The following is a 57,671-nucleotide window of genomic DNA, read 5'->3' on the forward strand; positions in this document are numbered from 1 at the left end:
TCGATGATGCGTAGATCGTGGGGTCCTGCAACATATATCCGACTTGACGGCATAATCCCACTCGGTCATCCCTTTTACTCAGCACCGTGATGGTTTTTTGGGGTGTCCGGTAACGATCTGGGTGCCAGCGATGCAACACATCAGTGTGGTCTTACCGCAGGGTGATGGATCAAGCAGACTGATTAGACTACGGCCCTGGGCTATATCCACCGAGAAATTGTGCGGGGCTGGACATTTGCAGCGAAATCGCCAGCAGGTGCTTGCTGTTTACGACTGCCGTCGCGCCATCTGACATTAATTCATCGTGTGATGAACTCATCATGTGATGAATTCCGTCTCCTAACAAGGGGTTGTCAAGTGCTACAGCGTTGTTGTGGTGGTGACCCGTTGCGCGCAACTCCGCTGCGCTTGCTATCACCACGGCGGTGCACAATCTGTGCCGTGAGTGCTGACCAATTGGTTGTTGACCCGGTCGCTGCCGCGCATCGGCTACTCGGTGCCACTATCACCAGCCGGGGAGTGTGCGCCATCGTCGTTGAGGTGGAGGCGTACGGTGGGGTTCCCGACGGCCCCTGGCCTGACGCCGCTGCCCACTCCTACCGCGGCCGCAACGATCGTAACGCCGTGATGTTTGGGCCGCCCGGCCGACTCTATACCTACTGCAGCTACGGCATCCATGTATGCGCCAATGTCTCGTGCGGACCTGATGGGACGGCTGCCGCAGTCCTTATTCGTGCCGGCGCTCTCGAGAACGGTGCCGACGTCGCCCGGTCTCGGCGTGGCGCGTCAGTCCGTACTGTTGCGTTGGCGCGTGGACCCGGAAATCTGTGCTCTGCCTTAGGAATTACTATGGATGACAACGGTGTTGATGTATTTGATGCTGACAGCCCGGTGACATTGGTCCTCAATGAGGCTCAGGAAGCGATGTCGGGTCCACGCGTTGGAATCAGTCACGCCGCCGACCGACCCTGGCGATTGTGGCTGCCCGGCCGACCTGAGGTCTCGATCTATCGTCGAAGTCCCCGAGCACCGGTTCCCGGTGCTAGCGACTAGCCTCTTTTGGATGTCTTCCAGCATCCTCGACGAGCTGGGCTGGCGTGGGTTGGTCGCACAGTCCACCGACCTCGATGTGCTAGCCGCCGAGTTGCGGCGTGGACCGATGACGGTTTACGCTGGCTTCGACCCTACTGCGCCTAGCCTGCATGCCGGGCATCTGGTACCGCTGCTAGTATTGCGGCGCTTTCAACGCGCCGGCCACCGCCCAATCGTGCTCGCGGGTGGCGCTACGGGCATGATTGGTGATCCGCGCGACATCGGTGAGCGCACACTAAACGAGACGTACACCGTCGCGGAATGGTCCGAGCGAATCCGCAGACAGCTGGAACGTTTCGTCGAATTCGATGATGCTGCCAAGTCTAGGACCGGCGCCATCGTTGTCAACAACCTGGAATGGACGAGCCCGATGTCGGCGATCGAGTTCTTGCGCGATGTCGGCAAGCATTTTTCGATCAACGTGATGCTAGATCGGGACACCATCCGGCGACGGTTGGACGGCCAAGGGATTTCTTACACGGAGTTTAGCTACATGCTTTTGCAAGCCAACGACTACGTAGAGTTGCATCAGCGCCATGGTTGTACGCTGCAGATCGGCGGTTCGGATCAGTGGGGTAACATCATCGCTGGAGTTCGCCTGGTGCGCCAAAAGCTGGGCGCCACAGTGCATGCGCTCACAGTCCCGCTGGTGACCGCTGCCGATGGCGCCAAGTTCGGCAAATCGACCGGAGGCGGCAGTTTATGGTTGGATCCAGAGATGACCAGCCCGTACGCTTGGTACCAATACTTCGTCAACACCGCCGACGCTGATGTCATTCGGTACCTGCGTTGGTTCACTTTTTTGTTGCCCGACGAACTAGTCGAGCTGGAGCAGACGATGGTCTCACGCCCACAGGAACGTGCTGCACAACGTCGACTCGCCACCGAACTCACGGTTTTGGTGCATGGCGCAGCGGCAACCCAGGCTGTTGAACATGCCAGCAGGGCATTGTTCGGTCAGGGCGAACTCACTCGCCTTGATGAAGTGACGTTGGCGGCGGCATTGCGCGAGACAGTGGTTGCTCAGCTGAAACCTGGCAATCCCGATGGGATTGTCGATCTGTTGGTGGCCAGCGGTCTGTCCCCTAGCAGAGGCGCGGCGCGGCGCACGATCGGTGAAGGTGGGGTGTTGGTCAACAACATTCGCATTCAGAGCGAGGAATGGACCCCCCGGACATCGGATTTCCTGCACGGCCGCTGGCTGGTGTTGCGCCGCGGCAAGCGGAACATCGCTGGGGTAGAAAGAGTATAGAGCGGGTTGGGGTGATCACTAGTTACTAGGACCCGGATAGCTGACTTCGATGGGCCCGAACTGCGGTCACGGCTGCCGGAGCGAGCGGGGGCGGTGGGGCCAAATCGTAGAACGAGTTTGTTTGGTCATCAGGGTCACGTTTAGCCATCTCTATGTGGTTCTCTGGGGACCCATCGCGACCTGAACAGGTGCTTGAGGTGAATGGCGTCGGTATGTCACACGTTGAGATGCGGTTTATGGCGAGCTAGGCGGTCGCGCAACGTCGGTGCCTGGGCGGTCATGGCGCGCGATTCGAGCAGCTTCAGGTGCGCGTCGCACAACAGGTCGAGGAAGTGCTGGATGTCGGAAGCGACCGGGTGAACACGAGGGTACGAGTGGTAAGTTAAGTAATGTCGAGATCACAACGGGGTCGTCGGGCAGGCTCTTGTTTTCTCGGCCGTGAGCCACTGCACCCTGACGGTTTCGGGAAAGCTGGTATTCGCCGATAATGCCGGTGGCCAGCACATAGTGGTGAGCAACGATTTGCAGCGCGCGCCGGCAGCGGTTGGCGATTATCTTGGTGACGGCTCGGTAGGTGCGTTGGTGAGCTATGCTGGGCTTGTCGGGGTACTTCAGCGTTCAGTACCAGGCAGTAGCCTGCTCGAACACAGGCGAGCACGCCCACCAGTCAGTAGTACATACGTTCAGCATTGACAAGACAGCTTCGTTGACGACATCGCTGGGGAACTCGCCACCGTCGGTGGTTGCTATCGCAACGAGAGTGGTTGGGGTCCAACGCAGCCGGGGCGGCGCACTTCCTTGTGCCGCACTGAAGGGTACTGAGATAAGAGCTGTTCGACAACAAGCATTGTTGACTGAGCGCAGGCCGTACGGCAATGGTCGTCCGAACGCAATGTGTGTCACCACTTCGTCATAGGTAATAATAGTTCCGATCTCGGTGACACTAACAGTGGGATTCTCTGTGACGATGATCCGTAGCTGGGTGATTATGCTCGACTTTTCGAGCAGGACTTGCATCGGCCATAAGAGCGAGGATAAGTAGGGTCGGTGCCGATGATTTTACATGACTGGAACGCAGCCGTCGGCGAAGTCGCATACAACTGTCAACAGCTTGAGTCGCCATCGACGTTGCTGCAGCCGCCACAAGATCGTTTAAGCTAGCTGGCGGCCGGGGCTTTTCAGGATATTGGCTGAGCGGAGGGCAGCTGGCGTATTGTTCGCTGCGCCGCGGAGTAAGTATGTGCTATGTGCCCAGGCGAGCCGATGGTAAATCGTGAACGGCAGATCTTCGCGGGCTACGCTAATAGCCGTCAGGCGTGATGGGGCGGCTTCGCTGATCGTGTGCGACAACGTCACGTTGGGTTCGTGGTGTGGTCTGCTGCTGGTAAAGGACACATCAATTGTTGGTGAGGTAAGCGTGGCCGCGGATCAGTAGAAGCCATCTCAGGTATCGACCCGGGCGATCTGCAGGTGGCTTCCGGCCCGGTGAGTCATCTCGATCAAGTTGACACTATCCGAGTTGGCGACACCACTGATCGGCACTTCGAACAACGTTGACCCCCGCGCATCGGTGGTCACGGTGTGACGCTTCATGATCTCTTATAGGGTGCGCGGACATCTGCGTGGTAGCATGGTGCCTGAGGTCAATCCTGTGGTGTCTATCGAAAGCATCTGTGGTCATCAACCATTGCTGACTGCGATATTGACCCGGAAGGTGGTTTATGGCACCCAGGTTTTGGCAGCCGATTGGTAACGTGATGGCGCTTATGCGGTCGATCTTGGCGCTCAGGTGGAAAGCGCTTTCCGCCGGGTGAAGTTATGTTGCGATACCCTAAGGTAGGGTGGACTCGATATCCGTTTTGGTCGTGGTTAATAAATCGGGTGTGACGTTCTCGCAATGCCGATTATCTATGGATTCCATGGCAGCGGAGACTTGGGCCGCGCGGTAGATGGTTACTTTTCCTTGACTGACCAACAAGGTTGGTGGAGGTGGGTCGCCCGGTTTGCATGGCGGGAATTCCGAGATCGTCGAGTTAGGTTAAGTTGGCGACTCTGGTGACGCCAGCCGTTTTCAGCAGAGGTTGAACGGCCAGCCCGGTCTGCTTGGGGAGGTTATGCTGTGTCCGATCAGTGGCCAAGTATCGTGGAAGTCGCTATTGCCCAATACACCTGCTGGCCAGTTTGACCAATTTGGCCTCATTGGCTTCGTGGTGTCGAGTCGGTAGAATTTTGACCTAGTAACTTAAACTAAACCGAGTTGGCGTTGGCGCGTTAGAGGATTACGGAGTTGCTCCCGGCGCTTAATCTTTGGTCGTGGAGAGGTGCTTCAGCGGGGGCATCTGGAATTGGGGTAAAAGGCTATGGGACCCCCGCTGGGGTCTATATATCAACTAATGAGGTGTTCGCAGTATCGAACTCGCATTATAGAATGTGGTCGATGCCTCCAATCCCTATCCCGCGACACATAAGCGGGATAAAGATCCTGCCGATTTCTTTCTCAAGGCATAGTTTTCAGGGTTTACTCTGGTTTGCCGGCCCACGAATTGTTGGGGTACGGGAGGAAATGCGAGTTCCTCATCGAGGGGATCACATTATCATCCGATTGATGAAAACCCTGCCCGGGTTCCCGCATACGCCCACGGACGTCCGTCCTGCAATTGGTGACTGTACTGTCTTTTAGTGTGAACCGATAATATTGTCGGCTCCATAATGGTTCAGTGTTAACAAGCGTAGTGCGGTACCAAAGCGCACTAGTGTGCAATAATTTAATCTTGCTGTGTTGTATAGTGGAGCCCATGTCAATCACTGATTTTATGTGCTTTTGCGTTACATAGGTAAACCGCTAATCCTTTATAGGATGCAAATGTAAATGATTCTAACGAAATCAGATTAACCACAGCGGAACTGCCGGTGCTCAGCCGAAAGTCCGGCCCGAGGCGTGTGCACAGTGGTGGCAACATGCGTAATCGTGGAGCCCTTGCACATAATCTCTAGAGCGAAATCTCAGAAGGGTTTTGAGGTGGACTATACGAATGGTCGCCGACAGGCATGGTCGCAGCGGTGCGCGACGACCGTGCTCGGAATCCGGCGACGCGCAGCGGGGCAGGCCGCCGCCGAGTGGGAGGCTTCCTGGTCAGACCCGAATCGTACGTGTTCAGTCCAGCCGCAAGGCACTGCCCCCCGGCGGTGATCAGGAAGGCGCCCTAAGCCACGCCCGCTGCTCGAGCCCGCGCCAGCAGGATCGCCGCTAGTTGCGAGGCCGTCGCAATAGCCTCCTACCAATGTGGCGGTTGGGCCCAGGTATTGGCCTGAGTTGCACACTGCCCGCAGAATGGGCAGCAAGTCTGCTGTTGCTTGCGTTGATCGCTGATGGTGAAACGTGGACTTGGCCGTCCGCAGTAGGCGATCGAGTTAGCTCGGGACCCGACACCGCCCAGTTTAGTGAGGATGGCGCTGACGAGTTGCATATCGTCGTCGCTGGTGCGTGAGCCGGTCTTGGGTAGCTTGAGCAAGCGCCGACGGTGTGGTGCATTTTGCAGCTGGACCCAAGCCGTGTCGTCACCATGGCTGCGCGGTCGTTCTACGCTTACGCCGACACGCTGTTAGAGCTCGGTCGCAGCGACGAAGCGATGTACTGGTTCCTGTTGTCCGCAGTAATGGCTGTGGAAGATGTCACCGAAGTCGAAGATCGGGTAAGCGAGCTGGGTTAAAGCGACCAGCTGGTGGACATGATAAATAATGATGAAGTATTACGCAGGAAAATGGCTCTTTGCTGATAGATGAGGCTTGGACAGCACGATTTTTCTCGGCTGTCAACTCCCCCCGCCGGTGCGGTGTAGTCGTTAGGTGGAGCCTCGAGTCGCACGCTGTTTGTCACTAACAATTCATACCTTAGCCCTGATGATGTTGCGGCGCACTTGCGCGAACTCGACTGCACCACCATCGGTGAAGCCGCAGTGGCCAATGACCAGATTGTGGCCCACCTGCTAGCCTAGGAGTTGCTGTCGGGTTCGCCGGTGCTAATCGTGGGCATCGAGTCGCTGGCCAATGAAATTTGTCGCCGTCGGGCTGCGTGCTCTCCGACCGTGGGAAGGACAAGCCTGTCATCGTTGTCCACGGAACTCGCCCTACCACCGGTTGGCCCGATCTTGCTGAGGCAGCGTTGGCCATCCGGGTCGATGCCCGATGTGTGGCAGGCCTGATACGTGGCAGCAAACATCGGCTACCCTCCTCTGCCCACCTAGCGAAGCTTGCTGCCCGGTAGCGGCTCCATGGTGGCCGTCCTGAGAACGGCCACCGGTGTACAGTCCCGGGTGACAAGCAAGCCGGCACCCAGGCTGCTGACGGATGCGTTGGCACCGAAGCGATTTCCGTGCCCCCTTGGTGGTCGGCGACAAGTTGGATACCGACATCGAGGGCGTTAACGCCGCGGAGCTTCCCGGTCTGATAGTGCTCACCGGAGTGAACCACTCGGCGACGTAATATACGCTAAGTTGGTTCAAAGGCTTCATAGGCCACGACTTACGTTCGCTGTGCGAGTTTTGCGAATTGCCTCGCGGTGAGGCCGTGCTCGGCATGCCGTGTCGACCGATATCGACGATGGGCCGGTAACGGTCAGCAGCAATGGCAACCGTCGGGGATATGGACAGGTACTTCACGGTTCACGTCACCGTCAGCGCGTTACGGGATGCGCAGTTGAAGATGATGGCCGTTGCGCATCGCAGTCGGTAACGACCGGGCCCGCGACGCGCTGCATCGCTGGTCCCCTGTGCAGCACGATTAGCCGGTTACTAGCGTAGGAACGCAATGACTATCGATCCTGATCAGATTCGCGCCGAAATCGATGTCCTGCTTGCCCAGCTGCCTGACTTCGCCGACTTAGAAGCTTCGGTAAGCGGGCTATCTCTTGCCCAGCTCGAAGAGATAGCGCTCCGTTTTTCCGAGGTGCATTCCGTGCTGTTGCAGGCCCTGGAGTCGGTGGAGAAAGGTTGAGTGCGTCGTGGTCCGGCGTGTCCGCGTTGACGTCGAGTTGGTTCGACGTGGTCTCGCGCGGTCCCGTCAGCAGGCCGCGAAATTGATAAGCGCCGGCAAGGTGAGCATCGACGGTTTGCCGGTAGTCAAGCCTAGCACCGTCGTGACCATGACCGCGGTCCTGACCGTCGCGGACGATGGTGAGCGTAGTTGGGTGTCGCGCGGAGCGCACAAACTTATGGGTGCGCTGGACACTTTCGGGATCCCGGTCGCGGGGCGTTGCTGCCTTGACGCTGGCGCGTCTACGGGTGGATTTACTGAAGTTCTGCTGGATCGCGGGGCCGCCGAGGTGGTAGCTGTGGATGTGGGGTACGGTCAGCTGGCCTGGTCGGTGCGCTGCGATCCGCGCGTGATCGTTATCGAACGGACCAACGTGCACGACTTGTCACCCGAACTGATTGGCGGGCCGGTTGATTTGGTGGTGGCCGACCTGTCGTTCATTTCATTAGCCACTGTCTTGCCGACGTTGGCTGGCTGCGCATTACCGAGCGCGGATATCGTGCCTATGGTGAAACCTCAGTTTGAGGTGGGCAAGGGCCAGGTGGGTCCCGGTGGGGTGGTTCGCGACCTGCGGCTTCGTGCCGATTCAGTGTTGGCCGTCGCGCATCGCGCTACAGAGTGCGGATGGCGCACCATGGATGTAACTGCCAGCCAGCTTCCGGGTCTGTCGGGCAACGTTGAATATTTCCTGTGGCTACGCGCTCAGACCGATCGGGGGCTTTCAACTGATAGGCTGGAGGAAGCCGTGCAACGTGCCATCGCAGAAGGCCCGCAGTGACTCGTCACAAAGCGGCGCAACGGACTGTGCTGCTGGTCGTCCACACCGGACGTGACGAAGCAACCGAGACGGCTCGGCGTGTAAAAAAAGTTTTGGGTGACAATGGAATTGCACTTCGGGTGTTATCTGCTGAGGCGGTCGATAGGGGATCGCTGCATCTTGCTTTCGACGATATGCGTGCAATGGGTGTTGATATCGAGGTGGTCGATGCTGACCCGCACGTTGCCCAGGGCTGCGAACTGGTGCTGGTGCTCGGTGGTGATGGCACCTTTTTACGTGCCGCTGAGCTGGCTCGCACCGCCCGCATCCCCGTGCTGGGTGTCAACCTGGGCCGGATCGGCTTTTTGGCGGAGGCCGAAGCGGAGGCTATTGATATTGTGCTGGAGCACGTCATCGCGAGGGGCTACCGCGTGGAGGAGCGCTTGACGCTCGACATCGTGGTACGCCAAGGTGGGAGCATCATCGATCAGGGGTGGGCACTTAACGAAGCCAGTTTGGAAAAGGGTCCGCGGCTGGGCGTGCTCGGGGTGGTCGTCGAAATCGAAGGCCGGCCGGTGTCGACGTTCGGCTGCGACGGGGTGTTGGTATCGACCCCCACGGGATCCACCGCCTATGCTTTCTCGGCAGGTGGTCCGGTGCTGTGGCCAGATCTCGAAGCGATCCTGGTAGTACCCAACAACGCTCATGCGCTGTTCGGCAGGCCGATGGTTACCAGCCCCGATGCTGCCGTGGCAATTGAGCTAGAGGCTAACGGCAATGACGCACTGGTGTTCTGCGACGGTCGCCGCGAAATGCTGATACCGGCCGGTGGACGGCTCGAGGTGACTCGCTGTACCACACCAGTGAAATGGGCGCTCCTGGATAGCGCGCCGTTCACTGACCGCTTGGTCCGCAAATTCCGGTTGCCTGTGACTGGTTGGCGCGGGAAGTGATGGCGTTACCTGGTGCGCACTGAATGCTGACGGAAATACGAATCGAGTCATTGGGCGCTATCAGCGTTGCGACCGCTGAGTTCGATCGGGGCCTTACTGTGCTGACCGGCGAGACCGGTACTGGCAAGACCATGGTGGTGACCGGGTTGCATCTACTTGGCGGGGCTCGCGCCGACGCAAGCCGTGTCCGATCAGGAGCTAACCGTGCGGTTGTTGAAGGCCGGTTCACGACGACTGACCTAGACGATGTTGTGGTCGCGCAGCTTGATGGGATGCTTGACGCGTTGGGAGCAGAGCGCGATGAGGATGGCAGCGTGATCGCGCTGCGCTCGGTCAGCCGAGACGGGCCTTCTCGCGCCTATCTCGGTGGTCGCAACGTGCCGGCCAAGTCACTGAGCGGTTTTACCACTGAGCTGCTTGCCCTGCACGGGCAAAACGATCAACTGCGGTTGATGCGGCCCGAGGAGCAACGCGCCGCGCTAGACCGTTACGCGGCTGCAGGCCCCAGTCGTGAGCGCTACCGTGAGCTGCGTGATGCCTGGTTGTTGGCGCGGCGCGACCTGATCGATCGCCGCAATCGGATTCGGGAACTTGCCCAAGAGGCGGATCGGCTGAAATTCGCGCTGAGCGAGATCGATAGTGTCGATCCGCAGCCAGGCGAGGACAACGCGTTGGTCGCTGACATCGTTCGGCTTTCCGAATTAGATATGCTGCGCGAAGTCGCGGTTAATGCGCGCGCGGCGCTGTTCGGGGCGCTTGACGATGTGGACGTGTCAGGCTCGAATGCTGTTGACCGTCTGGGGCAGGCGAAAGCTGCGCTGGAATCGACCGATGACGCAACGTTGCGGGCGTTCGCCGACCAAATCGGCGAGGCACTGACGGTGGCTGTCGACGTGGGTCGTCAGCTCGGCGACTATCTGGAGGAACTGCCGGTCGATGCTAGTGCACTGGAGTCCAAGCTGGTCCGTCAAGCCCAACTGCGCACACTGACCCGCAAGTATGCCGCGAATATCGACGGGGTGTTGCAGTGGGCAAGCGAGTCACGCGAACGGCTGGAGCAACTTGACGTTTCCTCTGACAAGTTGGCCGGTATCCAATCTCGTGTCGATGAGTTGGAAAGTGAATTATCGCAAGCCGCAGTCGATCTCGGCAAGCTTCGACGTGATGCAGCCTTTAGACTGGCCAAAGAAGTGACCGCGGAGCTGTCTGCCTTGGCTATGGTCGATGCGGAATTCACCATTAGCGTGACTACCGATCTCATACCGTTTGCTGACTATAATAGTTCCGCCACCGTCACGCTGCCCTCGGGCGGAGTGGCTCGGGCCGGCGCCGACGGTGTCGACCAGGTCGAGTTTGGCTTTGCTGCGCATCGCGGTATGACGGTGCTGCCGCTGGCGAAGAGCGCCTCTGGCGGCGAGCTTTCTCGAGTGATGCTCGCTCTAGAGGTAGTGTTAGCTACTTCGGCGGCGGGCACCACGATGGTGTTCGATGAGGTTGATTCCGGCGTTGGCGGCTGGGCCGCGGTGCAGATCGGACGTCGGTTAGCGCGGCTGGCCCGCACCCACCAGGTTATTGTGGTGACACATTTGCCACAGGTCGCCGCCTACGCTGATGTGCATCTGGTGGTGCACAGTGCCGGGCCCGACGGCGCCAGCGACGTACGTCGTCTGGCTAGCGACGATAGGGTGGCCGAGTTGGCGCGGATGCTGGCGGGGCTTGGTGAGTCCGATAGTGGCCGCGCACACGCCCGTGAATTGCTCGATGCCGCGCAGAACGATAAGAACTAACCTGTGCATGCTGCTGCGAGCGATCGTGTCCGCAAGTCGACGCTCCGCAAAACCTGTACATCTGCAGAGGTTCGTGCGATCAAGTCGGTACAATCTGTTACAGATGTGACTGCAGAAACTAATGATATTAGAGTTACGGCGCGTCTCCTAGGTCCAGCCGCATTTGACAGCCAAAATTGCCCTATGAGGATGTCAGCGTTGCTTTCCCGCAATACCTCCCGGCCGGGGCTGGTTGGGACCGCTCGAGTTGACCGGAATATCGACCGATTGCTACGTAGAGTCTGCCCCGGCGACATTGCGGTTCTCGACGTCTTGGATCTGGATCGGATCACAGCTGATGCGTTGGTGGAGGCCGATATCGCGGCCGTCGTTAACGCATCGTCGTCAGTCTCGGGCCGTTACCCGAATCTGGGTCCGGAGGTTTTGGTCAATAACGGGGTCAAGCTTATCGATGAAACTGGACCGGAAGTCTTCAAAAAAATCAGGGACGGTGCCAAGGTTCGCCTTCACGAAGGCGGCGTGTACTCTGGCGACCGCCGGCTGATCTGCGGCACTGAGCGCACCGACCATGACATTGCCGATCTGATGCGGGAGGCCAAAAGCGGGCTAGCCACCCACTTGGAAGCCTTCGCCGGCAACACCATTGAATTTATCAAAAGCGAAAGCCCTTTGTTGATTGACGGCATCGGCATCCCCGACGTCGACGTCGACCTGCACCGTCGGCATGTGGTAATAGTTGCTGACGAGCCTAGTGCCGCCGATGATCTGAAGTCCCTCAAGCCATTCATCAAGGAGTATCGTCCGGTACTGGTTGGCGTCAGCGGCGGTGCGGATGTGTTGCGAAAGGCCGGTTATCGTCCCCAACTCATCGTCGGTGACCCTGAGCGGATCAGCACCGAAGCACTTAGGTGCGGTGCTCACGTGGTGTTACCCGCTGACGCTGACGGTTACGCGCCTGGTCTGGAACGAATTCAGGATCTCGGGGTCGGGGCAATGACGTTTCCAGCCGCTGGCTCGGCCACCGATTTGGCACTACTGCTGGCCGATCATCATGGCGCGGCGCTGCTGGTCACGGCCGGACACACTGCCAATATCGAGACGTTCTTCGACCGAACACGTACGCAGAGTAACCCATCGACCTTCCTTACTAGGCTGCGGGTGGGGGAGAAACTAGTGGACGCCAAAGCAGTCGCCACCCTCTACCGCAACCATATTTCGGTTGGCGCCGTTGCTTTGCTGGCGTTGATCATGTTGATCGCGGTCATTGCCGCGCTGTGGGCATCACGCACTGATGGTGTGGTGCTGCAAGGGGTTATCGACTACTGGAACCGCTTTTCCCTTTGGATACAGCGCCTGGTCACCTAATTTCCCGAGGGATGTACACCCATGATCTCGTTACGCCAACATGCGTTCTCGCTTGCTGCAGTCTTCTTGGCGTTGGCTGTGGGAGTTGTACTGGGTTCCGGCTTTTTGTCAGACACTTTGTTGTCCAGCCTGCGTGACGAGAAACGGAACTTATACACGCAAATCAGCGGGCTCAACGACCAGAAGAACATACTGAACGAGAAAGTGAGTGCAGCAAATAATTTCGATAACCAGCTGCTAGGTAGGATTGTGCACGATGCGCTTGGGGGCACGTCGGTGGTGCTCTTCCGCACGCCAGATGCAAAAGATGACGATGTCGTTGCGGTGTCGAAAATCGTGGTCCAGGCCGGAGGGACGGTCATCGGAACGGTGTCGCTGACTCAGGAATTTGTCGATGCCAACTCTGCGGAAAAACTTCGCACCGTGGTTAATTCGTCAATCCTACCCGCCGGTGCGCAGTTGAGCACCAAGCTCATCGATCAAGGTTCGCAGGCTGGCGACCTGCTGGGGATCGCGTTGCTGATTAACGCTAACCCGGCCATCCCCGATGTCGGAGAAGCTCAGCGCGGTACCGTCCTGGTGGCACTGCGTGACACAGGCTTCATCACCTACCAGACCTACCATCCAAATGATCACCTGGGAGCGGCGAACGCCGCGCTAGTCATTACCGGCGGTTCACTACCCCAAGATGCCGGCAATCAAGGGGTCAGCGTGGCCCGGTTTGCCGCCGCGCTAGCCCCGCATGGTTCTGGCACCTTGCTCGCTGGCCGGGACGGTTCAGCGACGGGAATCGCCGCCGTGGCGGTGGCACGCGCCGATGCTGGCATGGCCGCTGCGATCAGCACCGTCGATAATGTCGATGCCGAGCCTGGGCGGATCACCGCGATCCTGGGCCTGCACGACTTGCTCAGTGGCGGTCATACCGGGCAGTACGGCATCGGCCACGGGGCTACCTCGATCACCGTGCCCCAGTAGGTTCGAACCCCAGTAGCTGCAGTGTAGAGCGTGTTTGCCGCGCCACAACAGGCTGGGTGTTAAGGTGAGGTTCCGTAGGTTGGCAGGCGCAGCTGGCAACGGCCAGAAACATCTGGGCAGAGTCCTGGAAAACATGAGCTGTCCGTCATCACGGAGGTCGTCTTAGTGCGTAAGCACCCGCAATTCGCTACCAAGCACCTCTTTGTCAGCGGTGGCGTCGCTTCTTCGCTCGGCAAAGGACTCACCGCGAGCAGCCTCGGGCAACTGCTGACCGCTCGCGGGTTGCACGTGACAATGCAGAAACTCGACCCGTACCTCAATGTTGACCCGGGCACCATGAACCCGTTCCAGCACGGGGAGGTCTTTGTGACCGAGGATGGCGCCGAGACCGACCTCGACGTCGGTCACTACGAGCGATTCCTGGATCGCGATCTTTCCGGCTCGGCGAATGTCACTACCGGGCAGGTTTATTCGACAGTGATCGCCAAGGAACGGCGTGGCGAATACCTCGGTGATACAGTCCAGGTGATCCCGCACATCACCGACGAAATCAAGCAGCGCATTATGACGATGGCCCAGCTCTACGGCGACGGCAACCGCCCAGATGTCGTCATTACAGAAATCGGTGGCACCGTGGGTGATATAGAGTCGCAACCCTTTTTGGAGGCGGCTCGGCAGGTCCGTCACGACCTTGGACGAGAGAACGTCTTCTTTCTACATGTGTCGTTAGTGCCCCACCTGGCGCCTTCGGGCGAACTCAAAACCAAACCCACCCAGCACTCAGTGGCCGCGTTGCGTAGCATCGGCATTACCCCGGATGCGCTGATCCTGCGCTGCGACCGAGATGTTCCCGAAGCGTTGAAGAGCAAGATTGCGCTGATGTGCGACGTTGATATCGATGGAGTCATCTCCACCCCGGATGCACCATCGATCTATGACATACCCAAAATGTTGCATCGTGAAGCACTCGACGCCTTTGTGGTGCGCCGGCTCAATCTACCGTTTCGCGACGTGGACTGGACCGAGTGGGACGACTTGCTGTGCCGTGTTCACGAGCCGCGCGGGACTGTGCGAATTGCTCTTGTAGGCAAGTACGTTGACCTTTCCGACGCTTATCTGTCGGTCTCCGAAGCGCTACATGCTGGCGGGTTCAAACACTACGCCAAGGTTGAGGTAGTTTGGGTAGCTTCTGACGACTGCGAGACCGCCACGGGCGCTGCGGCGGCGCTGGCCGACGTGCACGGTGTGCTGATCCCTGGTGGTTTTGGTATCCGCGGAATCGAAGGCAAAATCGGCGCTATCCGGTACGCTCGGGCGCGGGGCCTGCCGGTGCTTGGCCTATGCTTAGGCTTGCAGTGTATCGTGATCGAGGCCACTCGCTCAGTCGGTCTCGTACGAGCGAACTCCGCCGAATTCGAACCGGCCACGCCAGATCCGGTGATCTCAACGATGGCTGATCAAGAAGAGATCGTGGCCGGCGAAGCGGATCTCGGCGGCACGATGCGGCTGGGGTCCTATCCCGCAGTTTTGCAGCCGGATTCGATCGTAGCCCAAGCGTATGGCGCAACGCAGGTGTCCGAGCGACACCGACACCGTTACGAAGTCAACAACGCCTACCGCGATCGGATCGCCGAAAGCGGGCTGCGGATTTCCGGAACTTCGCCCGACGGTTATCTGGTGGAGTTCGTCGAATACCCGGCCAACATGCATCCATTCGTGGTCGGCACCCAGGCTCACCCTGAACTGAAGAGCCGACCCACCCGGCCACATCCGCTGTTCGTCGCTTTCGTCGGGGCAGCAATCGACTACAAGTCGGCGGAGTTGCTCCCTGTGGAGATCCCTTCGGTCCCGGAAATTTCTGAGCACTTGCCCAACAGCAACCAGCATCGAGATGGCGTCGAACGGTCGCTCCAGGCGCCTGCCGCCCGTGGCTGAGCGCGTCTTCAAGACGACCTCGTTCGAAACGGCTGATCGCGGCAACAGTTCCGTGTTGCGTCGCGACCAGGTACGGATGCCCGGTGACCGCACCATGGTACGTGAGCTTATTGAGCACTGCGGTGTGGCCGCCATCGTAGCGATGGATGGCAACAACATCCCGATGGTCTATCAGTATCGCAACACGTACAATTCGCGGCTGTGGGAGCTGCTGACACAGGAACGCCAGCCCGACCTCAACACTGTACCGGGCTTCAGCGACGAATCGGTGCGAATCTATCTGGTCACCGGATTAAGTGAAGTGGCTCGACTCGAAGCGCATGATGAAAAGGCCGACATGACCATGCGCTGGCCGCCTATCGATGAGACAGCCCGCTGGGTGTTCAGTGGTGACATTATCAAATCCATTGTTATTGAAGGGATTTTATCAGCCCATGCGGTGACCACCGAGTTCGCGCAATCGTGCCCGTTAGAGAGTCGGTGGATTGACAAGCCAACGGCGTTCGCGGCACGAAAGGTGGCCCAGTGACAACAGCCGCGCTTCAGGCACAGCTGCAAGGCTACCTCGACCATCTGACCATCGAGCGTAGTGTAGCGGCAAACACGCTGAGCTCCTATCGCCGTGACCTGATCCGCTACTCTAAGCACTTGTTAAATAGGGGAATTGAGGATCTGGCCAAGGTCGGTGAGGACGACGTTAGCGAGTTCCTGGTGGCACTGCGCCGTGGGGATCCCGATTCCGGTGTGGCGGCGCTGTCTGCAGTGTCAGCAGCGCGGGCGTTGATTGCAGTGCGCGGTTTGCATCGGTTCGCTGTCGCTGAAGGGCTGGCCGAACTGGATGTTGCGCGAACTGTCCGTCCGCCTACGCCAAGCCGTCGGTTGCCTAAGAGCTTGACAGTTGGCGAGGTGCTGGCTTTGCTGGAGAGTGTGGGCGGCGAAAGTCCTGCCAACGGACCGCTGGTACTGCGCAATCGGGCGTTGCTGGAGTTGTTGTACTCTACTGGATCCCGGATTTCTGAAGCTGTTGGGCTTGATGTCGACGATGTCGACACTCAGGCCAGAACGGTGTTGTTGCAGGGGAAGGGCGGCAAGCAGCGGCTAGTACCGGTGGGGCGTCCAGCTGTGCAAGCGCTGGATGCCTATCTAGTGCGTGGACGCTCCGACCTGGCTCGCCGGGGCCCGGGAATGTTCATGACGCCAGCCATTTTCCTCAATGCGCGCGGCGGTCGATTGTCGCGTCAAAGTGCGTGGCAAGTTTTGCAGGATGCCGCCGAACATGCCGGTATCACTTCGGGTGTGTCGCCGCACATACTGCGGCATTCCTTTGCCACCCACCTACTCGAAGGTGGCGCCGACGTCCGGGTTGTGCAGGAGTTACTGGGTCATGCCTCGGTCACGACAACACAGATCTACACGTTGGTCACTGTCCATGCGTTACGTGAAGTGTGGGCCGAAGCGCACCCTAGGGCCAAATAGCTCTGCGTTTCAACCCAGGTATTTGTTCCAGCACCAGATCGGGCACCAGCGTCTGCTATTTGAGGTGCGCTTTGTACTCGATGGTGTTCCATAGCGCACCTTGCTGTCCGCGCATGTATTTTTGGTCACTTCAGTGTGCCAGGAACCATGACCTTGCCGGGAACCACGATCGAGCCTCGATGTAACCAGTCCCGGTCGACAATAGCTTTGTAGATCGTCGAAGTAGACCGTCTTGTCTTGGTCGAGGAACCCGAGATCGACAGTTTTAGTGGAGAATTCGTGGTTCACTGGGCATCTCCTTACTACTTGCGAAAGGCAATGAGTAAAATGAAATGAGTAGAGTGAGGTTTGATACTACTGTGCGACACGGCACCACAGTGTCTTGCGTAGTCTCTGCTTTGTGCGGCGGCTGCCCGTGGTCGGCAGTGCTGCCGTTATCGTAATTGCCGCCCGCCACCACTGCGGGTCTCCAAGCTCGGGAGCGTACAGACGTTAGACTTTCCTGCGATGCTCACCGTGATGCCTGTCCCTACGAATCGTTACCGGCAATGACCGACCTCCCCGACAGCGTTGTAGAGATTGGGCTAACCGGACGGCCGCCACGGGCCATCCGCGAGCCTAGGCCGCGTAGCTTGCACGGTCCGGCCAAAGTTGTCGCGATGTGCAACCAGAAGGGTGGCGTCGGGAAAACCACATCGACGATCAACCTGGGTGCCGCCCTCACCGAATTCGGCCGGAGGGTGTTGCTGGTGGACATAGACCCGCAGGGCGCACTGTCGGCGGGCCTTGGCGTACCGCATTACGAGCTAGACCGGACAATCCACAACCTACTGGTGGAGCCACTGGTATCGATCGACGACGTGCTGATCCACACTCGGGTCAGATACTTGGATCTGATACCCAGCAATATCGACCTGTCGGCCGCCGAGATCCAGTTGGTTAACGAGGTGGGGCGAGAGCAAACCTTGGCGCGGGCATTGCACCCAGTGCTGGACCGCTACGATTATGTGCTGATCGACTGCCAGCCTTCGCTGGGACTGCTCACCGTTAACGGGTTGGCCTGCGCAGAGGGCGTAGTTATCCCGACTGAATGCGAATTCTTCTCGCTGCGTGGGCTAGCGTTGCTTACCGATACCGTAGACAAGGTGCGCGATCGGCTCAACCCGAAGCTGGAAATCAGCGGCATCCTGATTACTCGATATGACCCGCGCACTATCAACGCACGCGAGGTTATGGCGCGGGTCGTGGAACGGTTCGGCGAACTGGTCTTTGACACCGTGATCACTCGTACGGTCCGGTTTCCCGAGACTAGTGTCGCAGGTGAACCTATCACCACATGGGCACCGAAATCGGGCGGCGCCAGGGCCTATCGCGCGTTGGCCTGTGAATTCATCGACCGCTTCGGCGCGTGAACAGTGAAGCTCCACACCAGAACGGCTTCCAGGTTCGACTCACCAACTTTGAGGGGCCGTTCGATCTGCTGCTACAGTTGATTTGCGCCCACCGCCTCGATGTTACCGAGGTTGCGTTGCACCAGGTCACCGACGACTTCATTGCGTACGCCCGTCAGATTGGCTCTCAACTGGGTCTCGAGGAAACCACAGCATTCCTGGTGATCGCCGCGACCCTGCTCGACCTCAAGGCCGCCCGGCTGCTGCCAGCCGGGCGGGTCGAGGACGAAGAGGACCTGGTGCTTCTGGAAGTTCGCGACCTGCTGTTCGCCCGACTGCTGCAATATCGCGCGTTCAAGCGCGTTGCGCAGATCTTCGCCGAGCTGGAAGCCACCGCGCTGCGTAGCTATCCACGTGCGGTATTGCTGGAAGAGCGGTTTGCCAGCTTGCTTCCTGAGGTGATGATCGGCGTCAACGCCGATCGGTTCGCCGAGATCGCCGCGGTCGCGTTCACCCCTCAGCCGGTGCCGATTGTGGCCACCGGGCACTTGCACGAGCTGACAGTCTCGGTTCCCGAGCAAGCCAAACGATTGCTGACGATGCTTGAAGCACGGGGCAGCGGCCAATGGACCTCATTTTCTGAATTGGTCGCCGACTGCCAGGAGCCGATCGAGGTGGTCGGGTGCTTCCTGGCGCTGCTCGAACTGTATCGGACCCGGGCGGTAACATTCGAGCAGGCCGAGCCGCTTGGCGTGCTCCAAGTTTCGTGGGCCGCGGAACGGCTGGCCAGTGAAGCCTTGGTAGAAGTACGAGGAGAATCATAACCGGCATCGGCGATGATGCAGTGAGCAGTAATGAGAAGGAGCAGTGCTTGACCCAAGAAATGCCTGATCTCGATCTGGACTCTGGAATCCCTGGCGTAGCTGAGGCGTCGGAGCTGGATGCCGACGAACTCGGCTGTGTCTTGGAGGCGTTGTTGTTGGTGGTGGACACCCCAGTAACTGCCGAGGCATTGGCTGCAGCTGCCGTGCAGCCTGTTGACCGGATCGCTACGAAGCTGCGGCTAATGGCTGACGAACTCGCCGGACGCGACAGCGGCATCGATCTGCGTCACTCAGCTGAGGGCTGGAGGTTGTACACCCGCGCCCGATATGCACCCTACGTCGAGAGGCTGTTGCGGATGCCGCGCACCAAGCTGACCCGCGCCGCGCTCGAGACGCTGGCCGTGGTTGCCTACCGTCAGCCCGTGACGCGGGCACAGGTGAGCGCGGTTCGTGGTGTCAATGTGGACGCTGTCATGCGCACCTTGTTGGCGCGCGGCTTGATCACCGAGGTTGGTCCCGAGCCCGACTCTGGCGCGGTGATGTTCGCGACTACTGAACTGTTTCTGGAACGCTTGGGGTTGACCTCACTTGCCGATCTTCCCGACATCGCACCGCTGCTTCCCGACGTCGACACTATCGAAGACCTGGGCGAGTTTCTGGACAAGGAGCCACGTTTCATCAAACTTACCGGCGCCAAAGCTTCTGAGCAGCCACGGTCGTTCGATTTGGGCCAGGATTGATGGTCGAGGTCCACGATTCTAGGATGGACCGGTGTGCTGGGGCGGTCCGTCTGCAAAAGGTGTTGTCCCAGGCTGGGATTGCGTCGCGGAGGGCTGCCGAGAAGCTAGTCATCGAAGGCCGTGTCGAAGTGGACGGTCAGCTAGTGACGGAGTTGGGTACCCGGGTCGACCCGGAGATCTCGGTAGTTCGGGTCGACGGGGCCAGGGTAGTGGTCGACGATTCGTTGGTGTATCTGGCGCTGAACAAGCCGCGTGGCATGCACTCAACCATGTCGGACGACCGCGGCCGGCCCTGTGTCGGCGATTTGATCGAACGCCGGGTGCTGGGAAAGAAGAAGCTGTTTCACGTGGGGAGGCTAGACGCCGATACCGCAGGGCTGCTCTTGCTGACTAACGATGGCGAATTAGCACATCGGTTGATGCATCCGTCCTATGAGGTGTCCAAGACGTATCTAGCGACGGTGAAAGGGTCGGTTCCTCGTGGGTTAGGCAAGAAGCTATGCGCTGGGTTTGAGTTGGACGACGGCCCAGCGCATGTCAACGATTTCGCGGTGGTGGATGCGATCCCAGGTAAGACGTTGGTGCGGTTGACGTTGCACGAAGGACGTAAGCGCATTGTGCGTCGGCTGTTGACAGCCGCGGGTTTTCCTGTGGAGGTGCTGGTCCGCACCGATATCGGTGCGGTGTCGCTGGGAGATCAGCGTTCAGGCCGCCTCCGGGCTTTGCTCCATGATGAGATCGGACAACTGTATAAAGCGGTGGGCCTGTGACCGATATTGTTGTCGCCATCGACGGCCCGACGGGGACCGGAAAATCTTCCGTGTCAAGGGGACTAGCACGTGAGCTGGGAGCGCGTTACTTAGATACCGGGGCAATGTATCGGATGGTGACACTGGCGGTGCTACACGCCGGAATTGATCCGAAAGATGCTGCAGCGATTGGGGCGAGTGTTTGGAAAGTGCAGATGCGCTCTGATCATGATCGTTATTTCCTTGGTGAAGAGGATGTTTCATCTGAGATACGGTCTGAGGAGGTCACTCAGGCGGTGTCGGCGGTGTCGGCGGTTCCTGCCGTGCGTTTCCGGCTTGTTGGTCTGCAGCGACAGATGGCCGAAGGGCGAGGCAGTGTCGTTGTAGAGGGCCGCGACATTGGAACCGTCGTATTACCCGACGCTCCGGTGAAGATCTTCCTGACGGCATCGCCCGAAACCCGCGCGCGGCGTCGCAACGACCAGAATGTCGCGTCAGGTTTGGCTGATGATTATGCTAAAATATTGACTGACGTATGTCTCCGCGACCATCTCGACTCTACCCGGGCGGTGTCGCCGTTGCGTGCGGCTGAAGACGCCGCGATCATTGACACTAGCGAGATGACTGAAGCCGAGGTGATCGCCCACCTAATGGACTTGGTGAAGCAGCGCAGTGAGATGGTGCGGTGAGCCAGAATGGCCCCTGGAGCGACGAAAGCGACTGGGAGTTTGACGATTCCAGCCTAGTTCAGTGCGGGCCGGTGGTGGCGGTAGTGGGCCGTCCTAATGTCGGCAAATCGACGTTGGTCAACCGAATCCTGGGCCGGCGTGAAGCGGTGGTGCAGGATGTTCCCGGGGTGACCCGCGACCGAGTTTCCTATGATGCACTGTGGACCGGACGTCGGTTCGTCGTACAGGACACCGGAGGATGGGAACCCGAAGCCAAAGGCCTGCGACAGCTGGTTACGGAGCAGGCGTCGGTGGCCATGCGAACCGCCGACGCGGTGATCCTTGTGGTTGATGTCGGCGTCGGGATCACCGACGCCGACGAAGCCGCAGCTCGGATCTTGCTCCGCTCGGGTAAGCTAATCTTCTTGGCAGCCAACAAGGTGGACGGCGAAAAGGGCGAATCGGACGCGTCGGCATTGTGGTCGCTGGGACTGGGTGAGCCGCACCCAATCAGTGCGATGCATGGTCGCGGTGTAGCCGACCTGCTTGACAAGGTGCTGGCCGCGTTGCCCGACGTGGTTGAATCAACGTCGCTTGACGGCGGTCTTCGGCGCGTGGCGCTCGTTGGCAAGCCCAATGTGGGCAAGAGTTCACTGCTAAACAAGTTGGCAGGCGACCAGCGTTCGGTAGTCCACGAAGCCACAGGTACGACAGTGGACCCTGTAGACTCGCTTATTGAAATGGGCGGCAGGGTCTGGCGGTTCATCGACACCGCGGGTTTGCGTCGAAAAGTCGGTCAGGCAAGAGGGTACGAGTTTTACGCTTCGGTGCGCACTCATGGGGCCATCGATTCGGCCGAAGTGGTGATCATGCTGATCGACGCATCGGAGCCGCTAACGGGACAAGATCAGCGGGTGCTCTCTGTGGTCATCGAGGCTGGTCGCGCGCTGGTGCTGGCCTTCAATAAGTGGGATTTAGTTGACGAAGACCGGCGTGATTTGCTGGAGCGCGAGATTGATCGTGACCTGGTGAAGGTGCGTTGGGCGCAACGGGTCAACATCTCCGCCAAGACGGGCCGGGCGGTGCAGAAACTAGTGCCTGCGATGGAAAGTTCGCTGGCTTCGTGGGATACCAGAATTGCGACCGGCCCGCTGAACATATGGATTAAGGAAGTAGTGGCGGCGACACCACCCCCGGTGCGCGGCGGCAAGCAGCCACGCATACTATTTGCTACCCAGGCGACTGCTCGACCGCCGACGTTCGTGCTTTTCACGACCGGTTTGCTGGAAGCCGGCTACCGACGCTTCCTAGAGCGTCGGCTGCGCGAGACGTTTGGGTTTGAGGGCAGTCCGATCCGGATCAACGTGCGAGTGCGCGAAAAACGGTGAAACAAGCGACGCTAGCTGGTTGCGCCGTAGCTAGGCTGCGTTGTTATCCGGCAGGTAGCGCTCCGGATGGTGAATGTCATTGTTATCAAGTGCTATTGGCGACTAGGGAGGAGAAATTCACTCGTCCATTTCTTCTACTAATTTCCTTGTACTCCAAACTATCTCGTGCAACTTATGATGTGGTGTACAACCCAATGTCAACTTGTCAACGTTAGTCAGCCCGCTGACGACCTACTCGTCCATATGGTGCATTTCTCAGATACGTAATAGGGCTCTGCATAACCCGGAAACGTGCAGCAGCGATCTTGAGCGTAGATCACCACGAGTTGATCCGGTGAAGCGATTCGTCGTGAACGCCCGAGATACAGTGGGTGGCTTTGATGGTCGTCAAACACGGCCGGGTAGTGATAGTCATCCGGATGACGTCGCATGTGGATAGTAGCGTACCGTTGCCGCCTACTGCGTGGCTAGCAGTTGAGGTCAATTCCGTAAGGGTGGTTGACACGATCACGGTCATTGGCAAACTGGTGTGTGCAACGAGCTTCGGGTCACTTAGCTGGCCTCGGACTTAGGATATTGAGTGCTTCGTGCTGACGCTGGGCATGGCTACGCAGAGCCCCTTTCGCGGTTTTCCTTGGCGGGGTTCGCTGTCAAAGTAGGCGGTTTGATCGTCAGGGTTGCAATATCCGAAGCGGCGAATCGAGTCAGTCAGGCGTCGAGGTTGGCGCGTAGTCCGGGGCTTACGATCAGCTTGCCTATGCTCATCCTGTTGCGGTGCCGAGCTGACTATATGACGCCGTGCTGTCGGGCTTGGGTGCTGTTCGAGAACCTGCCGTAGAGATTGATCAGCAGCGCGCATAGGTTGAGCGACTTTTTCTGCTTGATCGGCGCGCAGTTTCGACGCTTGCTCGGCAAGGAAACGCCTGATCCGGTCGACTAGTAGACCGGGACCATTTCGGCAGGTTACGCATAAATATCTTAGTTACCTGCAGGTGCTGCTTATACAACACGCCAGCCCGCCACGCCTGTGCCGTCGCTGGCAGATTTTCCCCCATCACAGTATATAGTTATATTGCGACGAGCTGCTCAGCGTCATGTCGCCTGCGCTGAGCTTAAGCGTAGCTGATCCGTAAGCAGTCGGTGACCACTTTGAGAACCAGTTCGCCGACGGCGGTGGGATCGTTTCTGGCCAGGCTTTGGACAATGTCGCGACTGGCTATTGCCTGTTAACGTTGCGCCTTCTCCAGGTGCTCGAACACCCGCAGCTAAAGTGCAGGTGCCCGGTTGTTAACGGTCAACTCGCGGATCGCTGTGGCCGCTACATCGAGTGCGTGGCAGGCGGCAATCACCTCTGCCGGCGTGGCTGTACAGATGGAACGCATGTGCGAATATCATCGAGACGGCGTGACCTGAAGCGGGCATTATCTGTAGGCAGCAAAAAGCATTCACAAGCGGGTAATTTCATTAGTTGACAACCCGATGATTAGTTGTCAAGCGTGCCGAATGTACGGTTGCCTTTCGGCTTGTAGATCCGCTACATCTTAGTTATTGTTTTTATGTTTAATACTGCTCTATCGTTGCACGTCGTAAATGTTAAAGACCGTATAGCGGGATTTGTGGGATAGCGTGACTTCGATGGCGCGGTTCAGTTTATAGGGAAGCCCGATATCGATCATGGGTGCTGCCGGTTGTCTTGGGCGACCGAGCTAGATCCCCTAGACGTCGTTGACGCCATCGCTTGTGTCCACCTGGCTGGCGACCAAACAGTGCTCTTGAGGTTCAATTGCCCACCTACACAGCAGACCGGCTCGCTGCTGGCCGAGCCAGTCCACCCGTGTAACGCCGTCGAAAGAGACAAAAACGAAAGGAAAAAATAGCCCATGAGTTTCACCTGGACTGTCGGCAACAGCCGAAGCAAAATTACAATTCTACAACCTGTCGCACCCGTGGTGTCACGGTGTGCTAACATCGCCGTACAGCAAAGACGCCAAGATTGAGCGATTGCAGAACATGGCCGGGGGACGATTTTTGACCCAAAAAATCACTACGTTATTGAGGATTTGGAGAAGGTCGCACCTGCCATCCAGCCCGGCCGACATCGTCATTGTCAACACCGGCAGACACCACAAACATGCTGACAGTGCCGTATATTACATGGCTTCCACCCTAAATTGTATCAGGATTCTGGAAGGGAAAGTGGTTAGTAGCCAAGGGCGTCAAAGTGCTCGGCATTGACACCTCACCATTTTATCACCCGATGGCCTACTTCATTCGATCCACACGGCCTCGGCGAACACTGGGATGGCTTGTTTCCGTGGATGCTGCACGAATACGAGTAATGAGGTCGGCCATAAGGTGCTCGATGACTTCCCGGAATGGGAGCTGGGCCATCGGGCGATTTTGTCGAAGGGCATCTGCGGTGTCGAGAAAGTTGGTGGCGAGCTGGAAAAAGAGTCACCGACAGCTGCGTCACCTTCGTGGCGTTCCCATGGTGCTGGGTTGGCGGCGACTGATGCATCGCGCGACTGCAGAACCGCGGGGCCAACCCACGCTGGTGTGAGCGTTGTCAGGACCGTTGTATACGCACCGGCTCCACCGCGGCCGAGGTCTATCACGAAGGCACCCCGAAGGTTGCAGATCCATGTTCCTGGAAGAATGGTTGCCACAGTCGATTATGTGCTCACGATGGTGCGCTAGCTTTCCTCCGACACGAGCTGGCAAGTCAGCGCGGAACACGCGCGGCTGGTATCGCATACGATCTGTTTTGCGGAAGTCTTGCTGGACCCCGCCGGAGTATCGTCAATGAGCGTCAACGTCGTGCGCGTGTGGCGGTATCCAGGTGATTAACCGACCGGCCGAGATATTGTGTTTGTCACAGGCTCATTTCGGTGGCCTCAACCAGGCTGTGATCGGCGAACGGCTGGGCATGGCGCGTTCCACTGTGAGCCGGATTTTCAACGCCCTGTCCGACGAGGGCTTGGTGGTAGCAGCTGCGGTCCGCAGGGTGCGACTGCGCCTGGTGATGGATCTGCATTCGTTTCTGGAGGAGCTGTGTTGCGAGCTGCAAGAAACGATGGACCTGTCAATGCTCGAGGGAGATCGTGCCAACTCGTCGATCAAGTCACTAGGCCGTACCGCCTGCGGGCCATCAGTGCGTTAGAAGAATCGTTTTCGCTGTACTACTGCGCCAATGGCAAAGCGATTCTGACCAGCCTGCCGCCTGTCCAACAGACGCAAGTGCTGCCCAGTCTATTCATTCGGTTCACCACGAACACCAGCACGACCTGGGTGGTGTTGCACAAGGAGCGCGATCGCATTCGGGTCGAAGGTGTCGCCTATGGTCGCGAGGTACAAAGTGAAGGAATCTGCGCAATGGGTGTGGCGCCGCAAAAGGCAACTGGGCAAATGGTGGCAGTCAGCGTGCCGGTTTCGACGCAACGATTCTACGGGTGAGAATCCGAACTTGCTCACAGGCCCTGCTAGCCTGGGTCGAAAAGTCAACTCCTGCAACGAGTATGTGTAATTTTTTCCAAAAGCATTACACCGCAGTATGATTGATTGCTGGTATTGCAGCCGTATAGATCGGGATCGTGAACTCTGTTGTTTTTGTGCTGGTGGTGGCGTTAACCTGGGCATTGTTCGGAGTTGGTGAGTACATCTGAATACGATGCGGTTCATGGCGTAGACCTTGATTGGTGGTGGGCCGAGTGTCGGCGATGATCGATTGGATCGCACTACGTTTCGCTCGTTATGCGCCGTTGCGACATGCCGGCGGACTCATGTTGGGTATGGTATAGTTGCTCCACCGCAAGAATTGCTGGACGATCGCCGCGCACCGAGGCTATGCCAATCTTGACTGGTTGCGGCACCTACTGTTACGAGTGAAGTGGGCCGCTGGAGTGGCCCAATATTATTTCCACAATTACGTTGTTAGCGCCTTCGGTGATTCTGGTCGTTGACTAAATCGGCGACGTGAAAAGGGTATGCATTCGGTCAGGGTGCAACACCAGTACACCGGCACTGCTGGGTGCATCGCAAACGGCCAAGTCGTGGCGTGTCTGATCTATGCCGCTCCGTGTGGACATACCCTAATCGACCCTGCTCTGACGAGTATGGACCGAAGGTCCCAGTCGCTGCAACAATGCCGTAATCCCCGCCAAAAAAGGGGTTTCGTGACCAGACCTACTGCTGGCAGCAGCCTTGGTTGCTTGCGCTGTGCAGACCAAGGTGCCCGTAGCTTGAGTGGCCGGCGACGAAGTCTGTGGAGCCGACCCAAGCTGCGACCTACCGTCCGCGGTCACGGCCTGGGCTATGTACTGGCCATGGTAGCCAATCGGCGTGTGCCCAGCGCAGCAGGTCCGATTTGCGTGGATCGACTCTCATCCCGGTTGCCTACCTGGGCTTGGCAGAAACACTCCGCCGGCACCGGCCAGTCACGGGCACCAGCACTACTACTGCTGCTGAACTTGGAGCGCGCTGTAACCTGGAAGACGACACTGACACTGGGGGACGTCATGGGCTGATACGCCGCAACGATGCGACCGGCGAATTGGCCTAACTGCGCTGCTATAGCGTATACCCGGTACTGTTGAGTAAGCTGGGGTCTGTAGCCGGTCAATGCTGACGTATCCAGGACTCCTTTCAAGCCACCAAAAGACTCAGTTGGTATTGACCAACACCAGTTCCGCCGCTGGATTGCCTGGCATTGCTAGACCACCCTGGCTATGCTCGCTCATGCATTCCTGGCCGTTGCGACAGCTACTGAACGCGACTACCAACCCACACCAATCGGCCCAGACGAGCGGACCGTTAACGAGTTTCACCACCTCTCTTTGATGCTCTGTTCTTCATCCCTTGCTCTACCAACCACGCCCTTGCTGGGGCCGGGTTACGATGGCGACGATAACACCAATACCGACTCCATGTATACCCATTACAAACGACGCCAGCACCAATGACCACGATCTACGGCTGCAGGACTAAAGGATATTTGGTATACAACATTGAGTTGGTTAGTATCGATGATGGAGCTGTAAAGGGCCACCGGGTTGGCCCAAACCCCGGCGACTGGTGTCCAGCAGAGGCACGATCCGGTTGGCATTTGCTGTATGTGTTCATAGTTGTTGTTGTGGCTTCCTGGGCGGTAGATGGTAGCCGGGTTTGGAGTTCGGCTGCGGTAGGATATCGATCTGCTGCCGGTCAACCGGCGACACTTAGCACGACGGGCTGTGGCGCAGTTTGGTAGCGCACTTGACTGGGGGTCAAGTGGTCGCAGGTTCAAATCCTGTCAGCCCGACCGAAAGAAATAGGTGTTGAGCTGCTGTTACTCTCTCGTCGTTTCGCGAACGCACTGTTCCGCTTATACCGATTTAGGACCATGGCTTTGCGCAATCAGGGTACCAATAGTCAAGCGAGCCTTGCCAATAATGGGAATTATCGAGGCCTTTGTGTTTTCAGCAAGGCCTTTTGTGCTGCCAGAAATTGTTACCGAGCAGCGGTACTGTTTCAGCGATCTCAACTGACTCCTTGAGAAACGAGAAAGCCGAGTATGTCCATTTGCCAAGGTGTTGTTGGTGAATCCATGCTTGCCGGAATTCCCGGTACCGACTTCCATGGTTCAGTTAAGATGAACAATATGAGGTGTTCCAGAAGTTAACCGGCACGCGATCTCTGGTCACAGTGCATAGCTTCCGCCAGCATCGATGTCGAAACATCTGGATGAGCGACACACCCGTAAAGTGCTGCTCGGAGAATACGACTTGTGGTCGATCTGAAGACGCCCCGATACCAAGCCCGTGGCATCAACGAATTCGTTCACATCCCTTGCAGTAACTAGAATATATAAAATAGCTAAGAAACGCTGATGACTGAGCGAGTTGGCAATGTCAGGCGTGTTCAGCGGTGTTCGGGTTGTCGGACTGGGGTGCCTCGGCGATCAAAGTTAAGGGTGTTAGCTCCGGTGCTCCCGGAAGGGCGTTGATCGTTGGCGTGTTTACCTGTGAGGCGGCTCGCGTGGACGTCGACTTCATCCTGGAAGTTAGGCAACTGTGGATAACGCAGTATCGCAATCGACATTAAATCCGAAGCGGGCCAGGATTTGTTAGGCTGGTTGTTGGCCACTGCGAATGTTTTCCTGATGAATTGGCTGCCTGGCGCGCTTGAGCTGATTCGGCTCAGTGTTGAGGACATCCGCGTGTTCACCGGCTTTGTTGGGGTCTTTCAGGAGGAATGAACATCGTTGGGGATAAGCTGGATTCGGCTCCAGGAACGATGCCGACCGTGCCTTGGTGACCGGAACGTCCATGAAATATCCGACTGTCGGGAGGAATTTCGATCGTGACAATTACAGGATGCGCGATCAGAGCTTGTCCGACGGCACTCTCACTCTGTCCCCGCTGCGCGTGGATGATGCAGTGTCACATCTGGCGGGGGAGGACAAGCTAGCTGGTCCGTTGATAATCGGTCGGGCCCATGTCCCGCCAAGGTAGTTAAGCTTACCTGTGCCACTGGCCAGCATCAGTGAGCAACCAGCGGTCCGCTGCGGGCCTTCGTTATCCGCCGTAGGCGCCGAGGAGGTACTGGCTGAGACCGTCGACCTGCGGTTAGCAGGGTGAGGGATTGGTGGCTGGGCAGGTCAGCGTCGTCTACGGACTTTACACCTCCCCAGTGTGCACTTGGGTTGGCGATCCTTGCTGTCGACCTGGCGTGTCAGTATGCGGCAGAGCACGGTGGTGGGTACAGCAGTGGTGAAGTTGGAGCCGGAGAACACGGCGTCGGCCCGGGTCGCGTTACGGACCGGCTTCACCTACGCTGGTCGACTCCGAGAACAGAACGACAAAACCTTCAGACTCGACGAGCGAGCCCTCGTCGAGGGGCAGGTAGTCAGGGTGGCCTAAGAGGCTGAGCTTGAGATCACTCAAGAGAGTGTACGACGCACTGCGGGTGTTCCTTTGTTGGTGGATCGCTTAGGTCTATGGGCCCGATGATAGCCGGTTTTGTGATGGCAAGGCAGTGTCTTCGCCTGTTAAGTTCGATCCTATTACGCGTGGCGCGGTCTGGGGGCGGCTGCTGATGCGGCGCGTGGAAGTGTTCCTCTTCGAACGGCACGTGACGATCTGTTTGACCATCGACGCGTCCAGCCGTGTTCTCGGTATCTCCGGCAAGCTAGGCTGGACAGCAACGGGAGGTCTGCTAGACGGTAGCAGTCCGCTTTGAAAAGCGCTGTGCAACAACGGTTATTGGCAATATGCACGATTACGAAGTGGACATCGACGAACACCTGCTCCACAACCGCCTCTGGTGCCTGGTTCCCTCATTGAGCCGACCTGTCCCTCACCCCGGTCCGCTTCGCAAGGACGGACAACGCCATGTGCCGGCTCGGCGACAACCTTGTTGTCCAGATCTCCGGAATCCACCGGGCCGTCGAGAGCTGGCAGACCGAAAAGCACTGGTTGCTGCGGATCGCCCCGCACTTCCCGGTGCCCAGCCCCATCCCGGCTGAGTGCTTCGGATAGCCCTGTTCAGTCGTACGCTGGGTCAAAGGAGAAGAACCCAGCCGACTGACTGACCCCACCGGGCTCGTCCAGAATCTCGTCGCCTTTCATCACTGCCTGGAGCGCCATCGATCCCACCGGCGGGTCGCCCGCGAATCGGTGCAGACCTCTGGCGATGCGGTACGAGAGGGTCCTCGCCGCGCTGCCGGCCCGGGATGGGCTCATCGATGTCCGGGGCGACGACCTCCGCCTGGGAAGAGTTGCTACGAGTCCCGATCGATGTACGCGGGCCGGCACTGGTGTGCAGGTGATGGCTTCCGAGGCCGGCGTTTCACCCGGAGATGACCGGTGAATCAGCAAGCGTATCAAAACGCCGTCGTTAGATGGATGCAGCGTCAGTCGATCGCGGAGTAACGGGGCGAACGTCGTGCGCGCACTGTTGAGCTCCTCTGTGAGGTTGCCGACCTCACAATCGTCAACGCCGACGGCACTGGCGATCTACAACTCTCATAGCCCAGGGGCCTGGCAATACCCGCGAGGTCCAGGTGCCCGACGTGCGCGGCCAAATATCCGCCGGTGCTGTTCGACTCGTATTCTATCATTTTACTCGTATTCTATTATTTTATCTTTGCAGCTGTCGGTAATGTTCGCCTTACTTCCATCGTGGTGGCCCGGCGCGAGGACCGTAACTGCGCCCAGCTGTGGCTACTTAGCCAGCGGAGTCGGTGCGAAGGACCGCATGCCTACGCCTTACCTGCCGGCGGGGCTACGACTCGCCTCGATGCAGGGCGCTGGCGAGGGTCAAACGTCGTTGCACGGCAACACGGCCCGTCGGCTAACGATTGATGACAAGGTCTATTTCCGCCACACGAAGGCCGGCGAATTTTTGAGCGGTTCGATCGTCTGCGGCTGATTCGGGGCACGTAGACCGTTGACACCGTGCCGACGTATCGCGATGAGGGCTGCATAGTTCTCTGATGCGGAACGTGTTTTCTTATGCTAACTGTCCCGCCGACAGTAGTGGAGCCGGTTCTCATCCGGATGCCTATCGGACAGATACGGCGCGGTCCCGCGGCATAATTTAAGTCGAGCAAGAGGAGCGGCCATGACCACGATCACCGCATTATTAACATAGCTGGACACGATGCGCAAAGTTGTGGAAGCGCTCGTGCGAATCGAACGCTCCGCTAGTCAGCCGCAGCCTGCCAGGCGGGTGGTCAAGCGCTTAGGTGCTGCGGGTGCACACAATTCATACGTCGAGGAAGCACAATTCTACGGTAGCTACTCTCGCCTGCACGCAAAACTGACAGCGATCAGGTCCTCAGCGCTGGCGATCAGCGTAGCAGCTTGCTTAGTTGCCGTTTGCAGGCCAGGAATCCTTGGCGGGCCTGAGTGCAGGACTGGCGATCGCCGATGACTGTTCTAACGGGGCGTGAGTGGTAAGCAGGACACTGCAGAAAACTCGGACGACGTGGAACGTAGTGGCCGAAGTCGGTGATCTCGCTGGCACACAGACGGTTGTGGTGTGTGCTCATCACGACGCGGTGCGTAGTGGCGAGTTCTTGGTGGCCTACTTTCAATAGGTACTCATAGTCAATCGATTGCCCGAGATCGTTGAGCGCATCCACACTTCGCTGATCAACTGGTGGCCTGCCACTTTCGGTGCGCTGCGGGGTAATAGCAAAATGGTGGTCACCGGGGCCGTAATGAGTGCAATCACTGCCACGTTGTTATCCTACATCGCTCGCAGCTCGATTGACTCGAGAGCAAAAGAATAACTACTCTGCCGTTGTTCTGCTAGTCGCTTTGGTCGAGCGGTTGTGCGATCAACCGATGTACGGTGTGTGAGTACTGCTGGTTTCGTTTGGCGCAGAGGAACAGTTGCAAGGCGGCATCTACGGCTTCATGGCGCGTCACAAATCTGAGCTTGACCGCGAACGAAACGTACTTTCTGAATTTCGACTCGATCGGTTTGCTGGGGCTGGTCATGCTCGAGGGCGAGAGCACCACGATTTGGAAGACTACATATCACCGACCGTTCCGTGATCCGGTGGTACAGGCCGACGTGCTGCTACGCAGAGGCATGCGGGCGTGCAACAGTGCAGACGTCGTGCTTATGAGTTGTGCAGGTTGTTCAACGGCGTGCTTCTCATCCATCTATCGCTATAAAGCATTTTCGAACTATCACCAGATGCCCTACACGTCTGAGAACTTGTTCTACTAGACGATAATTACGAGTTCACTCTTACTGAAGCGGTGGTTGGTGCGGTGAGCGTCAGTGTGGGGACACTAGGCCGATGAACAATTCTGTGCACCATCGGCGATGGTACGGTCGACTTCGTACACTGAACTGGTTGAGGTGGTTGCTCGTCCAGAGCAGCGTGGTGAATCAGTACGGGCGGTGGGCATTGGTTCACCGACTGTGCCTACACCGACGGAGTGATGGCCGACATGACCATCTTACAGCGGGTCATTAGCGGCAGACTCCGCGATCGTTTTGGTGGCGATAGCAAGTGCGGCGCGTAGTTGCATAGTCTGCGGTCCGCAGCTGGCTGAGCGCGGAGGCGTGGTGGAGAACCAGAGTTATATGGATGCCCAGTCGATCACCAGCGCTACTGCGACCGCGACGCATGGAGCGGAATACGTCTTCCGAACTTGTCGGTGCGGATCATTGCGGTGCGGTACGTCACAGTAACCGGTGACGTACTAACTTTGACGGAAGGGTTAAACGGTGGTGTCTACCTAGCGGCACAAGTGTCGCTGGGTGCGTTAGGGATGATCTCGTAGGTTGCCGTCCAAGTGGTGTTGCTCTACATGCTAAATCGCCTTGATGAAAGACGCGCACTGACTGAGATCTTGGAAAATCTCGACGAATATGTCTATCGCCACGACCACTCTAAATTCCGCATTTCCTTATTTTGAAATGTCTTTGACGAGAAATTACCCGACGCAGCGATGAGTCACCCACCCCTACGAACAGGTGGAAAACGGGGGACTGGGTATGATTTTCCTTACTGGGTCACCACTTTCCCCATGCTGCACCGACCTTCAATCGCCTAATGAATAAGGTGATCTCGAATTCCACCGTCCAGGACTACGCCTACAAAGGGTAGGAGACCGAGCGCAAGGTCAAGTTCACCGAGATCGAGATTGGAGTATACGATCCCGCATGAGCACGGACGCGTGACGATCCAGCGGATCGTCGACCTTGTGTGCCATCGCAACTTGCCGATCATGTTCCTGCTCGAGGTGCGCTTTGCGGCGTCTGACGATGCCTTTACTATACTACTGAGAACGGGCGTGACAGCTGGCTACGTCGCCGTCCATCAGTACACCATGATGGAACTCGAGACCTATTTTCGTTCCATTGAGGCAATCATGGATGATTATGCCGAATAACCACCTTGGGGCGAGCGTTACGATCAGACCTCCGGTACGTTGGGCGAGCAGTATCCCGGCCAACACCACTTTCCCCATCCGGTGACCGCCTCTATCCTGACTGCGTCCTTATTAACTACTACACCCGGCACTTGCTGGGCCCCTGATGTCGCCTGACAACCTAAACTTCTAAAACACTCTGTAACTTTCGATCACTAACTCGTGTTCGGCTTCGACATCTATGTCAACACGATTACAAACCTATAACGATGCGGACGCTGCTCTGGATCAACTAAGGCGATGCACAAATCATGGCACAGCATGCAAGAGCTGAACGTGATCGTAAACTACGCTTTTTCGTAGCCTTATTGGTCTCTGCGTGGATAGCTGACACCGGCCATTGTCACCGGGCGCGCAGTTTCAAGATCCATGTTGATCTGCAAATCTTCGAAAGATCGTCACGGCGCAACCGTTATTCTATGGGCTGCAGCTGGCATAGGACGGTGGGTGAACGCAGTTAATGTTGTTCCCTGGCGATATCTTGGATCAACGGGATATGCTCCTCGCCGAGTTAGGCAGACAGCCCCCTGGTGTGGGGCACGGCGGCGCGCGGCTCAGTGGTTTTGTGCACTTACATGAGACTGTAAATACCTCTTAGTCCTGGCTACGCTTGGCCGGTGGGCGCCCGACATATTAAGGCACGGTTGAGACCAGATTTTCTGCGACGCGAGCAGATCAACGGTTGTTTTGGCAGTTGACGTACGGTATTTTCCTATGCAAAATTACGACTATCTCACCTATGAAGAGTTCGGTCGGAAGTTCTTCGAGGCCGCAGTCACACCAGACCGGTTCGCCGCTGCATTCGCCGACATTGCGGGCAAAGAGTTCTCAATGGAGCCGATTGCTCAGGGGCCTGGCAAGATCGCCAAGGTCAGCGCCAAGGTCCAGATCAGAGAGCCTCGGGTCACGCGGCACCTAGGAGACAGCATCACGTTTGTCATTCGCATTCCGCTCTCGATCGATCTCCTCGTTGACCTTCGGCTCGATAAGCAGCGCTTTGTTGTCGCCGGTGACATCGCATTGCGAGCAACTGTACGTGCGGCCAAGCCGCTGCTCCTCATCGTCAACGTCGCGAAACCGTTGCCGTCCGATATCACTGTCAACGTGTCGTCTGAATCCATCCGTGGCGAGGTGTTACGTATTCTTGCGGGTGTTGACGGTGAGATACGGCGATTTCTCGCGGAGTACGTCGCTGCCGAAATCGACTCTCCTCAATCCAAAGCTGCACAAGTTATCGATGTAGCCCACCAATTGGAAGCCAACTGGGCAGGCCTCTAGGAGCCAAGCGTACGCAAGGCCGACTACACTGTCGAAAAAGCAGTGTGGCATTGACACTCGTTGGTCGCTAGAGTCCTGGTGTCCCTCGAAATATTTGTGGCCTTTGCTTTAGTCAGCTTAACCGCTACTGACATAGGAATAGTCGGCGACGAACTCGGTCTCATTGATCTACTTCACTAGTTTGAAGTCGTGCCGCAACTCATTACGCAGTCGTAGCAGCTTGCCGTGTAACTAGGGGCGAGATGCTGGTCGTCTATGCTGTAGGCCGGCATCATCATAAGGCGGTCTATTTGACCGATGTGTTGCGTGTTGCAGTAAATGCCCCCGATCGCTCCAAGGACCATCGAATAGAACAGTACCCACTTCGCCTAGGGCGGCGGTTTGATAATTTCCTTTATAGTATTTATTTGCACATCAAACTGTTTGGCGATGGCAGACTAAGACTGGATGCGGAAGTGCTTGCTGATCTGTGGCAGGGTAGCGTCTTCAAGGTGGCGAGCGAGAAATCCTTCGCGTGCTCGCCGAGCAGCATAGAATTTCAGCTACCAAATCACGAAAGTCATTTTCTCCAAATCCTTGCACTCGCCGGTCTTCGGTAGAATTCTATTGAGCCAGTGGTGCGGTAAAACTTCTTTTCAGTTAAGGCACTGGATTTCGGATCGTCGTGTTCCAGCGGCTGTTGGAACAGAACGACTAGTGCATATCCACCCCGCTGGACTACACGAGGATAGCACATGGTGAACGGAGTGGTACAAACTCGGATGATCGCCGTCACTAACATCGTCGCAGCGAAAATCCAGAAAGCCGTCTAGCTGTCGTCGCGGTCTGCGAACATATGGTTGAAGTTGTTCAGTTGGTGGATCAAGGATCGTCCACTCGGCTGTGACGGTTAAAATCTTTGCTGCAGAATAGAATTGATGGTTGTCGTTATTGTTGGCATACCGGTTCAACGAATCGCCGAGAACCGCTCGGTTCGGTATGTGAAAGTCCGTACTGCTTACATAGGCTCAGCAGAGACCAACGACAACCGTTGTATGCAGACCGACCGAACGCCGTTATATATCGGTATTCGGCGGCATTGCAAACACGATTCGGCCTGCACCCTGATCAACCAGGATGCCGGCGTGCTCGGCATTGATCGTGGTGATATTGTATCTTTAGTGACACTTCAAGCTGCGCTGGATCGCAGCTCGTAAACCGATGCCCCCTCGCGCATCCACCCGACCAGTTATGCGAACTGCGGACCGGTGACGCCTAGCGGTTGGCAGCTGTTGCCCAACCGTCAGGCGCAACGCGTAGCAGCCGGGGCGTGTACACCGATATCAACCAGAAGATATTCGCCAGCAATTGGTTTTAGGTAGCACATGGCCCTCTCGAAGCTGAAGAATTCTCCATGGTATGATCTCCTTGCGGCTGGTGTGGCCCACACCAGCCGCAAAACAGCCAACTGCGTCGGCGCCGACTATCCAACTCTGTACCACAGATCTTGAGCTCTTCCTTAAGTCAGCCCACGCCCATGCGTAACTGGAATCTGGCCTAGTTAGAGTCTGCTGCTTGAGAGCGCATCAACCGTGGCGGCGCGTTTAGCGAGTATGACGGGATGGTGGTTGGGTAGTGCCAACACTCCAGTGGCCAACCCCAGCTGGTTCGTGGTGCCGGCTAAAAACGCCAGCAGATCAGGAGGGGTCAAGGATTGGGCAGTGAGCTGCCAGGCTAACTCGTTCGGAGCTATTGTAGAGATAGATGTTGTTGTACCAGGTAGCCAAGACTTTGTGCTAGAATGCAATTCACGATTTGAACCTGCACAGTTCAAGATGGCTGGCAAAGCCAGCCATCCGGTGTCGGTTCGCGGGGTGATACCAGTGGGTGACTGGTGCAACGACTCCGACTTTGCAAGCAGGCAGTTATGGCCCCTTGCCTACGGCCCTAGGGTGTTGTTGATTTTTGTGTGGTTGAGGGGTGTGGTGGGTTATGTGGTGGGGATCGGTGGTGTGGGTTGTGTTGGTGGTTTAGGGTTGGTCGCGGCGTAGGTGGGCTGCTTGCAAGGGCCGCCGAGTAGTTGGTGTTGGTCACCGGCCGCGACATCGAAGCTGGCGATGCTGGGGGTGCGTCTGGTGTGGCGGGTGGCCGGGGATCAGTTGCGCTTTTCTGGTGATGTGTTAGCCCGCCACGCGCACAAGTCACCAGATCACGCCGTGGATGGCTTTTATCTTCCTTCCGCGGTCGATCCCCACAAAAAGTCAAGTACTGCCCTAGGCTAGAGCACCGCCGTACGCGTCATCACCGGCTGCGAGGTCATCGACGAACTGTGAAACCAACACGGCACCAACACAGCCGGGGGCACACCGGCTGGCCGAGGGCCGGTGAACAAACAGACACCCCACAGCCATAGCATGCACCCGAAAGCGCCCCCAACACCCAGCGCCAACAAGATCTAGGCTAGCCCACCAAACTCCCGACCGTATCGGCCAGCGATGGCACACCAGAACACTACTTCACCTGCCACCTATGAAACCGACCAACAATTCCTGCCACAAACACCAACACCCTAGTGCGCAGCGGCATCCCACGAGCGACCAAAGCCAACACTCACCTCCAGCGGCACGTCCAAAGGGTAGGCACTGCCCATCTGCTCGCGCACTATGGCCTCGATCTGTTCGCGTTCTCCGGTCGCGACTTCGAACAGCAGCTCGTCGTGTACCTGTAGCAGCATTCGCGAAGCGAGTTTCGCCTTTTTGAGCGCCTTGTCAACCGCGATCATCGCCACCTTAATGATGTCGGCCGCACTGCCCTGGATCGGCGCGTTGAGCGCCGCCCGCTCGGCCGCCTCCCGTACCTGGCGATTACTGCTGTCCAGCTCGGGCAGATAACGTCGACGGCCCAATACCGTCGAGGTGTAACCGTCCTTGCGTGCCTGTTCGACGACATCCATCAGGTAGTCACGCACCCCGCCGAACCGGGCGAAGTATTGCTCCATCTGAAGCTTCGCCTCCTCGGTGGAGATTTTCAACTGTGCAGCCAACCCGTATGCGCTTAGCCCGTAGGCCAGCCCGTAGGACATTGCCTTGACTCGGCGCCGCAATTCGGCGGTAATATCCCCGGTCGGCACGCCGAATGCCCGCGAGGCCACAAACGAGTGCAGGTCTTCCCCCGTGTGGAAAGCCTCGATGAGGCCCTTATCTCGGGATAGGTGCGCCATGATCCGCATCTCGATTTGGCTGTAATCGGCGGTCATCAGTTCGGTGTAGCCGCTATTTCCCGAGCCGACGACGAACGCGTCCCGGATCTGCCGGCCGACGTTGGTGCGGATTGGAATGTTCTGCAGGTTTGGTTCTGTCGAAGACAGCCGGCCGGTCGTCGCGATCGTCTGGTTGAACGTGGTATGAATCCGGCCATCTGCGGCGATCGCGTTCAGCAACCCGTCAACGGTAACTTTGAGCCGGGTGACGTCGCGGTGAGTGAGCAGATGCTGCAGAAATGGGTGTTCCGTTTTGCAGAACAGGTACTGCAAAGCATCGGCGTCAGTGGTGTAGCCGGTCTTGGTTCGCTTGGTCTTCGGCATGCCCAGTTCGTCGAACAACACGACCTGTAGTTGCTTGGGTGAGCCCAGATTGATCTTCTTGCCGATTACAGCGTAAGCGGCCTCAGCAGCGTCTCGGATCTGATCGCCGAATTGGCTCTGCAACTCGGTGAGCAACCGCAAATCGGCCGCGATACCAGCTTTCTCCATGTCAGCCAGCACCTGTTGGACCGGCAGCTCCATCTCACCTAGTAGCGCGGTAGATTCGATACGATCCAGCTCAGCGTCCAACGCAGCGGCGAGGTCTGCCACCGCCCGAGCCCGCAGTATTAGGGTTTGGACGGTTTGCTTGTCCACCTCGTCGACGTTGTCAAGCAACGAAAACTGTTCTTGCTCAGGTGTTTCTACGCGCAGCTCGCGACGCAAGTAGCGGAGCGAGAGATCGTCCAGGGTGAAGCTGCGTTGCCCCGGCCGCACCAAGTAGGCCGCCAACGCAGTATCGGACGTGATGCCGCCCAGTGTCCAACCGCGACCCGCGAGATCGTGCATGGCCAGCTTCGCCTCATGCAGCGCTTTGGGGTTGTCGGGATCGGCCAACCAAGCCGCCAGCGCGTCGTCGTCGTCGGGAGTCAACGCCGCGGTGTCGATGTAGCCACCGTCGCCGTCGGCGGCGGCTATAGCTAGCGCAGTGGCGTCTCCTCCGTGCGGCAGATGTGTACCGACGATCACTAGCCCGGACCTGCGCCCGTCATAGGCGTGCTTAGCCAGCCACCGCCCGATCGTGCCGGACTCCAGTACGCCGCCGCGGACGTCAAACCCCTCGTCGACTTCGGGTACACGCTCCCTAGCGACGGCCAAAGCCTCAAACAACCGGTCACGTAACACCCGGAACTCTAGGTAGTCAAAGAGCTGGTGAATTTGGTCGCGATCCCACGGCTGCAGCCGCAGCATGTCCAGATTTTGCACCAACGGCACATCTTTGACAAGCTGTGTGAGCTCTCGGTTGCGCACCACCCTGGCTAGATGCGCCCGTAACGCGTCGCCTACTTTGCCGCGGACCGAATCAACATTGTCGACCAGCCCCTGTAGCGAGCCGTACTCGACGATCCACTTGGCGGCGGTCTTTTCCCCCACGCCGGGAATACCGGGCAGATTGTCGCTGGGATCGCCACGTAGTGCCGCGAAGTCGGGGTATTGCTCCGGCATCAGCCCGTACTTCTCGAGGACAGCCTCTGGAGTGAAGCGGGTGAGTTCGCTGACGCCTTTACGAGGATACAACACCGTCACGTCGTCGCTGACCAATTGAAGCGCGTCGCGGTCACCAGTGACCACTAACACGCGGTAACCCTCGTTTTCGGCTTGAGTAGCCAACGTCGCGATTAGGTCGTCAGCCTCGAATCCAGCCTCCGCGCACACCGTGATACCCAGCGCGCCTAGGATTTCTTTGGTGATGTCAATCTGGCCGTGGAACTCATCGGGGATCGATGGCCGATTAGCCTTGTACTCCGGATAGCACTCAGAGCGAAACGTCTTCCGCGACACGTCAAACGCCGCAGCAATGTGAGTCGGAGCCTCTTCACGCAGCAAGTTGATTAGCATGGCGGTAAAGCCGTACACCGCGTTGGTGGTGAGGCCACCGCGGGTCTTGAAATTCTCCGTTGGCAGTGCGTAGAACGCGCGAAATGCCAGCGAATTGCCGTCCAGCAGCATCAGCACTGGCTTGGCTTGGTTTTGGCAAACTTTAGCGGTGGTCGCTGCACTCACGACTCATACTCTAAGATCTCACCTTGTTATTGTGTTGTTGTTGTGTGGTGGCCGGGGGTGTTGGTGTTTGTGGCAGGAATTGTTGGTCGGTTTCATAGGTGGCAGGTGAAGTAGTGTTCTGGTGTGCCATCGCTGGCCGATACGGTCGGGAGTTTGGTGGGCTAGCCTAGATCTTGTTGGCGCTGGGTGTTGGGGGCGCTTTCGGGTGCATGCTATGGCTGTGGGGTGTCTGTTTGTTCACCGGCCCTCGGCCAGCCGGTGTGCCCCCGGCTGTGTTGGTGCCGTGTTGGTTTCACAGTTCGTCGATGACCTCGCAGCCGGTGATGACGCGTACGGCGGTGCTCTAGCCTAGGGCAGTACTTGACTTTTTGTGGGGATCGACCGCGGAAGGAAGATAAAAGCCATCCACGGCGTGATCTGGTGACTTGTGCGCGTGGCGGGCTAACACATCACCAGAAAAGCGCAACTGATCCCCGGCCACCCGCCACACCATACGCACCCCCAGCATCGCCAGCTTCGATGTCGCGGCCGGCGACCAACACCAACTACTCAGCGGCCCTTGCAAGCAGCCCACCTACGCCGCGACCAACCCTAAACCACCAACACAACCCAGGCAGTGCGAACTAGCTCATCCACCAGCGCCTCACACACTGATGGATGAGCCCAATCAGGCCGCGGCTTGCCCCATAGCAGCAGGCGACCGCCAACCCGATACTTCACGCCCCATGGCCAAAACAACTCACTGAGCAGTGATTCGGTAACCGCTTAGACCGCACTCGCGCCTGGCCGATGAAGTCATAGTCAGCCTGGGTAAGAACGGTCGCATCGACCCTAGACCCCGAACATCACACGGTGTCAATCACGCACTGAATGACCGGCAGCACCAAGAGCGTCGTAAGCGCCACCGCGCTGTCCAGCAGGAACTGCGGCAGCACCGCGATCCCGAAGATGGCCGCTTTAGGGGTTGATGGCGATCGACCTACTCGTGGCGAAGCCGGCTAGGTAACTAGCGCGACGGGGACCTCGATATAGGCTTGGGCGCTTAGCATGACGCTACGCGTTGGTGCCGAGTCAGACCAGGATTGCCGCCTTGATGACGTGCAGCATCACCGACAGTGTACGGTTGTCCATCAGTAACACCGACAATCCGGCGCTGCCGGGTTATGGTCCAGCCGAACAACCCGATTTCGTTGCCGACACACGACCGCCAGACCTGCCGCACGACCGCCCCGAACCGAATGGCGCAACAACAACGCGATGGCGGGACTGGGAAGAACGGCAAGGATGACGCAGGCCAGCAGGAAGGCCGGCAGCGCGTTGACCAGATATTGCATGACCGGGGTATGTCGGATGAGTCAAGCCATTTTTGTTAGCATTGTCTTTCAAACAGGTGGCGGATATGGCTCAGCGAATGAGCAGCTTCATGCCATTCTGACGATGTCACCATCCCCAGGTGACCCGGTGGTGGCTAAATGCGCATTTTCGGTGAGTCAAGGCGCGAGTTTGTCCAGCATGTGCACAGTCGAGTAACCTCGGTAGGTAATCGCCCGCACAGGATAGCGGGGGAGTAATGCCAATTGTCCCTACGACTGAGCATGTCCGGAGCAAATCAACAACATGTCGAGTCCCGCCGTAACCTCGCCCCAAGTAGCCGTCAATGACGTAGGCTCCGGCGAGGACTTTCTTGCCGCAATAGACAAAACGATCAAGTACTTTAACGATGGTGACATCGTCGAAGGCACCATCGTTAAAGTGGACCGAGACGAGGTGCTCCTCGACATCGGCTACAAAACCGAAGGGGTAATTCCCTCCCGCGAACTCTCCATCAAACACGACGTTGACCCCAATGAGGTCGTTTCCGTGGGAGACGAGGTCGAGGCCCTGGTACTTACCAAAGAGGACAAAGAGGGGCGGCTGATCCTGTCCAAGAAGCGCGCGCAGTACGAGCGCGCGTGGGGCACCATCGAGGTGCTCAAGGAGAAGGATGAGGCCGTCAAGGGCGTCGTCATCGAAGTGGTCAAGGGTGGCCTGATCCTCGACATCGGGTTGCGTGGCTTCCTGCCCGCCTCGTTGGTGGAGATGCGTCGTGTTCGCGATCTGCAACCATACATCGGCAAGGAGATCGAGGCCAAGATCATCGAGCTAGACAAAAACCGCAACAACGTGGTATTATCGCGACGGGCGTGGCTGGAACAAACCCAATCTGAAGTGCGCAGCGAGTTTCTCAATCGGCTGCAGAAGGGTAATATACGCAAGGGTGTAGTGTCGTCCATCGTCAACTTCGGCGCTTTCGTCGATCTGGGTGGTGTGGACGGTCTGGTGCACGTCTCCGAGCTGTCCTGGAAGCATATCGACCACCCGTCCGAGGTTGTCCAGGTAGGTAACGAGGTTACCGTCGAGGTGCTTGACGTCGATATGGACCGTGAGCGGGTTTCGTTGTCGCTCAAAGCAACTCAGGAAGATCCGTGGAGGCACTTCGCCCGTACCCACGCCATCGGGCAAATCGTGCCAGGTAAGGTCACCAAGCTGGTTCCGTTTGGCGCCTTCGTTCGTGTTGAGGAGGGCATCGAAGGTCTGATTCACATCTCGGAGCTGGCCGAGCAGCACGTCGAGGTGCCTGACCAGGTGGTTGCTGTCGGCGACGATGCGATGGTCAAGGTCATCGACATCGACTTGGAGCGGCGCCGGATTTCACTGTCGTTGAAGCAGGCCAACGAGGACTACATCGAGGAGTTCGACCCGGCGAAGTACGGTATGGCCGACAGCTACGACGAGCAGGGCAACTATATCTTCCCTGAGGGCTTTGATCCCGACTCCAACGAGTGGCTGGAGGGCTTCGACACCCAGCGCGCCGAATGGGAGGCTCGTTATGCTGAAGCCGAACGTCGATACAAGATGCACACCACCCAGATGGAAAAGTTCGCTGCCACCGAGGATGCCGGACGTAGTAGCGAGCAGGCCCTGGCCGGCAGTACACCGCCGGCGACGGCCACAGGTGGGTCACTGGCTAGCGATGCCCAACTAGCCGCTCTACGGGAAAAGCTCGCCGGCGGCGCGTAATATCATCTTGTTCTGGGTCGTGTTCGCGTAATGCTGCGCATCGGGCTCACCGGTGGCATCGGCGCCGGGAAGTCGTTGCTGTCTAGCACGTTCTCACAGTGTGGTGGGATTGTTATCGACGGCGATGTGCTGGCACGCGAAGTGGTGCAGCCCGGAACCAACGGATTGTCGTCGCTGGTTGATGCATTTGGTGAGGACATCCTGCTTCCTGACGGTGCGTTGGATCGGCGGGCTTTGGCTGTCAAGGCTTTTCGAGACGACGCGGTGCGCGGTGTGCTTAACGAGATTGTGCACCCACTGGTGGCCAACCGCCGCGCGGAGATCATTGCGGCGGTATCCGAGGACGCGGTTGTGGTCGAAGACATTCCACTGCTGGTGGAATCCGGGCTGGCCCAACTGTTCCCGCTGGTCGTTGTGGTGCATGCCGACGTCGAACTGCGAGTGCGCAGGCTGGTCGAGCAACGTGGTGTGGTCGAAGCGGATGCACGCGCCAGGATCGCTGCACAGGCCAGAGACGAGGAGCGTCGTGCTGTTGCCGATGTCTGGTTAGACAATTCAAGTACACCAGAAGTTTTGGTCCAACGGGCTTGCGACGTATGGCATCATCGAATATTGCCATTCGCCTACAACCTGAGTCAGCGTCAGCCGGTCTATGAACCGGCAAGGTTGGTCACGTCTGATCCGATTTGGCCGGGCCAGGCGAAGCGCATTGTTGCTCGGTTGAAGACCACGTGCGGCCATAAAGCGTTGCGCGTTGACCATATCGGCTCGACTGCGGTGCCACGTTACCCGGATTGTCCTGATTTTCAGGCCAAAGACATCATCGACATTCAAATCACCGTCGAGTCACTCGCGATGGCGGATGAACTCGCCGAACCTCTGTTGTCTGCCGGGTACCCGCGCCTACAGCACGTCACCGGTGATGTCGCCAAGACCGATGCCCGCAGCACCGTAGATCGCTACGAACACAGTAACGATCCAGAGTTATGGCACAAGAGGTTTCATGCCTCGGCAGACCCCGGTCGACCGACATACGTGCATATCCGGGTGGCTGGCTGGCCGAATCAGCAATTCGGCTTGCTGTTCGTCGATTGGTTGAAGGCCAACCCGAGTGTGCGCGCCGACTACTTGGACGTCAAACGCACAGCGGACCGGCTAGCGGACGGAGACATGCGCCGCTACGCCGACGCCAAGGAACCATGGCTCCTCGACGCCTACCGGCGAGCGTGGGAGTGGGCCGACTCTACGGGGTGGCGGCTCTAGATAGGCCCTAAGTAGACATGAGCGCGTCGGCATCGCAACCCTGATCAACAGAGCCGATGTAGGATAAACTCACTTTTTGTGCTTTGTGGGCTTATGCTAACACGGCAGGAGTGGGATGAACTGTGTCCAGCCGAACACAGTTCAGATTTACTTAATGCTGGAGAGGGTGGTGCGGTCAGTGGCATCCTAGGCCAACGGCACGATGCGCGGGCCGGAGCCCGAAACCGTTTTAGCAACATTGGGTGCGGTGGGTAGAGAGCGGTGGTGCGACTACTTGCGGTGGTCACTTGGATCGGTAAAGTTTTTGCAGGCATTGGCTTGGTCGATCCCGCAGTTGTGGCCAACACTTTATCGCGTTTGCTATCCCCGTCGTCGTTTGTCCTTGGCGAGGTGGTCCGGTCGTAGCCAGATTCGCCTACGACCGGACCAACAATGGGTAGATCATCTGCGAAGACAACAGCGAGGCTAAAGCCCCCCGTTACGACCAGAGTTCACGCCTTCGATAGTTTGTGCGACCGGCAGGGTATCTCGGTGTTTGCCATAGCCCACCTCCAGCGATAGCCACCGGCTTCAATGCGATCCGGCCGCTCGGGTGTGGACCCGTTCCGCGGGATAGACCCGGCTGGATTGCAGTCACCTTCTTTGTGCCTGATCTTACGCTGGAGGCATGGCCTTCGCCACCGAGCATCCAATAGTAGCGCATTCGGAATACCGGGCTGTCAAGGAGATCGTGCGCGTCGGTGGCCGATTCGAGGTGATCAGCCCGCACGCACCGGCTGGTGACCAGCCAGCCGCCATCGATGAGCTGCAGCGACGGATTCTTACAGGGGAGCGTGACGTGGTGTTACTCGGTGCCACCGGTACCGGGAAGTCAGCAACCACCGCTTGGCTCATCGAACGGTTGCAGCGGCCTACTCTGGTGATGGCGCCGAATAAGACGCTGGCTGCCCAGCTGGCGAACGAACTGCGAGAGATGTTGCCGCACAACGCAGTCGAGTACTTCGTATCATACTACGATTACTACCAGCCGGAAGCGTACATCGCACAGACCGACACCTATATCGAAAAGGACAGCTCCATCAACGACGACGTGGAGCGGCTGCGGCACTCCGCTACGTCGTCGTTGCTGTCGCGACGCGACGTGGTGGTGGTGGCTTCGGTGTCGTGCATTTATGGCCTAGGTACTCCACAGTCTTACCTGGACCGCTCCGTCGAGCTGGCGGTTGGCAACGAGGTGCCTCGCGACGACCTATTGCGGCTGTTGGTCGACGTGCAATACACCCGCAACGATTTGTCCTTCACCCGCGGCTCCTTCCGGGTGCGCGGCGACACTGTGGAGATCATCCCGTCCTACGAGGAGTTGGCGGTTCGTATCGAATTCTTCGGCGACGAGATCGAGGCGCTATACTATCTCCACCCTCTCACCGGCGAGGTGATTCGTCAGGTCGACTCGCTACGGATCTTCCCCGCCACCCACTATGTGGCCGGTCCCGAGCGAATGGCTCAGGCAATCTCCACCATCGAGGAAGAACTCGCCGAGCGACTCACTGAATTCGAACGCCAGGGCAAGCTGCTGGAGGCGCAGCGGCTGCGGATGCGGACCAACTACGACATCGAAATGATGCGGCAGGTCGGGTTCTGCTCGGGTATAGAGAATTACTCCCGCCACATCGACAGTAGGGGGCCGGGCACGCCGCCGGCAACGTTGCTCGATTACTTCCCGGAGGACTTCTTGCTTGTCATCGACGAGTCGCATGTCACCGTCCCGCAGATCGGCGGCATGTATGAAGGTGACATGTCACGGAAGCGTAACCTCGTCGAATATGGGTTTCGGTTGCCGTCAGCGTGCGACAACCGCCCGCTTACCTGGGAGGAATTCGCCGACCGGATCGGGCAGACGGTGTATCTATCGGCTACCCCGGGACCGTATGAGCTCAGCCAGTCCGGTGGCGAGTTCGTCGAACAGGTGATCCGGCCGACCGGTCTGGTCGACCCGAAAGTTGTGGTCAAGCCAACCAAGGGGCAAATCGACGACCTGATTGGCGAAATCCACAAACGTGCCGACGCCGACCAACGGGTCTTGGTGACGACGCTGACAAAGAAAATGGCCGAAGACCTCACCGACTACTTGCTAGAGATGGGCATCCGGGTACGCTACCTACACTCCGAAGTCGACACCCTGCGGCGGGTAGAATTGCTGCGTCAACTCCGGCTTGGTGACTTCGACGTGCTGGTCGGCATTAACCTGTTGCGCGAGGGCCTCGACCTGCCCGAGGTGTCTCTGGTGGCGATCCTTGACGCCGATAAGGAAGGCTTTCTGCGGTCGGCGCGCAGCCTTATTCAGACCATCGGCCGGGCAGCCCGTAACGTCTCCGGTGAAGTGCACATGTATGCCGACAAGATCACTGATTCGATGACCGAAGCCATCGATGAGACCGAACGGCGGCGAGCAAAGCAGATCGCCTACAACAATGCCAATGGTATCGACCCACAGCCGCTGCGCAAAAAGATTGCCGACATCCTCGATCAGGTCTATCGCGAGGCCGACGACACTGACACCGTTGAGGTGGGTGGATCTGGACGTAACGTGTCCCGCGGTCGGCGCGCCCAGGGTGAACCTGGTCGCCCGGTCAGCGCCGGCGTGTTCGAGGGTCGCGACACCGCTAGTATGCCGCGAGCAGAACTGGCTGATCTGATCAAAGATCTCACCGCCCAAATGATGGCCGCCGCACGCGACTTGCAATTCGAGCTGGCCGCACGTTTCCGTGACGAGATCGCAGACCTCAAAAAGGAACTGCGTGGGATGGACGCGGCGGGCCTCGAGTGAATGTCAGCCGCGTGCGCATCCCTACGGTGTATGGTTTGAGGGATACGGAAAGCGATACTGGCAGCCAGCATGAGCTGCTTGGCAAGTATCTCGGGACGTCCATATTTGCTGGCCGGTGCTGTGGGGTTGCATGCTACTAACGAGTTCTTGACCGTCATGATGCTCTCCAACGCGATCGCCGAAATCGGCGGCAGCCGAGTGTATGCCTGGGTAACCATCCTGTAGCTGGTCGGGTCGGTCATCGCAGAGACCGCGGTCAGCTTGACGTTGCTTCGGGTCGGGGCACGCACGTCGTTCCTGATGGTACTGGCGGTATTCGATGTAGCCAGCCTGGTGTGCAAGGTTGCGCCGGTCGGGAGGTTCTGGTGGGGGTACGCACCCTGCAAGGGGTAGGTGGCGGACTGCTAGCAGGCTTGGGGGTATGGCTCATTATCTCTGCCTTGCCCCTGTGGTTGTGTACTTGCGGTTCAGCGCTGGTATCGGCCGATGTTGGGGTGTCGCGACTTTGATCGGGCCCGCGGTGGGGGTGTTTTGGCGTAGCTCGGTTTGTGGTGACGATGATCGTTTTGATGGCCCTATTGGTACCGGTCGTATTCTTCCCCGCAAGATCAGGCTTAACCGAGCGGGGCGACTCTGCCGGACCCCGACACACAAGTGCTGGAGTAGGTCAGTGCTGCTGACTAGGGCGGCCGCGCTTGCGGTCAGCGTTGCCGAGCTCCCGCATTACTTGATGGCGACCGCCGGTCTGCTTGCCGTCGGTACGTTGCTAGTCGGGATATTCATGGTCGTCGATTGGTGAATGCACGCAACCACGCAACGGTGTTGTTGTCCAGAGGATTTGGCTTCTGGACCGTTGGAAATGGATCTACTTAACCATGGCCGGTGTCGATGGTCGTGGTAATAGTCACCTACATATGTGCCAGCTGTTTGGTCAGTGAATGGGGCATCTGCGTCGGTTGCCGCCGGTTTCTAGGCGCGGTGCTGGCTGTTCGGCTGGACGATGGGCGAGCCCGTTAGCGTGTCGCTGCGCAATCCTCGCGTGATCGGGCACATGGCCGAGGCCGCTGGTGATAGCGTCTGCTCTGGGCTGGCACCAACCACCCAACACGCTAACGCGTCGATCGGAATTGTTGCGATCTGGGCGCTAGCGTTATTGGTAACCGGCGCCGGTATTGGGACCTCTTGGCTGTACATGCGATTACTTCCGTCGACGACCCGGCTGATAGCAGCGGCCTCTTTCGGCGCAAGGTTGGTCGGTGTGGTGGTCAACACGGCTAAAGGCGGCGAAGTGGCGGCGGCTCGCGGACTTGACACGGTCTTCACTGTACTGGCCATGGTCGGTGTCGTGGCTCCCTACCGGGCAATCCATCGCGACCGTCGTTCACCGTGTTGACTTGATGACCTGTGAATAGTTGAATTGCCACCGCTCGACAATACGGAATCCCAGATAACTAGGGAATTGATACGCTGGCGCGCATCGCAATGTGAGCCCTGGTGACAGTAATTGTCCCGTTTGATGGTCGGGTAGTGACGTGTCTCGGTCGGAGATTGTCCAGACCGTGGAGCATTTGCTGATCTTGGCTGTTACCAGCCACACGGCGACATGACCGTCCCACAGGGCACCGACTTTCGGTCCGTAAAAACCACGCTCAACGTCGATCAGCGATCGAAAAGCCATCGGCCGAGCGGCCAGCAGTGCGCGGATCGGCCCGGGCCGCCAGGGCACAGTGTTGTCCACGATCAGACAGTCCCCTGGCGCAGCCTGGGAACTGATCACATCGGCTACTTGACTGTAATCCCAGCCTTCTTTGGCATATCGACCGCGTTGTGTAAGGAGATAATTCGGAAAGGCAGCAACAGCGAACAGCACTAAGACACCGGTAATAGGCCACGGTTTACGGGCGACTGTGACGATGCAGACCGCTATGACGATAGCTGCCGCCGGAGCGGTGAGAATCAGGTAACGTGGGTAGTAAACTGGCTCAAAGACCGCCGAATAGCCGACCAGGAGAGTGGTGGGAATGACGATCCACGCAGCGCAGATGATAACCAAGCTGCGAAGGTCGCCCCCCTGGGCCCGCAAGCCAGACAGTCGAGCCGCGATCGCGGCGACGATGATCATGGCCGTGGCAATCGCGAACGAAACGCTGTGGTCGAAATACTGTCGTTGTGTGATGTCGAAGGCGTAGTGCCAGCTGACCCGGAAGATCCAGCCGACCTGTCGTATTTGTTCGTGAGCGAACAATATGAACGGGGTTATAGTCCCGAGTGCGACGGCCGAGGTAACCGCCCACCAGATGAACGAAGAATTGCGAATTTTGTTCGGTGCGAGCCATGGCAGGACCACGGCGTAAACCAGCACCAGCGTGGCCAGAGTGAGACTCAGCAAAATTGACAGCATCAATGCCAGCGCATAGCACAGCCATAGCTGTGGCTTGTTATGCCGTGTCGCGGCCACGAGCAACACGGTCAGCCACATGGCCGCGGCCACTGACAAGGCAGACGAGCGTGCCTCGATACCGGCCCAAGTGATGCGCGGCAGAATGGCGAAGATGATGCCTGCGTATATTGCAGTGGTTCGTGTGGCAAACTTCCTGGTGAAAACCGTGACGCCGGCAGCAGCAGCCCCAATTGCCAGACAACTTGGAAACCTTGACCAGAATTCAGTCGAGGGAAATATCGCGAACCAGCCGTGCATCAGCAGGTAGTACAAGCCGTGCACAGCATCGACGTGGTTCAGCAACTTCCATAGCTCTGGCACAGTGCGGCTCGCTGAAGCCGATATTGTCGCGGCCTCATCGAACCAGAGCGAAGGCCTACTGACCCAGGCCCCGCTGATAACGGTAGCCAGCACCGCAATTGCCCATGGGTCGGGTAGCGCACTGCACGCATGTTCGCATGCTGAATTGTCATCGACGTCCGCTACGCTCTGCTCAAGTACCGATACAGACATGATGCTTGTCACTGTAAAGTGCGTGCAATTAACCTGGTCACTGGCGGGACGTTGCCAGCACGGCTTCGGCCCAGATTGCCCCCGCTCGATTCCTTGTAGGTCATGAATAGTTCTTCATAGTTCTGCACAGTAGAGCTTTTACGTGGGATATGCGTAGTCGTGCGACGTGCGATCGCGGGTGTTGTCTGTCGAGTTGCCCTGGCTGGGTAAATGACCGGTCGCGCCACGTTGCTGCTGAGTCGGTAATTTGACCTATCGGCATCGGGCAACGCGGATACTGTCTTGGGCTGAGCAACCGACACTGGGAGGATAAATGAGCTCCTATCAGACCGTGGTGGTGGGGACCGATGGTTCGGATTCGTCGTTGCGTGCGGTGGACCGAGCAGGAAAAATTGCCGGGTCAGATGCCAAGCTGATCATCGCGTCGGCCTACTTGCCCCAGCATGACAATGCCCGGGCGGTCGACATCTTGAAGGACGAAAGCTACAAAGTGACGGGCACTGCCCCGATCTACGAGATTCTACATGATGCGAAAGAGCGAGCGCGCGCAGCCGGTGCTAAGAACGTCGAAGAGCGACCGATTGTCGGCGCTCCGGTTGACGCGCTGGTTAACCTTGCCGAGGAAACAAATGCCGATTTGCTGGTGGTGGGCAATGTCGGTCTGAGCACGATCGCAGGTAGGCTGTTGGGATCGGTGCCGGCCAACGTCTCGCGTCGGGCCAAGATCGACGTCTTGATCGTGCACACCACGCACTGAAACCACCTTTACCAGCCACGCTCGCGCCATTCTGCTAGGTTGGGACGCTCGGTGCCTAGTACCGTGTCGTCGCCGTGGCCAGGGTAGATGACTGTAGTGTCCGCGTATACATCGAACACTCGGGTGGTGACGTCATCAAGCAGTTGGGTGAAGTCACCGGGCTGCCACGTCTTGCCAACACCCCCGGGAAACAGGCAGTCGCCAGTGAACAATTGTGTGACTCCCCCAGTGTTAGGGCCGTGGGTGGTTCCGTCCAGCGCCAGTGCGATTGATCCGGGCGTGTGCCCGCGCAGGTGAATAACGTCGAATTTCAGCTCCCCAATCTGCACGCAGTCACCGTTGGTCAGCAAACGGTTCGGCCTGACCGGCAGTGGTTCGGCGTCGATCTCATGCACGGCGGTTGGCGCACCGGTAGCCGCGACCACCGCTTCCAGTGCCTGCCAGTGATCAAAGTGCCGATGGCTAGTCACAATCAACGACAGCTTCGGGACGTAGCGTTGGACCAGATCGATAAGCACCTCGGCGTCGTTGGCCGCGTCAATCAGAAGTGTTTCTCCGGTAGCCGAACACGTAACCAGGTAGGCGTTATTGTCCATCGGGCCCACCGACACCTTCAGGATCGTAGCGCCAGGTAGGGTCCGGCGGGCCGCGGCACCCGGGTCGACGTGCCCGGTGTAGTTGTCGACGGGATCGATTGAGGCTGTCATAGCGGCCAGGGTACTGCTTCTGGGACTAGGTCCGCTGCTTGTCGGTGTGAGCACATAGCATGGAATGCGCCGTGCGCAGTGGCCACTGTTAGGACCGCTTTTAGACAAGAACAGTATAGAGTTTTCAATGAGAGGGGCAGCGTGGCTGACCGCCTAATCGTTAAGGGTGCTCGTGAGCACAACCTGCGAAACGTCGATCTCGACCTGCCGCGCGATTCATTGATCGTCTTCACCGGGCTGTCCGGATCAGGCAAGTCGTCACTGGCATTCGACACCATCTTCGCCGAGGGTCAGCGCCGCTACGTGGAGTCACTGTCGGCCTACGCGCGCCAATTCCTGGGGCAGATGGACAAGCCGGACGTCGACTTCATCGAAGGTCTTTCCCCGGCGGTGTCCATCGACCAGAAGTCGACGAACCGCAACCCGAGGTCGACCGTAGGAACGATCACCGAGGTGTACGATTACCTGCGATTGTTATATGCTCGTGCGGGCACACCGCACTGCCCGATTTGTGGCGAGCGGATCTCCCGCCAGACCCCGCAGCAAATTGTCGATCAGGTGCTGGTGCTGCCGGAAGCCACCCGATTTTTGGTGCTCGCTCCGGTGGTGCGTACCCGCAAGGGCGAGTTCGCGGACCTGTTCGACAAGCTCAACGCGCAGGGCTACAGCCGGGTTCGAGTCGACGGTGTGGTACATCCGCTAGCCGACCCACCGAAGCTGAAAAAACAAGAGAAGCACGACATCGAGGTAGTGGTGGACCGACTCACCGTCAAAGCTGCCGCCAAGCAGCGGCTCACCGACTCGGTGGAAACCGCCCTGGATCTGGCTGATGGCATCATAGTGCTGGAATTTCCCGACGATCACGACGAACACGGCCACCCGCGCGAGCAGTGCTTCTCCGAGAAGTTAGCTTGTCCCAATGGGCACCCCCTGGCTGTTGACGACCTGGAACCGCGCTCGTTCTCGTTCAACTCGCCCTACGGCGCCTGTCCCGAATGTTCGGGCTTGGGAATCCGCAAAGAAGTCGACTCGGATCTAGTGGTGCCCGACCCGGATCGCACCCTGGCCCAGGGTGCGGTGGCGCCGTGGTCGGTGGGGCACACCGCGGAGTACTTCACCCGGATGATGGCCGGGCTCGGCGAGGAGCTGGGATTCGACGTTGACACGCCATGGCGCAAACTTCCGGCCAAGGCCCGCAAGGCGATTCTTGAGGGTTCCGATCATCAGGTGCATGTGCGGTACCGCAATCGGTACGGTCGACCCCGTTCGTACTACGCTGATTTTGAAGGCGTGCTGACATTTTTGCAGCGCAAGATTAAACAGACCGAGTCCGAGCAGATGAAGGAACGCTACGAGGGTTTCATGCGTGATATCCCCTGCCCGGTGTGCGAGGGGACCCGACTAAAGCCAGAGATTCTGGCGGTGACGTTGGTGGCAGGGGAGCGGGGCGCGAAGTCCATCGCCGAGGTCTGCGAGCTGTCCATCGCGGACTGCTCGGATTTCCTGAACGCGCTTACCCTTGGTGTGCGCGAGCAGGCGATCGCAGGGCAGGTGCTCAAAGAAATCCGGTCGCGACTCGGCTTTTTGCTCGACGTTGGGCTGGAGTACCTCTCGCTGTCTCGGGCGGCAGCCACGCTGTCTGGTGGTGAGGCCCAACGTATTCGGCTAGCTACCCAAATCGGTTCCGGCCTGGTGGGCGTACTCTACGTCCTTGACGAACCATCCATCGGGCTGCACCAGCGCGACAACCGCCGCCTCATCGAAACTCTCACGCGGTTAAGGGCGTTGGGGAACACGCTGATCGTCGTCGAGCATGACGAAGACACCATCGCACACGCTGACTGGGTTGTCGACATCGGTCCAGGCGCCGGTGAGCATGGCGGCCAAATCGTGCACAGCGGGACCTACCGTGAACTGCTGGCAAATAGGGATTCGCTTACCGGTGCTTACCTGTCGGGCCGGGAAAGCATTGCCACCCCCACACGTCGACGTTCCGTCGACCGGAGACGTGAGCTCACTGTCGTCGGGGCCCGCGAGCACAATCTGCGTTGTATAGACGTGTCGTTTCCTCTTGGCGTGTTGACATCGGTAACCGGTGTGTCGGGCTCCGGCAAGTCGACTTTGGTCAATGACATCCTGGCGGCGGTGCTGGCCAACCGGCTCAACGGCGCCCGGCAAGTTCCGGGGCGCCATACCCGAGTCACCGGCCTGGAACATCTGGACAAGCTGGTGCGGGTGGACCAGTCGCCGATAGGCCGCACGCCGCGATCCAACCCTGCTACCTACACCGGAGTATTTGACAAGATCCGGATCTTGTTCGCGGCTACCACCGAGGCGAAAGTCCGTGGCTACCAACCCGGCAGATTCTCGTTCAACGTCAAGGGCGGCCGCTGCGAGGCGTGCACCGGTGACGGCACCATCAAGATCGAGATGAACTTTTTGCCGGACGTGTATGTGCCGTGTGAAGTGTGCCAGGGCGCCCGGTACAACCGAGAAACCCTTGAGGTGCACTACAAAGGCAAGGCCATATCCGAAGTGTTGGACATGTCGATCGAGGAAGCAGCGGAGTTCTTTGAGCCGATCAGCGGCATTCACCGGTATCTGCGCACGCTGGTCGATGTCGGTCTGGGCTATGTCCGACTGGGCCAGCCCGCGCCGACATTGTCAGGTGGTGAAGCGCAGCGGGTCAAACTGGCGTCCGAGTTACAGAAGCGTTCGACAGGGCGTACCATATACATTCTCGACGAACCCACCACAGGACTGCATTTCGACGACATCCGCAAACTACTTAACGTCATCAACGGTCTTGTTGACAAAGACAATACGGTCATCGTGATCGAACACAACCTGGACGTGATCAAGACATCGGACTGGATCGTCGATATGGGTCCCGAGGGTGGCGTTCAAGGTGGAACCGTTGTCGCCGAAGGCACTCCGGAGGATGTCGCCGCGATTCCGGAAAGTTACACCGGCAAATTTCTCGCGGAAGTCATTGGCGCCGGGTGTGCTCCTGCACGCACACCACGGCGGCGACGCACAGTCACCGCCTAAGTCCACGCCAGTACCGAGTCTGGAGTGATGGTGTCGAGTTTGCTCTCAGGGGCACGGTTGCGCGAGATTCCAGACTTTGGGCTCCGATTCGCTCAGTTGCCGTCTTACTTGTTGGAACTCATCGACTTGCGGCTTCCTTCGAGACGTTCCGCCTCCGTACGTCGGCACTCTATGGTACTTGCTCCTCGACGGTTCAGTCGTGGAATGTCTCGGCGTCGAATTCCGTGGCACCTAAGGTCGCCGCGGACCGGGATTCGTTCTTCTCGCAGACGGATGCGAAGGTCGGCAAGTCTGCTCTATCGTATCTCGGGGTCGGGCTGAGGCAGACGGCTTCGCTGGCTCTGGCGTCGACGCCATGGCCTTACTACATTTTGCGGGATGGGCGGGTGTTTGTTCGTCGAGCATACCGTCGCACTACTGCGGGCGGTTGCCTATCGATTACCACTGCCGATCGACATAGCGACCCTCTGCTCTCAGCAGATCAGTTTCAGTGCTATTTGCACGGTGGTTGGGATCGCCGCCAGACATAGCTGCTGGTAGTGAGTTGTGATGATAGTGACCATCGCAACCGCCAAAGTCCATGTGCTGACTGACATGGCCGATCGCGGGGTGGACTTGTTATCCACAATGCTTCCCCCAGCATTGTCCGAGTCGACTAAGCGTGTTTTATGTCTTGGCTTGCCGAAAACGAGGGGTTGCTTGCCCAGCGGGTCTATGCGCTCCACGGATTGCAGTGTCTCGCACATATCGCGTGCTGAAGGAGCCGGATCAGTAATGGTTAAGCGGTTAGCAACGACCGCGGCGAATTTTGTTGCTAAACCTGAGGCTGACGCCGAGCTAGTGCGGCTTGGCCATTGGGAACGGTAGCGTTTCGCGGATGCTGCGGCCGGTGATTAGCATTACGAGGCGGTCTATACCCATTCCCAGGCCGCCGGTGGGTGGCATTGCGTATTCCATGGCTTGCAGGAAGTCTTCGTCGAGCTCCATCCCTTCGAGGTCTCCTCCGACAGCCAACAAGGACTGCTCGTGAAGACGACGCCGCTGCTCTACCGGGTCGGTGAGTTCGCTGTAGGCAGTACCTAGTTCCATACCCCACGCCACCAGATCCCAGCGTTCGGCAACGCCGGGCTTAATTCTATGTGGCCGGGTTAACGGCGACACGGACGTCGGAAAGTCGATGTAGAATGTTGGTCTATCGGTTCGATTCTCAACCAGGTGTTCATAGAGCTTCAGCACCACCGCACCAGTATCCCAGTGTGCCCAATAAGGGATGTGTGCGGCGTCGGATAGTTTACGCAGAGTGGCTAGCTCAGTGCTGGTGTCGACACATTCTCCGAGCGCTTCGGATACTGCTTCGTACACGGTCTTCACCGGCCAGACGCCGGAGATGTCGATCTGCTCGGGGTGGTTTGCAGTTCCGCTGGTTCCCTCGATCCGCGGCCGCATTAGGGTCTTTGTACCGTTCGCGGCTTCGACGGCATTCTGAATCAATTCCCGGCAGCCGTCGATCCACATTAGGTAGTCTGCGTGCGCCTGGTAGGCTTCCAGCAAGGTGAATTCCGGATTGTGACTAAAGTCCGCCCCCTCGTTACGGAAGGCCCGGCCCAGCTCGAAGACCTTCTCCACACCCCCGATGCACAGCCTCTTAAGGTAGAGCTCTGGGGCGATGCGCAGGAACAGATTCATGTCATAGGTGTTGATGCGAGTAGCGAATGGCCGGGCGGCGGCGCCGCCGTGAATTTGCTGCAGGATCGGGGTTTCGACTTCGATAAATCCTTTAGCGAACAGCATCTCCCTGATCGAGCGCAACACGCAGCTACGAGCCATGATTAAGTTACGGGACTCGGTATTGATTGCCAGATCGACATAGCGAGTTCTCACCCGGGCTTCTGGGTCGGTCAACCCCTTCCATTTGTTCGGTAGTGGCCGCAGGCATTTACCGATCATCCGCCAGTTGCGTACTATCAACGAGCGAGCCCCGTTTTTGCTGAAGCCCATGTTTCCGGTCATTTCGACTATATCGCCCAGATCAATGGCTGCGGTGAAATCTGCGATGCAGCAGCACTCGAGCACTGAATTATCCAGCAGCACTTGTAATTCTCCCGACCAGTCACGCACGTTAGCAAACAACACGCCGCCATAGTCACGTATCCGCAATATGCGTCCAGATATCGAGACGGTGCTTTTGTCGTCGGCGTCCAGAGCCTGAGCGACCGTGTGGCTAGGCGGGTATCCCACCGGATAGGGGTCAATACCGTTGCTTTGCAATGTCTTAAGTTTTGCCAGACGTACCCGTACCTGTTCGGGAATACGGGAATTCGCTACTTCCAAATCGACGTTCGCCGGTTGCAGTCTGCTGACATCTGGAGTTGACCCATCGTGTTGCAGCAGGCAGGATTCTGCTAGGCGCGCTGGTACAGCCGGATGATGGCCGGTGTGCACCCGGTCGCGTCGGCTGAACGGTAACACCAGGAAACCCTCGGCGATCACCGAGGCAACCCCCACCCGCGGAATCAAACGGGCATCCTCGTAGCAGGCGTAGCGAGGGATCCAGTCAGGGAGGTATTTCATGTTCGAGCGGTACAGCGTTTCCAACTGCCACCACCGTGAGAAGAACAATAACAGCCCCCGCCACAACCGGGCAATTGGGCCAGCGCCGAGTTGAGCACCTTGTTCGAACGCAGCACGAAACATCGTAAAATTCAACGAAATACGGGTGATCCCCAGAGTCTTGCCGTTGAAAGCTAGCTCGCTGACCATGAGTTCGATGGTGCCGTTGGGTGATTGCGGAGAACGGCGCATCACGTCCAACGAGACGCCGGTGGTTCCCCACGGGACTAGTGACAGCATCGCAACGACATTGTCGTCGCGGTTCACTGCTTCGACCAACAGGCAATCTGAATCAGCCGGATCGCCGAGCCGGCCCAGCGCCATCGAAAAGCCGCGTTCGGATTCGGTGTCGCGCCAGGCGTCAGCGCGCGCGATGATGTCTGTCATCTCGTTGGCGGAGATGTCGCTGTGCCGTCTAATGCGTACGGTTAGTCCTGCCCGGCGCGCCCGTGTCACCGCCTGGCGCACTCCGCGCATGTCGGGGCCGGAAAGTTTGTAACCAGAAGTCCGCAAGATCGCCTCGTCGCCGAGTTCTATGGCGTTGAGCCCGGCCCTACGAAATACCTG

The 57,671-nt window shown here is 58.2% G+C and carries 54 protein-coding genes, 1 tRNA gene and 3 pseudogenes (2 of these 58 running past the window's edge); 46 read left to right on the forward strand and 12 right to left on the reverse strand.

What is annotated here, in order from left to right:
- Positions 1–322 (reverse strand): annotated as a pseudogene (locus MLPF_RS08830) (ATP-binding cassette domain-containing protein); it reaches 436 nt to the left of the window's first position.
- Between the two features lie 119 nt (positions 323–441).
- Here MLPF_RS08830 and MLPF_RS08835 point away from each other — a divergent pair.
- Both MLPF_RS08835 and tyrS read left to right on the forward strand, forming a co-directional pair.
- Positions 442–1,053, forward strand: a complete 612-nt coding sequence (locus tag MLPF_RS08835; RefSeq protein WP_162196918.1) for a DNA-3-methyladenine glycosylase — start codon at positions 442–444, stop codon at positions 1,051–1,053.
- A gap of 10 nt (positions 1,054–1,063) precedes the next feature.
- Positions 1,064–2,344, forward strand: a complete 1,281-nt coding sequence (gene tyrS, locus MLPF_RS08840) for a tyrosine--tRNA ligase (RefSeq protein WP_045843112.1) — start codon at positions 1,064–1,066, stop codon at positions 2,342–2,344.
- Between the two features lie 618 nt (positions 2,345–2,962).
- Here the strand turns inward: tyrS and MLPF_RS08845 are convergent.
- Complete coding sequence (locus tag MLPF_RS08845) at positions 2,963–3,361, reverse strand: hypothetical protein (protein WP_050039105.1); 399 nt, start codon at positions 3,359–3,361, stop codon at positions 2,963–2,965.
- A 426-nt stretch (positions 3,362–3,787) separates the two neighbouring features.
- Complete coding sequence (locus MLPF_RS08850) at positions 3,788–3,937, reverse strand: hypothetical protein (protein WP_175266407.1); 150 nt, start codon at positions 3,935–3,937, stop codon at positions 3,788–3,790.
- Between the two features lie 1,697 nt (positions 3,938–5,634).
- Between MLPF_RS08850 and MLPF_RS17510 the strand changes: the two genes are divergently transcribed.
- The 18 genes from MLPF_RS17510 (at position 5,635) to der (ending at position 22,383) form a co-directional block, all read left to right on the forward strand.
- Positions 5,635–5,832 (forward strand): hypothetical protein, encoded by a 198-nt coding sequence (locus MLPF_RS17510; RefSeq protein WP_236685016.1) that lies wholly within the window; start codon positions 5,635–5,637, stop codon positions 5,830–5,832.
- 33 nt (positions 5,833–5,865) lie between these two features.
- The gene (locus MLPF_RS17515) at positions 5,866–6,054 is read left to right on the forward strand and encodes a hypothetical protein (protein ID WP_236685018.1); all 189 of its coding nucleotides are present in this window, start codon (positions 5,866–5,868) and stop codon (positions 6,052–6,054) included.
- A 673-nt stretch (positions 6,055–6,727) separates the two neighbouring features.
- Positions 6,728–6,826: an HAD hydrolase-like protein gene (locus MLPF_RS17520; protein WP_236685020.1), complete on the forward strand. Its 99-nt coding sequence runs from the start codon at positions 6,728–6,730 to the stop codon at positions 6,824–6,826.
- Between the two features lie 324 nt (positions 6,827–7,150).
- Complete coding sequence (locus tag MLPF_RS08870; RefSeq protein WP_045843089.1) at positions 7,151–7,336, forward strand: hypothetical protein; 186 nt, start codon at positions 7,151–7,153, stop codon at positions 7,334–7,336.
- Positions 7,337–7,343: 7 nt separating this feature from the next.
- A complete protein-coding gene (locus MLPF_RS08875) occupies positions 7,344–8,153 on the forward strand; it encodes a TlyA family RNA methyltransferase (RefSeq protein ID WP_045843090.1) in 810 nt (269 codons plus the stop codon).
- Positions 8,150–9,085 carry an NAD kinase gene (locus tag MLPF_RS08880; RefSeq protein WP_045843091.1) on the forward strand — a complete coding sequence of 312 codons (936 nt, stop codon included), beginning with the start codon at positions 8,150–8,152 and terminating at the stop codon, positions 9,083–9,085. The genes MLPF_RS08875 and MLPF_RS08880 overlap by 4 nt, the downstream gene beginning before the upstream one ends.
- 23 nt (positions 9,086–9,108) lie before the next feature.
- Positions 9,109–10,872 (forward strand): DNA repair protein RecN, encoded by a 1,764-nt coding sequence (gene recN / locus MLPF_RS08885; protein ID WP_045843092.1) that lies wholly within the window; start codon positions 9,109–9,111, stop codon positions 10,870–10,872.
- Between the two features lie 183 nt (positions 10,873–11,055).
- Complete coding sequence (steA, locus tag MLPF_RS08890; protein ID WP_045843093.1) at positions 11,056–12,237, forward strand: putative cytokinetic ring protein SteA; 1,182 nt, start codon at positions 11,056–11,058, stop codon at positions 12,235–12,237.
- A gap of 21 nt (positions 12,238–12,258) precedes the next feature.
- The gene (locus MLPF_RS08895) at positions 12,259–13,212 is read left to right on the forward strand and encodes a copper transporter (RefSeq protein ID WP_045843094.1); all 954 of its coding nucleotides are present in this window, start codon (positions 12,259–12,261) and stop codon (positions 13,210–13,212) included.
- A 165-nt stretch (positions 13,213–13,377) separates the two neighbouring features.
- Entirely contained in the window at positions 13,378–15,147 is a 1,770-nt protein-coding gene (gene pyrG, locus MLPF_RS08900; RefSeq protein WP_045843095.1) for a CTP synthase, read from the forward strand.
- Complete coding sequence (locus tag MLPF_RS08905) at positions 15,140–15,676, forward strand: NUDIX hydrolase (protein ID WP_045843096.1); 537 nt, start codon at positions 15,140–15,142, stop codon at positions 15,674–15,676. The genes pyrG and MLPF_RS08905 overlap by 8 nt, the downstream gene beginning before the upstream one ends.
- On the forward strand, positions 15,673–16,623 hold the full coding sequence (gene xerD, locus MLPF_RS08910) for a site-specific tyrosine recombinase XerD (protein WP_045843097.1): 951 nt from the start codon (positions 15,673–15,675) through the stop codon (positions 16,621–16,623). The genes MLPF_RS08905 and xerD overlap by 4 nt, the downstream gene beginning before the upstream one ends.
- A 548-nt stretch (positions 16,624–17,171) precedes the next feature.
- On the forward strand, positions 17,172–18,035 hold the full coding sequence (locus MLPF_RS08915; protein WP_045843098.1) for a ParA family protein: 864 nt from the start codon (positions 17,172–17,174) through the stop codon (positions 18,033–18,035).
- Positions 18,011–18,838 (forward strand): segregation/condensation protein A, encoded by an 828-nt coding sequence (locus MLPF_RS08920; protein ID WP_236685032.1) that lies wholly within the window; start codon positions 18,011–18,013, stop codon positions 18,836–18,838. The genes MLPF_RS08915 and MLPF_RS08920 overlap by 25 nt, the downstream gene beginning before the upstream one ends.
- 47 nt (positions 18,839–18,885) lie before the next feature.
- On the forward strand, positions 18,886–19,578 hold the full coding sequence (gene scpB / locus MLPF_RS08925) for an SMC-Scp complex subunit ScpB (protein ID WP_045843113.1): 693 nt from the start codon (positions 18,886–18,888) through the stop codon (positions 19,576–19,578).
- A gap of 23 nt (positions 19,579–19,601) precedes the next feature.
- Complete coding sequence (locus MLPF_RS08930) at positions 19,602–20,348, forward strand: pseudouridine synthase (RefSeq protein ID WP_156147101.1); 747 nt, start codon at positions 19,602–19,604, stop codon at positions 20,346–20,348.
- Positions 20,345–21,016: a (d)CMP kinase gene (gene cmk, locus MLPF_RS08935; RefSeq protein WP_045843101.1), complete on the forward strand. Its 672-nt coding sequence runs from the start codon at positions 20,345–20,347 to the stop codon at positions 21,014–21,016. Before MLPF_RS08930 ends, cmk begins: the two co-directional genes overlap by 4 nt.
- Entirely contained in the window at positions 21,013–22,383 is a 1,371-nt protein-coding gene (gene der, locus MLPF_RS08940; RefSeq protein WP_045843102.1) for a ribosome biogenesis GTPase Der, read from the forward strand. Before cmk ends, der begins: the two co-directional genes overlap by 4 nt.
- A 316-nt stretch (positions 22,384–22,699) precedes the next feature.
- On the opposite strand, the gene MLPF_RS17525 is transcribed toward der, so the two are convergent.
- Positions 22,700–22,900 (reverse strand): hypothetical protein, encoded by a 201-nt coding sequence (locus MLPF_RS17525; RefSeq protein ID WP_045843103.1) that lies wholly within the window; start codon positions 22,898–22,900, stop codon positions 22,700–22,702.
- Between the two features lie 2,316 nt (positions 22,901–25,216).
- Between MLPF_RS17525 and MLPF_RS16320 the strand changes: the two are divergent.
- The 15 genes and pseudogenes from MLPF_RS16320 (at position 25,217) to MLPF_RS09020 (ending at position 35,788) form a co-directional block, all read left to right on the forward strand.
- A pseudogene (locus MLPF_RS16320) lies at positions 25,217–25,937 on the forward strand (IclR family transcriptional regulator domain-containing protein).
- A gap of 618 nt (positions 25,938–26,555) precedes the next feature.
- A complete protein-coding gene (locus MLPF_RS08955) occupies positions 26,556–26,906 on the forward strand; it encodes a hypothetical protein (RefSeq protein ID WP_156147102.1) in 351 nt (116 codons plus the stop codon).
- Between the two features lie 699 nt (positions 26,907–27,605).
- Positions 27,606–27,679 (forward strand) — tRNA-Pro (locus MLPF_RS08960).
- A 605-nt stretch (positions 27,680–28,284) separates the two neighbouring features.
- Entirely contained in the window at positions 28,285–28,461 is a 177-nt protein-coding gene (locus MLPF_RS08965; RefSeq protein WP_236685023.1) for a hypothetical protein, read from the forward strand.
- 19 nt (positions 28,462–28,480) lie between these two features.
- The gene (locus MLPF_RS08970; protein ID WP_237817134.1) at positions 28,481–28,615 is read left to right on the forward strand and encodes a hypothetical protein; all 135 of its coding nucleotides are present in this window, start codon (positions 28,481–28,483) and stop codon (positions 28,613–28,615) included.
- A gap of 481 nt (positions 28,616–29,096) precedes the next feature.
- The gene (locus MLPF_RS08975; protein ID WP_050039110.1) at positions 29,097–29,279 is read left to right on the forward strand and encodes a hypothetical protein; all 183 of its coding nucleotides are present in this window, start codon (positions 29,097–29,099) and stop codon (positions 29,277–29,279) included.
- 115 nt (positions 29,280–29,394) lie between these two features.
- Positions 29,395–29,598 carry a hypothetical protein gene (locus MLPF_RS08980; RefSeq protein ID WP_045843106.1) on the forward strand — a complete coding sequence of 68 codons (204 nt, stop codon included), beginning with the start codon at positions 29,395–29,397 and terminating at the stop codon, positions 29,596–29,598.
- Between the two features lie 152 nt (positions 29,599–29,750).
- Complete coding sequence (locus tag MLPF_RS08985) at positions 29,751–29,897, forward strand: hypothetical protein (RefSeq protein ID WP_156147103.1); 147 nt, start codon at positions 29,751–29,753, stop codon at positions 29,895–29,897.
- A gap of 154 nt (positions 29,898–30,051) precedes the next feature.
- Positions 30,052–30,228 carry a hypothetical protein gene (locus MLPF_RS08990; protein WP_156147104.1) on the forward strand — a complete coding sequence of 59 codons (177 nt, stop codon included), beginning with the start codon at positions 30,052–30,054 and terminating at the stop codon, positions 30,226–30,228.
- Between the two features lie 17 nt (positions 30,229–30,245).
- Positions 30,246–30,803, forward strand: a pseudogene (locus tag MLPF_RS16325) (type III PLP-dependent enzyme domain-containing protein); the annotation flags it as partial.
- A 509-nt stretch (positions 30,804–31,312) separates the two neighbouring features.
- On the forward strand, positions 31,313–31,459 hold the full coding sequence (locus MLPF_RS09000) for a hypothetical protein (RefSeq protein ID WP_237755978.1): 147 nt from the start codon (positions 31,313–31,315) through the stop codon (positions 31,457–31,459).
- A 1,567-nt stretch (positions 31,460–33,026) separates the two neighbouring features.
- Positions 33,027–33,275 (forward strand): D-arabinono-1,4-lactone oxidase, encoded by a 249-nt coding sequence (locus tag MLPF_RS15800; RefSeq protein ID WP_282435805.1) that lies wholly within the window; start codon positions 33,027–33,029, stop codon positions 33,273–33,275.
- 753 nt (positions 33,276–34,028) lie between these two features.
- The gene (locus MLPF_RS09010; protein WP_045843107.1) at positions 34,029–34,592 is read left to right on the forward strand and encodes a hypothetical protein; all 564 of its coding nucleotides are present in this window, start codon (positions 34,029–34,031) and stop codon (positions 34,590–34,592) included.
- Between the two features lie 242 nt (positions 34,593–34,834).
- Entirely contained in the window at positions 34,835–35,191 is a 357-nt protein-coding gene (locus MLPF_RS09015) for a hypothetical protein (protein ID WP_045843108.1), read from the forward strand.
- Positions 35,192–35,509: 318 nt separating this feature from the next.
- Complete coding sequence (locus MLPF_RS09020) at positions 35,510–35,788, forward strand: hypothetical protein (RefSeq protein WP_045843109.1); 279 nt, start codon at positions 35,510–35,512, stop codon at positions 35,786–35,788.
- A 344-nt stretch (positions 35,789–36,132) separates the two neighbouring features.
- Here MLPF_RS09020 and MLPF_RS16330 read toward each other — a convergent pair whose 3' ends face one another.
- Positions 36,133–36,405: an LLM class flavin-dependent oxidoreductase gene (locus MLPF_RS16330; RefSeq protein ID WP_345790343.1), complete on the reverse strand. Its 273-nt coding sequence runs from the start codon at positions 36,403–36,405 to the stop codon at positions 36,133–36,135.
- On the opposite strand from MLPF_RS16330, the gene MLPF_RS09030 reads away from it, so the two are divergent.
- Both MLPF_RS09030 and MLPF_RS09035 read left to right on the forward strand, forming a co-directional pair.
- Positions 36,293–36,622 (forward strand): hypothetical protein, encoded by a 330-nt coding sequence (locus MLPF_RS09030; RefSeq protein WP_236685026.1) that lies wholly within the window; start codon positions 36,293–36,295, stop codon positions 36,620–36,622. The genes MLPF_RS16330 and MLPF_RS09030 overlap by 113 nt on opposite strands.
- The gene (locus MLPF_RS09035) at positions 36,623–36,853 is read left to right on the forward strand and encodes a hypothetical protein (protein ID WP_237817102.1); all 231 of its coding nucleotides are present in this window, start codon (positions 36,623–36,625) and stop codon (positions 36,851–36,853) included. It abuts the gene before it with no gap.
- Here the strand turns inward: MLPF_RS09035 and MLPF_RS09040 are convergent.
- Together MLPF_RS09040 and polA are read right to left on the reverse strand one after the other, a co-directional pair.
- Positions 36,850–37,020, reverse strand: a complete 171-nt coding sequence (locus tag MLPF_RS09040; protein ID WP_237817104.1) for a hypothetical protein — start codon at positions 37,018–37,020, stop codon at positions 36,850–36,852. The two genes, MLPF_RS09035 and MLPF_RS09040, sit on opposite strands and share 4 nt — an antisense overlap.
- 120 nt (positions 37,021–37,140) lie before the next feature.
- Positions 37,141–39,822, reverse strand: a complete 2,682-nt coding sequence (gene polA, locus MLPF_RS09045; protein WP_162196920.1) for a DNA polymerase I — start codon at positions 39,820–39,822, stop codon at positions 37,141–37,143.
- Between the two features lie 230 nt (positions 39,823–40,052).
- Here polA and MLPF_RS09050 point away from each other — a divergent pair, with 230 nt between their 5' ends.
- On the forward strand, positions 40,053–40,223 hold the full coding sequence (locus MLPF_RS09050; RefSeq protein WP_237817104.1) for a hypothetical protein: 171 nt from the start codon (positions 40,053–40,055) through the stop codon (positions 40,221–40,223).
- On the opposite strand, the gene MLPF_RS09055 is transcribed toward MLPF_RS09050, so the two are convergent.
- Positions 40,220–40,450: a hypothetical protein gene (locus tag MLPF_RS09055; protein ID WP_237817136.1), complete on the reverse strand. Its 231-nt coding sequence runs from the start codon at positions 40,448–40,450 to the stop codon at positions 40,220–40,222. The genes MLPF_RS09050 and MLPF_RS09055 overlap by 4 nt on opposite strands.
- A 556-nt stretch (positions 40,451–41,006) precedes the next feature.
- Positions 41,007–41,210 carry a hypothetical protein gene (locus MLPF_RS09060; RefSeq protein WP_156147108.1) on the reverse strand — a complete coding sequence of 68 codons (204 nt, stop codon included), beginning with the start codon at positions 41,208–41,210 and terminating at the stop codon, positions 41,007–41,009.
- Between the two features lie 283 nt (positions 41,211–41,493).
- Here MLPF_RS09060 and rpsA point away from each other — a divergent pair, with 283 nt between their 5' ends.
- From rpsA to MLPF_RS09085, 6 genes are all read left to right on the forward strand, one after another.
- Positions 41,494–42,936: a 30S ribosomal protein S1 gene (gene rpsA, locus MLPF_RS09065; protein ID WP_045843116.1), complete on the forward strand. Its 1,443-nt coding sequence runs from the start codon at positions 41,494–41,496 to the stop codon at positions 42,934–42,936.
- A 30-nt stretch (positions 42,937–42,966) separates the two neighbouring features.
- The gene (gene coaE, locus MLPF_RS09070; RefSeq protein ID WP_045843117.1) at positions 42,967–44,199 is read left to right on the forward strand and encodes a dephospho-CoA kinase; all 1,233 of its coding nucleotides are present in this window, start codon (positions 42,967–42,969) and stop codon (positions 44,197–44,199) included.
- Between the two features lie 667 nt (positions 44,200–44,866).
- Entirely contained in the window at positions 44,867–47,026 is a 2,160-nt protein-coding gene (uvrB, locus tag MLPF_RS09075) for an excinuclease ABC subunit UvrB (RefSeq protein ID WP_045843118.1), read from the forward strand.
- 69 nt (positions 47,027–47,095) lie between these two features.
- A complete protein-coding gene (locus MLPF_RS09080; protein ID WP_236685027.1) occupies positions 47,096–47,251 on the forward strand; it encodes a hypothetical protein in 156 nt (51 codons plus the stop codon).
- A gap of 445 nt (positions 47,252–47,696) precedes the next feature.
- Entirely contained in the window at positions 47,697–47,825 is a 129-nt protein-coding gene (locus MLPF_RS15805) for a hypothetical protein (RefSeq protein ID WP_282435806.1), read from the forward strand.
- A gap of 201 nt (positions 47,826–48,026) precedes the next feature.
- The gene (locus MLPF_RS09085; protein ID WP_237755982.1) at positions 48,027–48,419 is read left to right on the forward strand and encodes a hypothetical protein; all 393 of its coding nucleotides are present in this window, start codon (positions 48,027–48,029) and stop codon (positions 48,417–48,419) included.
- Here the strand turns inward: MLPF_RS09085 and MLPF_RS09090 are convergent.
- Positions 48,408–49,979 carry a mannosyltransferase gene (locus MLPF_RS09090; RefSeq protein WP_175266412.1) on the reverse strand — a complete coding sequence of 524 codons (1,572 nt, stop codon included), beginning with the start codon at positions 49,977–49,979 and terminating at the stop codon, positions 48,408–48,410. The genes MLPF_RS09085 and MLPF_RS09090 overlap by 12 nt on opposite strands.
- A 313-nt stretch (positions 49,980–50,292) precedes the next feature.
- Here MLPF_RS09090 and MLPF_RS09095 point away from each other — a divergent pair, with 313 nt between their 5' ends.
- The gene (locus tag MLPF_RS09095) at positions 50,293–50,736 is read left to right on the forward strand and encodes a universal stress protein (RefSeq protein ID WP_045843120.1); all 444 of its coding nucleotides are present in this window, start codon (positions 50,293–50,295) and stop codon (positions 50,734–50,736) included.
- Between the two features lie 8 nt (positions 50,737–50,744).
- Here MLPF_RS09095 and MLPF_RS09100 read toward each other — a convergent pair whose 3' ends face one another.
- Complete coding sequence (locus MLPF_RS09100) at positions 50,745–51,443, reverse strand: MBL fold metallo-hydrolase (RefSeq protein WP_045843121.1); 699 nt, start codon at positions 51,441–51,443, stop codon at positions 50,745–50,747.
- A gap of 141 nt (positions 51,444–51,584) precedes the next feature.
- On the opposite strand from MLPF_RS09100, the gene uvrA reads away from it, so the two are divergent.
- Positions 51,585–54,494 carry an excinuclease ABC subunit UvrA gene (uvrA, locus tag MLPF_RS09105; protein WP_045843122.1) on the forward strand — a complete coding sequence of 970 codons (2,910 nt, stop codon included), beginning with the start codon at positions 51,585–51,587 and terminating at the stop codon, positions 54,492–54,494.
- Between the two features lie 837 nt (positions 54,495–55,331).
- Here uvrA and lysX read toward each other — a convergent pair.
- Positions 55,332–57,671, reverse strand: the 3' portion of a protein-coding gene (gene lysX, locus MLPF_RS09110; protein ID WP_082082372.1) for a bifunctional lysylphosphatidylglycerol synthetase/lysine--tRNA ligase LysX. It continues 1,017 nt past the right edge of the window; the window shows 2,340 of its 3,357 coding nt (coding positions 1,018–3,357); its start codon lies off the right edge, out of view; its stop codon occupies positions 55,332–55,334.

The organism is Mycobacterium lepromatosis (assembly GCF_000975265.2).
In the GTDB taxonomy this organism is placed as follows: domain Bacteria; phylum Actinomycetota; class Actinomycetes; order Mycobacteriales; family Mycobacteriaceae; genus Mycobacterium; species Mycobacterium lepromatosis.

Excerpts from the sequence above, each read along its gene's own strand:
- MLPF_RS09060 (WP_156147108.1), bottom strand. The coding sequence starts at position 41,210 with ATGCAATATCTGGTCAACGCGCTGCCGGCCTTCCTGCTGGCCTGCGTC.
- MLPF_RS09095 (WP_045843120.1), top strand. The coding sequence starts at position 50,293 with ATGAGCTCCTATCAGACCGTGGTGGTGGGGACCGATGGTTCGGATTCG.
- rpsA (WP_045843116.1), top strand. The coding sequence starts at position 41,494 with ATGTCGAGTCCCGCCGTAACCTCGCCCCAAGTAGCCGTCAATGACGTA.
- coaE (WP_045843117.1), top strand. The coding sequence starts at position 42,967 with ATGCTGCGCATCGGGCTCACCGGTGGCATCGGCGCCGGGAAGTCGTTG.
- tyrS (WP_045843112.1), top strand. The coding sequence starts at position 1,064 with ATGTCTTCCAGCATCCTCGACGAGCTGGGCTGGCGTGGGTTGGTCGCA.
- MLPF_RS08975 (WP_050039110.1), top strand. The coding sequence starts at position 29,097 with ATGCGGCAGAGCACGGTGGTGGGTACAGCAGTGGTGAAGTTGGAGCCG.
- MLPF_RS09020 (WP_045843109.1), top strand. The coding sequence starts at position 35,510 with ATGGTTGTCGTTATTGTTGGCATACCGGTTCAACGAATCGCCGAGAAC.
- MLPF_RS17525 (WP_045843103.1), bottom strand. The coding sequence starts at position 22,900 with ATGACCGTGATCGTGTCAACCACCCTTACGGAATTGACCTCAACTGCT.
- MLPF_RS08870 (WP_045843089.1), top strand. The coding sequence starts at position 7,151 with ATGACTATCGATCCTGATCAGATTCGCGCCGAAATCGATGTCCTGCTT.
- uvrB (WP_045843118.1), top strand. The coding sequence starts at position 44,867 with ATGGCCTTCGCCACCGAGCATCCAATAGTAGCGCATTCGGAATACCGG.
- MLPF_RS08915 (WP_045843098.1), top strand. The coding sequence starts at position 17,172 with ATGACCGACCTCCCCGACAGCGTTGTAGAGATTGGGCTAACCGGACGG.
- MLPF_RS08930 (WP_156147101.1), top strand. The coding sequence starts at position 19,602 with ATGGACCGGTGTGCTGGGGCGGTCCGTCTGCAAAAGGTGTTGTCCCAG.
- MLPF_RS08985 (WP_156147103.1), top strand. The coding sequence starts at position 29,751 with ATGTGCCGGCTCGGCGACAACCTTGTTGTCCAGATCTCCGGAATCCAC.
- steA (WP_045843093.1), top strand. The coding sequence starts at position 11,056 with ATGAGGATGTCAGCGTTGCTTTCCCGCAATACCTCCCGGCCGGGGCTG.
- MLPF_RS09015 (WP_045843108.1), top strand. The coding sequence starts at position 34,835 with ATGCTGGTCGTCTATGCTGTAGGCCGGCATCATCATAAGGCGGTCTAT.
- MLPF_RS08845 (WP_050039105.1), bottom strand. The coding sequence starts at position 3,361 with ATGCAAGTCCTGCTCGAAAAGTCGAGCATAATCACCCAGCTACGGATC.
- polA (WP_162196920.1), bottom strand. The coding sequence starts at position 39,822 with ATGCTGCTGGACGGCAATTCGCTGGCATTTCGCGCGTTCTACGCACTG.
- MLPF_RS08850 (WP_175266407.1), bottom strand. The coding sequence starts at position 3,937 with ATGAAGCGTCACACCGTGACCACCGATGCGCGGGGGTCAACGTTGTTC.
- MLPF_RS09085 (WP_237755982.1), top strand. The coding sequence starts at position 48,027 with ATGGGCGAGCCCGTTAGCGTGTCGCTGCGCAATCCTCGCGTGATCGGG.
- MLPF_RS09080 (WP_236685027.1), top strand. The coding sequence starts at position 47,096 with ATGAGCTGCTTGGCAAGTATCTCGGGACGTCCATATTTGCTGGCCGGT.
- MLPF_RS08990 (WP_156147104.1), top strand. The coding sequence starts at position 30,052 with ATGCGGTACGAGAGGGTCCTCGCCGCGCTGCCGGCCCGGGATGGGCTC.
- recN (WP_045843092.1), top strand. The coding sequence starts at position 9,109 with ATGCTGACGGAAATACGAATCGAGTCATTGGGCGCTATCAGCGTTGCG.
- MLPF_RS08895 (WP_045843094.1), top strand. The coding sequence starts at position 12,259 with ATGATCTCGTTACGCCAACATGCGTTCTCGCTTGCTGCAGTCTTCTTG.
- MLPF_RS09090 (WP_175266412.1), bottom strand. The coding sequence starts at position 49,979 with ATGTCTGTATCGGTACTTGAGCAGAGCGTAGCGGACGTCGATGACAAT.
- MLPF_RS09010 (WP_045843107.1), top strand. The coding sequence starts at position 34,029 with ATGCAAAATTACGACTATCTCACCTATGAAGAGTTCGGTCGGAAGTTC.
- MLPF_RS09100 (WP_045843121.1), bottom strand. The coding sequence starts at position 51,443 with ATGACAGCCTCAATCGATCCCGTCGACAACTACACCGGGCACGTCGAC.